The 41313-nt window shown below is 57.1% G+C and carries 40 protein-coding genes and 1 tRNA gene (1 of these 41 cut by a window edge); 17 read left to right on the forward strand and 24 right to left on the reverse strand.

What is annotated here, in order from left to right; all coding sequences use genetic code 11:
- The 5 genes in view from ACFWW2_RS23660 to ACFWW2_RS23680 are tightly spaced (at most 58 nt apart) and all read right to left on the reverse strand, a layout consistent with a single transcriptional unit that may run on beyond the window.
- Nucleotides 1-365, reverse strand: the 5' portion of a protein-coding gene (locus ACFWW2_RS23660) for a TIR domain-containing protein (protein WP_393932546.1). 271 nt of this gene lie to the left of the window's left edge; only the first 365 of its 636 coding nucleotides appear in the window; the start codon lies at nucleotides 363-365; the stop codon falls past the left edge of the window.
- A 58-nt stretch (nucleotides 366-423) separates the two neighbouring features.
- Entirely contained in the window at nucleotides 424-1116 is a 693-nt protein-coding gene (locus ACFWW2_RS23665) for a hypothetical protein (protein ID WP_393932548.1), read from the reverse strand.
- Entirely contained in the window at nucleotides 1113-2243 is a 1131-nt protein-coding gene (locus ACFWW2_RS23670; RefSeq protein ID WP_393932550.1) for a nucleoside triphosphate pyrophosphohydrolase family protein, read from the reverse strand. The genes ACFWW2_RS23665 and ACFWW2_RS23670 overlap by 4 nt, the downstream gene beginning before the upstream one ends.
- On the reverse strand, nucleotides 2240-2866 hold the full coding sequence (locus ACFWW2_RS23675) for a hypothetical protein (RefSeq protein WP_393932552.1): 627 nt from the start codon (nucleotides 2864-2866) through the stop codon (nucleotides 2240-2242). Before ACFWW2_RS23675 ends, ACFWW2_RS23670 begins: the two co-directional genes overlap by 4 nt.
- Nucleotides 2863-3336 (reverse strand): TIR domain-containing protein, encoded by a 474-nt coding sequence (locus ACFWW2_RS23680; protein ID WP_393932554.1) that lies wholly within the window; start codon nucleotides 3334-3336, stop codon nucleotides 2863-2865. The genes ACFWW2_RS23675 and ACFWW2_RS23680 overlap by 4 nt, the downstream gene beginning before the upstream one ends.
- Here ACFWW2_RS23680 and ACFWW2_RS23685 point away from each other — a divergent pair.
- Together ACFWW2_RS23685 and ACFWW2_RS23690 are read left to right on the forward strand one after the other, a co-directional pair.
- Complete coding sequence (locus ACFWW2_RS23685; RefSeq protein ID WP_393932556.1) at nucleotides 3311-3859, forward strand: helix-turn-helix domain-containing protein; 549 nt, start codon at nucleotides 3311-3313, stop codon at nucleotides 3857-3859. The genes ACFWW2_RS23680 and ACFWW2_RS23685 overlap by 26 nt on opposite strands.
- Nucleotides 3856-4740, forward strand: a complete 885-nt coding sequence (locus ACFWW2_RS23690; protein ID WP_393932558.1) for an ImmA/IrrE family metallo-endopeptidase — start codon at nucleotides 3856-3858, stop codon at nucleotides 4738-4740. Before ACFWW2_RS23685 ends, ACFWW2_RS23690 begins: the two co-directional genes overlap by 4 nt.
- A 27-nt stretch (nucleotides 4741-4767) precedes the next feature.
- Here the strand turns inward: ACFWW2_RS23690 and ACFWW2_RS23695 are convergent, their stop codons facing one another.
- Nucleotides 4768-6111 carry a DUF6538 domain-containing protein gene (locus ACFWW2_RS23695; RefSeq protein WP_393932559.1) on the reverse strand — a complete coding sequence of 448 codons (1344 nt, stop codon included), beginning with the start codon at nucleotides 6109-6111 and terminating at the stop codon, nucleotides 4768-4770.
- 69 nt (nucleotides 6112-6180) lie between these two features.
- Nucleotides 6181-6254, reverse strand: a tRNA-Cys gene (locus tag ACFWW2_RS23700).
- Nucleotides 6255-6381: 127 nt separating this feature from the next.
- Between ACFWW2_RS23700 and ACFWW2_RS23705 the strand changes: the two genes are divergently transcribed.
- The 3 genes from ACFWW2_RS23705 (at nucleotide 6382) to ACFWW2_RS23715 (ending at nucleotide 9239) form a co-directional block, all read left to right on the forward strand.
- Entirely contained in the window at nucleotides 6382-7035 is a 654-nt protein-coding gene (locus ACFWW2_RS23705) for a protein-L-isoaspartate O-methyltransferase family protein (RefSeq protein ID WP_393932561.1), read from the forward strand.
- Between the two features lie 65 nt (nucleotides 7036-7100).
- Nucleotides 7101-8459 (forward strand): TolC family outer membrane protein, encoded by a 1359-nt coding sequence (locus ACFWW2_RS23710; RefSeq protein ID WP_393932563.1) that lies wholly within the window; start codon nucleotides 7101-7103, stop codon nucleotides 8457-8459.
- A 117-nt stretch (nucleotides 8460-8576) separates the two neighbouring features.
- Entirely contained in the window at nucleotides 8577-9239 is a 663-nt protein-coding gene (locus ACFWW2_RS23715; protein WP_393932565.1) for a hypothetical protein, read from the forward strand.
- Here the strand turns inward: ACFWW2_RS23715 and ACFWW2_RS23720 are convergent.
- Nucleotides 9236-10687 (reverse strand): cobyric acid synthase, encoded by a 1452-nt coding sequence (locus tag ACFWW2_RS23720; RefSeq protein WP_393932567.1) that lies wholly within the window; start codon nucleotides 10685-10687, stop codon nucleotides 9236-9238. The two genes, ACFWW2_RS23715 and ACFWW2_RS23720, sit on opposite strands and share 4 nt — an antisense overlap.
- 52 nt (nucleotides 10688-10739) lie before the next feature.
- On the opposite strand from ACFWW2_RS23720, the gene ACFWW2_RS23725 reads away from it, so the two are divergent.
- Nucleotides 10740-11318 carry a cobalamin biosynthesis protein CobQ gene (locus tag ACFWW2_RS23725; protein ID WP_393932569.1) on the forward strand — a complete coding sequence of 193 codons (579 nt, stop codon included), beginning with the start codon at nucleotides 10740-10742 and terminating at the stop codon, nucleotides 11316-11318.
- Between the two features lie 57 nt (nucleotides 11319-11375).
- Here ACFWW2_RS23725 and ACFWW2_RS23730 read toward each other — a convergent pair whose 3' ends face one another.
- Entirely contained in the window at nucleotides 11376-11699 is a 324-nt protein-coding gene (locus ACFWW2_RS23730) for a DUF6280 family protein (RefSeq protein WP_393932571.1), read from the reverse strand.
- A gap of 223 nt (nucleotides 11700-11922) precedes the next feature.
- Between ACFWW2_RS23730 and efp the strand changes: the two genes are divergently transcribed.
- The gene (gene efp / locus ACFWW2_RS23735; protein WP_393932572.1) at nucleotides 11923-12486 is read left to right on the forward strand and encodes an elongation factor P; all 564 of its coding nucleotides are present in this window, start codon (nucleotides 11923-11925) and stop codon (nucleotides 12484-12486) included.
- On the opposite strand, the gene ACFWW2_RS23740 is transcribed toward efp, so the two are convergent.
- Both ACFWW2_RS23740 and ACFWW2_RS23745 read right to left on the reverse strand, forming a co-directional pair.
- Nucleotides 12483-13217 (reverse strand): YgfZ/GcvT domain-containing protein, encoded by a 735-nt coding sequence (locus tag ACFWW2_RS23740; RefSeq protein ID WP_393932573.1) that lies wholly within the window; start codon nucleotides 13215-13217, stop codon nucleotides 12483-12485. The genes efp and ACFWW2_RS23740 overlap by 4 nt on opposite strands.
- The gene (locus tag ACFWW2_RS23745) at nucleotides 13210-15000 is read right to left on the reverse strand and encodes an ABC transporter ATP-binding protein (protein ID WP_393932575.1); all 1791 of its coding nucleotides are present in this window, start codon (nucleotides 14998-15000) and stop codon (nucleotides 13210-13212) included. The genes ACFWW2_RS23740 and ACFWW2_RS23745 overlap by 8 nt, the downstream gene beginning before the upstream one ends.
- Before the next feature lie 127 nt (nucleotides 15001-15127).
- Here ACFWW2_RS23745 and ACFWW2_RS23750 point away from each other — a divergent pair, with 127 nt between their 5' ends.
- Nucleotides 15128-16303 carry a pyridoxal-phosphate-dependent aminotransferase family protein gene (locus tag ACFWW2_RS23750; RefSeq protein WP_393932577.1) on the forward strand — a complete coding sequence of 392 codons (1176 nt, stop codon included), beginning with the start codon at nucleotides 15128-15130 and terminating at the stop codon, nucleotides 16301-16303.
- Between the two features lie 90 nt (nucleotides 16304-16393).
- Here the strand turns inward: ACFWW2_RS23750 and ACFWW2_RS23755 are convergent, their stop codons facing one another.
- Nucleotides 16394-17509: a pyridoxal phosphate-dependent aminotransferase gene (locus tag ACFWW2_RS23755; RefSeq protein WP_393932579.1), complete on the reverse strand. Its 1116-nt coding sequence runs from the start codon at nucleotides 17507-17509 to the stop codon at nucleotides 16394-16396.
- Nucleotides 17510-17612: 103 nt separating this feature from the next.
- On the opposite strand from ACFWW2_RS23755, the gene ACFWW2_RS23760 reads away from it, so the two are divergent.
- Complete coding sequence (locus tag ACFWW2_RS23760; RefSeq protein WP_393932581.1) at nucleotides 17613-17774, forward strand: Tat pathway signal protein; 162 nt, start codon at nucleotides 17613-17615, stop codon at nucleotides 17772-17774.
- Nucleotides 17775-17809: 35 nt separating this feature from the next.
- Here the strand turns inward: ACFWW2_RS23760 and ACFWW2_RS23765 are convergent, their stop codons facing one another.
- Nucleotides 17810-20971 (reverse strand): valine--tRNA ligase, encoded by a 3162-nt coding sequence (locus tag ACFWW2_RS23765; protein ID WP_393932583.1) that lies wholly within the window; start codon nucleotides 20969-20971, stop codon nucleotides 17810-17812.
- Nucleotides 20972-21089: 118 nt separating this feature from the next.
- Between ACFWW2_RS23765 and ACFWW2_RS23770 the strand changes: the two genes are divergently transcribed.
- Entirely contained in the window at nucleotides 21090-21863 is a 774-nt protein-coding gene (locus ACFWW2_RS23770) for a DUF3592 domain-containing protein (RefSeq protein ID WP_393932585.1), read from the forward strand.
- 90 nt (nucleotides 21864-21953) lie between these two features.
- Here the strand turns inward: ACFWW2_RS23770 and ACFWW2_RS23775 are convergent, their stop codons facing one another.
- Nucleotides 21954-22331 carry a hypothetical protein gene (locus ACFWW2_RS23775; protein ID WP_393932587.1) on the reverse strand — a complete coding sequence of 126 codons (378 nt, stop codon included), beginning with the start codon at nucleotides 22329-22331 and terminating at the stop codon, nucleotides 21954-21956.
- Between the two features lie 179 nt (nucleotides 22332-22510).
- Between ACFWW2_RS23775 and ACFWW2_RS23780 the strand changes: the two genes are divergently transcribed.
- Both ACFWW2_RS23780 and ACFWW2_RS23785 read left to right on the forward strand, forming a co-directional pair.
- Nucleotides 22511-24811: a xanthine dehydrogenase family protein molybdopterin-binding subunit gene (locus ACFWW2_RS23780; protein ID WP_393932589.1), complete on the forward strand. Its 2301-nt coding sequence runs from the start codon at nucleotides 22511-22513 to the stop codon at nucleotides 24809-24811.
- Entirely contained in the window at nucleotides 24798-25865 is a 1068-nt protein-coding gene (locus ACFWW2_RS23785; RefSeq protein ID WP_393932625.1) for a DUF2235 domain-containing protein, read from the forward strand. Before ACFWW2_RS23780 ends, ACFWW2_RS23785 begins: the two co-directional genes overlap by 14 nt.
- Nucleotides 25866-25933: 68 nt before the next feature.
- Here the strand turns inward: ACFWW2_RS23785 and ACFWW2_RS23790 are convergent, their stop codons facing one another.
- Nucleotides 25934-26257 (reverse strand): hypothetical protein, encoded by a 324-nt coding sequence (locus ACFWW2_RS23790; RefSeq protein ID WP_393932591.1) that lies wholly within the window; start codon nucleotides 26255-26257, stop codon nucleotides 25934-25936.
- A gap of 93 nt (nucleotides 26258-26350) precedes the next feature.
- Here ACFWW2_RS23790 and ACFWW2_RS23795 point away from each other — a divergent pair, with 93 nt between their 5' ends.
- Nucleotides 26351-27079 (forward strand): helix-turn-helix transcriptional regulator, encoded by a 729-nt coding sequence (locus ACFWW2_RS23795; protein WP_393932593.1) that lies wholly within the window; start codon nucleotides 26351-26353, stop codon nucleotides 27077-27079.
- Between the two features lie 5 nt (nucleotides 27080-27084).
- On the opposite strand, the gene ACFWW2_RS23800 is transcribed toward ACFWW2_RS23795, so the two are convergent.
- Complete coding sequence (locus ACFWW2_RS23800) at nucleotides 27085-27567, reverse strand: PaaI family thioesterase (protein WP_393932595.1); 483 nt, start codon at nucleotides 27565-27567, stop codon at nucleotides 27085-27087.
- A 40-nt stretch (nucleotides 27568-27607) separates the two neighbouring features.
- Nucleotides 27608-28474: a methylenetetrahydrofolate reductase [NAD(P)H] gene (gene metF, locus ACFWW2_RS23805; protein WP_393932597.1), complete on the reverse strand. Its 867-nt coding sequence runs from the start codon at nucleotides 28472-28474 to the stop codon at nucleotides 27608-27610.
- A gap of 92 nt (nucleotides 28475-28566) precedes the next feature.
- On the opposite strand from metF, the gene ACFWW2_RS23810 reads away from it, so the two are divergent.
- Complete coding sequence (locus tag ACFWW2_RS23810) at nucleotides 28567-29472, forward strand: LysR substrate-binding domain-containing protein (protein WP_393932599.1); 906 nt, start codon at nucleotides 28567-28569, stop codon at nucleotides 29470-29472.
- Here the strand turns inward: ACFWW2_RS23810 and ACFWW2_RS23815 are convergent.
- Nucleotides 29469-31427: a putative bifunctional diguanylate cyclase/phosphodiesterase gene (locus tag ACFWW2_RS23815; RefSeq protein ID WP_393932601.1), complete on the reverse strand. Its 1959-nt coding sequence runs from the start codon at nucleotides 31425-31427 to the stop codon at nucleotides 29469-29471. The genes ACFWW2_RS23810 and ACFWW2_RS23815 overlap by 4 nt on opposite strands.
- 158 nt (nucleotides 31428-31585) lie before the next feature.
- On the opposite strand from ACFWW2_RS23815, the gene ACFWW2_RS23820 reads away from it, so the two are divergent.
- On the forward strand, nucleotides 31586-32374 hold the full coding sequence (locus ACFWW2_RS23820; protein ID WP_393932603.1) for an inositol monophosphatase family protein: 789 nt from the start codon (nucleotides 31586-31588) through the stop codon (nucleotides 32372-32374).
- Here the strand turns inward: ACFWW2_RS23820 and ACFWW2_RS23825 are convergent.
- Both ACFWW2_RS23825 and putA read right to left on the reverse strand, forming a co-directional pair.
- Nucleotides 32371-33108 (reverse strand): rhomboid family intramembrane serine protease, encoded by a 738-nt coding sequence (locus tag ACFWW2_RS23825; RefSeq protein ID WP_393932605.1) that lies wholly within the window; start codon nucleotides 33106-33108, stop codon nucleotides 32371-32373. The two genes, ACFWW2_RS23820 and ACFWW2_RS23825, sit on opposite strands and share 4 nt — an antisense overlap.
- 31 nt (nucleotides 33109-33139) lie before the next feature.
- Nucleotides 33140-36595, reverse strand: coding sequence for a bifunctional proline dehydrogenase/L-glutamate gamma-semialdehyde dehydrogenase PutA (gene putA / locus ACFWW2_RS23830; RefSeq protein WP_393932607.1), 3456 nt, complete (start codon nucleotides 36593-36595; stop codon nucleotides 33140-33142).
- Nucleotides 36596-36700: 105 nt separating this feature from the next.
- On the opposite strand from putA, the gene ACFWW2_RS23835 reads away from it, so the two are divergent.
- Both ACFWW2_RS23835 and ACFWW2_RS23840 read left to right on the forward strand, forming a co-directional pair.
- Nucleotides 36701-37192: an Lrp/AsnC family transcriptional regulator gene (locus ACFWW2_RS23835; RefSeq protein WP_393932609.1), complete on the forward strand. Its 492-nt coding sequence runs from the start codon at nucleotides 36701-36703 to the stop codon at nucleotides 37190-37192.
- A gap of 36 nt (nucleotides 37193-37228) precedes the next feature.
- Nucleotides 37229-37768 carry a tetratricopeptide repeat protein gene (locus tag ACFWW2_RS23840; RefSeq protein WP_393932611.1) on the forward strand — a complete coding sequence of 180 codons (540 nt, stop codon included), beginning with the start codon at nucleotides 37229-37231 and terminating at the stop codon, nucleotides 37766-37768.
- Between the two features lie 604 nt (nucleotides 37769-38372).
- On the opposite strand, the gene ACFWW2_RS23845 is transcribed toward ACFWW2_RS23840, so the two are convergent.
- The 4 genes from ACFWW2_RS23845 to ACFWW2_RS23860 all read right to left on the reverse strand — a co-directional run.
- Nucleotides 38373-38849, reverse strand: a complete 477-nt coding sequence (locus tag ACFWW2_RS23845; protein WP_393932613.1) for a hypothetical protein — start codon at nucleotides 38847-38849, stop codon at nucleotides 38373-38375.
- A 21-nt stretch (nucleotides 38850-38870) separates the two neighbouring features.
- A complete protein-coding gene (locus tag ACFWW2_RS23850; protein ID WP_393932615.1) occupies nucleotides 38871-39992 on the reverse strand; it encodes a recombinase family protein in 1122 nt (373 codons plus the stop codon).
- Between the two features lie 30 nt (nucleotides 39993-40022).
- On the reverse strand, nucleotides 40023-40352 hold the full coding sequence (locus ACFWW2_RS23855) for a hypothetical protein (RefSeq protein WP_393932617.1): 330 nt from the start codon (nucleotides 40350-40352) through the stop codon (nucleotides 40023-40025).
- A gap of 112 nt (nucleotides 40353-40464) precedes the next feature.
- Nucleotides 40465-41313 (reverse strand): IS481 family transposase (locus ACFWW2_RS23860; RefSeq protein ID WP_393932619.1); only part of this gene is annotated, 849 nt, incomplete at its 5' end.

Consider the following 41313-nt stretch of genomic DNA (forward strand, 5'->3'; position numbering starts at 1 on the left):
TAAATCACTGCCTTTTCATCAGGGAGGCCGCAGTGCCAACTGGTCGAAGATGTGGATGGAAGATCGATTACCAATATGCCAGATTTTTTGTTGACCCGTCCGTCGATCATTGACGATTTTAGTTCCCAGTCAATGTGTTTGCGGAATTTAGTCTCCGTTCCACAGAGCAGGATCGTTACCTCGGAATCTCGAAGGTAATCATCACGGATGATGCGGCGAATAGTTTCACTAGGAAGACCATCGTCGATGTCACCCACTTCCACAGAACCATCTTGGAAGGCACCGTAGACAAGACCGAGTTCAGCTAAGTGTTCACGGTAATACTGATCATTATCGTGATGATAGCTAACAAATGCCTTCGTCATTTCCGTTTCCTATTGCGCAACTGCCATCCAAATTTTCGTGGTATCTAACAGACCAACGTCAATCCATGATTTCTTCATCGATAGCGATGATGCTCTCAGGGTCACCTGTCGCCAGTTGGTACATCGCCTTTCGGTATTCGATCAGCTTGGCGTTGATCTCTAGAAGGTCTTTTACCAAATCGTCGTACTTCGGGAACTCCTGCTGCACGGACTGCGGGTCCCTGATGTCGTCATCTTTCAGCGTCGCTTCATACCATCTGCGATAGCGGGCTTGCCACTGGGTGAGATGCGGACGAAGACCTTCGTTCAACACCTGAACGGAAGCCCGCACAATAGCACGTGTTCCTTTGCTCTTGAGCTTGTGGGCAGGAACTTCTTTGATCAGGTCACGGGTAACACCGAAGAAACTATACCAAGAATCATAGACCTCAGAAATCACATCGTGTTCGGGATCAATCGCAAGTCCGACCTTTCTTGTGCTTAGTTCCACCCAGATTGCATAGGCGATTTGTCGGTCGGTCCTGTTTGGTTTGAAACTGACGTTGGTGTCACCAATGCCAATGCCAGCACTATCCAGTTCAAAACTGCCTAGACCGATCCGACCACGAAACCAAAGCCAAATCAGCCCCCCCGCCGCTAGGGCCAACACCGCAGGCGCAACCCACGCCCCAAGTTCGACAGACATACTAAAGTCCTCGGATATCGAGAACGAGAAGAGCGGTTCATTTGTCTGGGAGGTTGGATCGGTCATGTATCAAGCTTCTTGAATTGCAACGTTCGCGTGTCACGATCACCGATGATCAGACCACCCTTATTGCTGCGGACCTGACGAAAGACCTTGTATCCGTCAAGGATACACTTCTCCCAAAGATTCATGGGGCATTGATCAACTTCGTAACCGCGCACAAAGTCTTGGATATGTTTCAGCAGGTCCAAGGACACGCTGGTGTGACCTTCGAAATAGTCGAGTTCCTTTGCTTTTGAGAACAACCAGGCGGCCAAACCCTCCTCGACCACAACACCACGGCCACCGTCTTGGCTTTCATCGATTAGCTGGTCACTCTTGCGTTTGCGCTTTAGCAAACCACGCATCGTGGGCGACCAGTGCAGAATCGCGGCATGTGCAAAGTGGATCACGTCGTGATAGCGGAAACCGTCACCTTCGGCGATATTGTCTGTCAGTGGATCACCTATGAAGACACCGTTCCAACGCAGATAGACCTTTCCGTTGTCACGTTCACGCATCTCGATGGTGAATTGCCGAGGAAGCTGCTCGTACTCAATGAAATCGGCGTCAAAATCTGGCTGGGATTTCAAGTCAAGCTTACCAAAACGCGATTTTGTTTTCTTGGCATTTTCCGTCAACACTTCAGAAAAGCTGACGTTGCACTCGCCAAGCACGGTCAAAAAATTTCGGATGAACGATCTCATGACGTTGAGTCGTTCGTCTACGTTCATCGATTGGACCCGCAGCATGTCTGCACTGGTACGTCCGATGTTGACCAATGCCTGATCACAAACTTCTTGTTTCGGGCCTATCTTGTTGGAGATGGCAACTGGGCAAAGCGGATCGTCAGACGCAATCACCGACTGGGCATCACTGGATGCAGATGCATTAAGGTCCAACAGTAACTGGGCCACGGAAACATCGAACCGTCGAGCCAATGCCGTGAAATACCAAAATGCATCGCCAAGCTCGTCGATGACATTTGCGCGGAATCCGATGTATGCCTTCTTCTCCCGCTTCAGCTTTTTGACCGCTGACATCACGCCTCCCACTTCACCGAAGAGACCAAGCAATATGGGTTGGGTCTCGTCTTCTTCGAAACGATCAGTTGCCTGCACCTCATCGCAGTATGCGTTGATGTCATAAGTCATGTGCGCTTCCCCTCGATGGCATTGCCCCATGCCTCAGGAAGCCCTCTTAGCCCCCAGTCAAACGACTCTAGCAACCAGTCTTTGATGGCCTGCTGCATCTCTGGGGAGTAGCTTTTATATGTCCGAACGTCGCGAGGGAACGGTTCTCCAAGATGACCGAATATGTGCTGTGGTGGAGTGACCGCGTTCGCACCAAAGTAAACAAATTGTCGGGCTAACAGCAGGCGATCTTCCTGCGTGTCTTGACGTAGGTTGTCCGTGTTGACGGAACCGTCCCGCATACTGTGATGAGAGTTTGCTTGCCGAAACCCATCCACGCTACCGTCGCGCTGGTAGATATTGTCACCAAAGAACCCCTTGTGAGCGCCTTCAAGCACGGGTTTCTTCACCTGAAATCTAGGGTCATTCCAGTATTGATCGAACGTCATGGTTTCATCGACAATCATCGCATAGACTACTTTGCCCCAAAGCCCATTGGCTTTCGAACCTGCTCCAATCACCCAGTCACCGATATTGGCATGACCCCGTATTAGCGGCTTGCAACATGCGAGAGTGCAGACACCATGGAATGGATTCGGGGCAAAACCGTAATCACGGGCAACCTTGTAAGACCAGACAGTCATTGACACTTCACCCTTTTGAAAGGGATGGGGTCGGCAACAGTCCCATCCTGTGTTTCCCGACCATTGAAGTTACCCGTCAGAGCATCGACAACGCGCCCTCCGTCCCAGCCGACCATAGCGTCAGCCAACTGCTTCAGATTTGCAGGCGGTTCACATCCAGCATGTCCATGCGCCCACACCCCAACGATGCGTTTACCCAAGCTGGCAGCCCGCATGATTTCTTTATCAACCCATCCACTATTTTTGGTCTGGGGGATGATGTAGACAACCATGACGCTGCACCATTTAATGCGAGGGCCAATAATTTTGTTGAGGATGTAGTCAGCATTCTTAGCTCTGTTGGGCTTTGCTTTGTTGATGGACCCGTCTCGTACGGTGAGACCGTGGTTGCGCGTCAGCGTCTTCAGCTTTGCTAAGCCCGCATCATCCTCATGGATGTGGCTGATGAAGATATTCTTGCTACCCTTCATATTCATTCCTTCTCATTCACCAAGGTTTCGACGCGGTTACAAAGCCAGCTTCTTTGGCACATGCATCACCGCGACCAGTTGGTGCGAGAGTGGGCAACTAAGAAGTATCGCTACTCCGAACATCATCCGACTCATCGAATTATTTGTCAAGAACGAAAAATGCGTCTACTCTGAACTTAAAGAAAACGGGAGATTCTTTATGACGACACCCATGGGTGAGCGCATACGCGAACGGCGTAAGGCGAGGCAGCTAACCCTCGACCAACTGGCTGACAAAGCAGAATGCAGTAAGAGTTATATCTGGGAACTGGAGAACAAGAAGCCGCCCAGACCTTCGGCAGACAAACTTGCTGCAATCGCATCAGTGCTTGGAACGACAGTAGACGTATTGATTGGCACCCCTATCAACTCAACAGATGACTTGGCACCAGAGGACAAAGTTTTCTTCAGGAAATTTAGTGGCTTGGATGCGGACAAACAGCAAACGATGCGGCGGATGCTAGACCTCTGGGATGATGAATGAACAAGCACAAGACCCCAGAACGCTGGGCCAATGATCTGACATTGATGATGACGCAGGTGCTAGGACAAGAACGGTTCCCTGTTGATGTCGCAAAGCTGGCAACCGAATACTCTCAGCAGGTTTTTCCTGCTGACCCGATCACTAAGGTGGTAAGCCGCCCTTTTGATGGGTTTGAGGGGGCACTCATCCCACGTGGGGGCGGGTCGAAAGAGTGGGGTATTGGTTTTTCATCAAAGATTAAGTCCACTGGACGAGCCAACTTCACACTGGCTCATGAGTTCGGACACTACCTCCTTCATCGTGAGAAATACCCTGACGGATTGCAATGCACCCTAGAACAGATGGGGCAATGGGATAGTGAATATAACCGTGTCGAAGCTGAGGCCAACAAGTTCGCTGCGGGCCTACTGATGCCTCTTGATGATTTTCGGGCTAGAGTCCCACCCAAGTCCAAAACCGACTTCCAACAGCTTGGCGAATGTGCTGAACGGTACCAAGTTTCACTAATGGCAGCTACACTTCGATGGCTGTCATATACCCAGCAAAGAGCCATGTTGGTGGTCTCGCGTGAGGGATTTATTCTTTGGGCGAGATCAAGTGAACCAGCGCTCAAGTCAGGTGCGTTCATAAAGGTTTCTGGCCTCGCACCGAAACCAGTTCCGATTGCGTCACCTATCATTGTCCGATCTGGGTGTGTGGGCTTAGCGGATATGGTTCAGCATGATATGGGCGTCTGGCTCGGAGAAGCAGCAACCGAACATGCCCTAATATCGGAACGTCATGATATAGGGCTTTCATTGCTGATTTTTGCAAACAGCGGACCTTCTGCTGGATTGTTTGAAGAAGTTGAACCCGATGTCGTTGATCGACTGCGCTTCTGATATCGTCGCTGTTTCGCTTGCATCAAGCTACCTCTTGGCCAGGTTCAAAAAACCAAGATCGATCCTTTCAACCGCAATCGCTCTTGGAATCAAGAGAGGGCCAAAGCCATACTTACCCGACACGTCTCTGGAGGAGTGGCCTGTAATCTTGTCGTTAACCCGCTTCTCAACCAAGTTGTCTTTCATTGAGCGTTCGATATCACTCAGCGTAATTTCACCAGACTCAAGCTGATCCACCATATCATCCGTAACGCCCGCATTCTCAAGCATCTGTTTGAACGTTCCTCGCAGTGAGTGAACCACTTTACGTGGGTGCTGCGTCACGTTGCGCACATAGGGCATCAATTGCTTGCTTGCTGCGTTTTGAGCTTTACCGTCTGCATCGAGCTTATAGTCGAAAATCCGACCAGTTCCACCAGCAAGCAATGGTTCTGCTTTGGAGTGGATTGGTACCACGCGATGCGATCCGTCGGTTTTCACTTTGATCTCATCTGGCCGCAGATCGATGTACATCAATCCACCGAAGTCTGTCTTCACCTGCTCCCAAGTCAGAAGGGCAATCTCATCCAGTCGGGCACCTGTGATAGCCAGAAGCGTTAGGCACAACCGATCCTGAGGCTCCATGTCTTGAGCAAACAGATCGTTCAATTCACTTGGTTCAAACGGCAGGTACGGAAGGGATTCCTTGCCGAAGTCAGCAAGCTTCAGGTTGGCTAATGGGTTGTCATCGATGTGACCTTCCCGTTCGCACCAATTGAGAAACGCAACGACTTTCGTGTTCAGCGAACGAATGGTCTTGTTGGCTCGACCCTGCTTATGGTTCCACTTTGCATATTGGTAGCCATGGACTTTGGTGATGTCCTTTACATGCAGGTCGCCGACGACTTTGACGAACTCGTCCAACTTATTGCGTCGAGAAGTGCGTTCCTTGTGGTTACTTTTGTTCCTTTCTTCCATGTCCTCAATCCACTTTGGCAAGAGCCTTGTGATCTTGAGGGCAGGGTCCTTGTCTAGGCCGTGCTTCTGGATGAGTAGTGGGTTGGTGGTGAAGACCTTTGAAAAGTCGCCTATCGTTGAGGTGTATGCGGCCTGTTCGGTGTCGGCGACGTACTGGCCATGCAGACCCGTAAGCTTCCGATCAAACTCTGCATAGATTTCGTTGGCCAAAGCAACGAGCTTGGTTTTGGCGATCTTTTCGTCAGTTGTACCCGTCGAACGCATCATCTGCTTCTGAGAACCTTTCCTCAGGGCGTCAGGCATCGTTACGCAAACGTAGTATTTTCCACCTTTGGCGGAAAGCGGCACAAGGGTTGGGGCGTGATAATCGGGTCGATTTACTAGCCCAATATAGTCCAAGTTATAGTCCATCATACCGTCTAAGGTAGGTGAAAATAATTGATTTTCAATGCTTTCAGGGGGTTAAGTCCCAAATGGACTGTATGGAGGCGAGTACCGGAATCGAACCGGTGTACACGGATTTGCAATCCGCTGCGTCACCACTCCGCCAACTCGCCGCCGTGCTGGCAGATATACCATGGCTTGGACTTGCGCAAGAGATCGCGCGCCGCCGATCTACCGTTGCTGCAGCGCGGCTTCTGTGGCATGAACGCACGAAACTTCTGAACGAAAGAGTTTAGTCCCGTGAGCAACTATGCAGCCCGCCGCACGATGATGGTTGATACGCAAGTCCGGCCCTCTGATGTGACCAAATTTCCGATCATCGACGCCATGCTGGCCGTCCCGCGCGAGGTTTTTGTTCCGGCCAACCTGCGCGAAGCTGCCTATGTTGGTGAAAACCTGGATATTGGCGGGGGCCGCACCCTGCTGGAGCCGCGGACGCTGGCCAAGATGCTGGATGCGCTGGATATTCAGCGTCATCACGTCGTTTTGGATGTGGGTTGCGGCCTGGGTTATTCCACCGCGATCCTGGCCCGGATGTCCGAATTTGTTATCGGGCTTGAAGATGATGAGGCGCGCGCAGAAGAGGCGCAGAGCCTGCTGTCGGAACATGGCGTGGACAATGCCGCGGTCATGACTGGCGCTTTGACGGACGGATCGGCAAAGTCGGGTCCTTATGATATCATCCTCGTGCAGGGTGCCGTGGAAGAGGTGCCCGAGGCATTACTGGAACAGCTACGCGAAGGTGGGCGCATTGCCTGTGTCTTTGCTGAAAGTGCGCTTGGGGTCGTGCGTATTGGGCACAAAATCGATGGTCAGGTGAATTGGCGCTTCACCTTTAATGCCGGTGCGCCTGTGTTGCCCGGCTTCCACAAGCCGGCGGCCTTCACACTTTAGCATTGGTGCGGGGCATCAGATGCGGTATCACTTGGAAAAAAATGATAACATTGAGGCGCAGCGCAATGATTAAACAGGTAAAACTGACTGCTTTGGCCGTCTTGGTGTCGGTGGGTATCGCGGGTATGGCCAAGGCGGAAACCCTCGCTGACGCGCTGACCGCTGCTTACAATAACTCTGGCCTTTTGGAGCAGAACCGCGCGTTGCTGCGCGCCGCAGATGAGGATCTTGCCCAATCTGTCGCGTCTACCCTGCCAGTGATCGGCTGGTCCTTTAATGCCACGAACACCCGCCCGAATACCCCGGGCGCAGACCTGCTGCAGGCCTCGGCCCGTATCACCGGATCGCTGATACTTTATGACGGCGGTGCGAACCAGCTGGCCGTCGAGTCCCAGAAAGAAACGATCCTTGGCACCCGCCAATCGCTGCGTTCGGTTGAGCAGAGCGTGCTTTTGCGTGCCGTGCAGGCTTATATGAGCGTGCGTCGCGACAGCGAATTTGTATCACTGCGTCAAAACAATGTTCGCCTCATTACCGAGGAGTTGCGTGCTGCAGAGGATCGGTTTGAGGTGGGTGAAGTGACCCGCACCGATGTCGCACTTGCAGAGGCGCGTTTGGCCTCAGCGCGGAGCCTGTTGGCTGCTGCGCAAGGAACATTGGCCCGGTCGATCGAGGAATTTCGGGCTGCGGTAGGACGTGCCCCGCAACAGCCACGACCGGTGTCACCAGCGCCTGTGTCCCGCGGGATTGAAGAAGCCAAAAGCTTTGCTGTGCGCAACCACCCCAGCATTCTGGAGGCGCAGCATGCGGTAAGTGCGGCAGAATTGAACATCCGCCGGGCAGAGGCCGCATTGAGCCCCAATATCACGCTTGAAGGATTTGTGGCGACCGACCCCGATGGAGATGATTCCCGCCAGATCGGCATTCAGGCGACCGGCCCAATTTACAATGGTGGCCGCCTGTCCAGCCAGATCCGTCAGTTCATGTCGCGCCGTGATGCCACCCGCGCCGGGCTGTATGTGACCGTTGAGCAAATTCAGCAGGAAGTAGGGAACGCCTATTCGTTCCTGCTTGTGGCCCGTGCATCGCGTGTCGCATCGGACGAACAGATCAGGGCGGCGCGCGTTGCCTTTCAGGGTGTCCGGGAAGAGGCCACACTGGGCTCGCGGACGACCCTTGATGTGCTGAACGCAGAACAGGAATTGCTGGATGCGCAGGCCAATTCGATTTCGGCGCAGGCGGACGAGGTGATTGCATCTTACCAAGTTCTGGCTGCCATGGGCCTGCTGAATGCGGCCCATTTGAACCTGCCCGTGCAGCAATATGATCCATCGGAATACTATAACCTGGCCAAGCAGGCTCCGGTTGCAATTTCCCCGCAGGGGCAGGCGCTGGATCGTGTTCTGCGCGCCATCGGCGACTGACCTTAGGTACTCACTGGCAAAAGGTCGGATTCTCGCCGATCGGGAAATTGCGCCGGTTGTTTGACCATGGGTATTCGGTTAATATCGTTGAGGGCGGGCGATACATCAGGATGAACGATGTCGAACTCTGCGAATTCAGACGAAATTGATGAGGTCATGTCCTCGGTGCGCAAGCTGGTCACCAAGGGTGAAGGAAAGGTATTGCGCGACGATGATGCGGACAGCGGTAAACAGGCGTCGTCTGAGCGCCTGATTCTGACCCCGGCATTGCGTGTGGACGAAGTTGAAGCTGCCGAGTCAACTGGCCCGGCTGATGCTGATAATGTTCTGATGCTTGATCCCGGCAACCGGACAGAGCTTGAAGGGCTGGAAGCGACAATCGCGGAGCTTGAGGCAGCAGTGACAACCCAGCCCGATGACTGGGAACCTGATGAAGGTGAAACATTCGACGAAGCGGCCTGGGCGGTGAGCGCGTTTGCGACCCCGGAGGCCGAGGCAGAGCCGGAAGCCGACGAGCCATCAGACAGTGCGGAGCCAGAGGCAGACAATGCCGAACCTCAAGAGCCTGCCAGCGCTGAACCGGAGGCCGAGTTCAGCGGCGGGCTGAGCGATTTTCTGGACCCTTCAGCTACAATTGATCAGGACATTCTACGCGATATGATCGCGCAGATCGTGCGCGAGGAATTGAGCGGGGAAACCGGTGAACGGATTACCCGAAACGTGCGCAAACTGGTCCGGCGCGAGATCAATCAGATTCTGGCGACCCGCGACATTCATTAGATATCGCCGGCAAGCCCAATCAGTTCGTCGATGTTCAAATGTGACTCCATATGCAGGGCAAGTGAGTCCAGGGTCGCGTCAACACCAGCCTGGTAGTTATGGCTGGCGACCGGAATACCCAGTTTGTTAAAAAAGGCGGCCCGGAACGCGTCTTCGGAAAACAGGCCATGCAGATAGCATCCTAGAACGCGACCATCGCGGGACGCGGCACCTTCACCACGTCCCTCAAGCGACAGCCAGTGCCGATCGCAGTCGGGTCCGGTCGTGTCCCCGATATGAATCTCGTAGCCTGAGACCGTGTCACCTGTTGGCAGGTAGGTTGCGGTCGAGCGCGCTAGGCGTTTTTCGGGTTTCATCACGGTGCGCACATTCAACAGGCCCAGGCCGCTGACCTTTGATGGCGGTCCTTCGATGCCGTCCTCGTCGATGATGTCCTGCCCCAGCATCTGATAACCGCCGCAAATGCCCAAGACATGCCCGCCGCGCCGGACATGGGCGGCCAGGTCGATATCCCACCCTTGCGCCCGAAAATGGGCCAGATCTGCAATAGTGGATTTCGAACCGGGAACAATTACCAGATCGGCATCGCCCGGCAGGGGGCGACCAGCCTCGATCACCTCGACGCTGATGCCGGGTGTGGTGGATAACGGATCAAGATCATCGAAATTGGCGATCCTGTTCAGGCGGGTGACGGCCACCTTGATGCTGCCGCCTTTCCGGCTGGTGACATCCATCACATCCTCGGCGGGCAGCTTCCACGCATCGGCAAACCACGGCACGATCCCCAAAGGGGCCCAACCGGTCTGTTCAACGATGATATCCATGCCATCGGAAAACAGCGTCGGGTCACCCCGGAACTTGTTGATTGCAAATCCTTTGATCAGTGCCCGGTCATCGGGGGGGAGAACGGCGTGCGTCCCGACCAGTTGGGCAATCACGCCGCCCCGGTCGATATCGCCGATCAGAACCACCGGCACGTTGGCGGCGGCGGCAAAGCCCATATTGGCAATATCCCCGGCGCGCAGATTGACCTCTGCCGGGCTACCGGCACCTTCGACAATAACCAGATCGCGACCCTTTGCGATGCGATGAAAGCTTTCCAGTACGGCGGGTAACAGCTGTGATTTCTGCTTGCCATAATCGCGTGCTTTCATGGTGGCAAAGCGTTGGCCGTGAACGATAACCTGCGCCCCGGTATCCGTTTCTGGTTTCAGCAGGACCGGGTTCATGTCGATCAGCGGTTCCAGCCCACACGCCATGGCCTGCAGGGCCTGGGCGCGCCCGATCTCTCCTCCGTCCGCAGTGACGGCGGCGTTGTTGGACATGTTCTGGGGCTTGAACGGGGCCACGCGCATCCCGCGCTTGACGCAGGCCCGCGCGATCCCGGCCACAAGCATGGACTTGCCCACGTTCGAGCCGGCCCCTTGTATCATGATTGCTCTGGTCATCGCGCCTCCGTCGTCTAGGTTCATAGGGGCGCGAGGCGCGCAGGGGAAGAGCATGAACACACCGGCGCATCTGATTTTCGGCCTGACCGCCTTTGCCAAACCCGGACAAGCCAAGATCACGGCCGCCGCACTGGCTGGCGCGCTCATCCCCGATCTGTCGCTTTACCTGATGGCGGGCTGGCATTTGCAGGTGCTGGGCACGTCACCTGATGTGGTGTTCGGGCGGCTTTACTTTTCGGACGCGTGGCAAAGCATATTCCGGATCGATAATTCCATGATCCTGTGGGGCATGGGGCTGGCCTATGGGCTGATGTTTCGCGCACCGGTTGTGATTGCATTATGCGGTGCGGCGATGCTGCATCTGGGTCTGGATTTCCTGTTTCACCATGACGACGGACGAGCGCATTTCTGGCCGCTCACCAACTGGATATTTCAAAGCCCGGTCAGTTATTGGGACCCCCGGCATTTTGGCAATATGATTGGCCCGCTAGAGGTCGCGGCGTCGCTGTTATGTTGCGCGGTCTTGTGGCGCCGGTTCGAAGGGGTGGGGATGCGCGTTCTTATTGTCGTTTTGGGGCTGACGGAATTTGCCCCTTTCATCATATTCGCCATCATGTTTGCGGGTAACTGAACCAAAAAATGCGGCCCGCTTGGACCGCATTTTTTGAAACCAACAGTCTGTGACAGGTTAAGCGGCGCGCGCTTCCTGTTCAGCAGCATTGCGACGCTCGCTTTCTTCACGCGATAGCGCCACAGATGTACGTACACCTTTGCCAACAAATTCCATCAGGCCGGCCACAACACGTTCGTTCGGGTCGATCCCGGCGCATGACAGCACCTCGCGACCATCGCGCGAACGCGCCCACCGGGCGATCTGTTCGGGGCCATTGCCATATTTCTTGTCGTCAGCAATCGCATCATCCAGCGCAGCCAACACGACCGCGGCGAACAATTTGCGGGCACGGTTCCCTTGTTCATTGTTGAACGCTGTACCGTCGACGAAATCTCTCATCATTGTTCCCTTGTTTTTGTTCTTGCAGTTCCGCGTGAGCGCCAATATGCCCTTTTGAGTCCGATTCGGGCGGTCTCTTTTGGAATGGCAGCCATGCAAATACTGCATAGCTCATCCAGTCAAAACAGCATATTTCGTGATCTTGTCAGGCACCCACCGCCCAGATATAGCGTGTGGCGAAGAACTTTCAACCTTCCGACACAATTCTGACATGAAGTGACCCATGCCCAAAATCAATGGTAACGAAATTCGCCCCGGCAATGTTCTCGAACACGATAGTGGCCTTTGGGCCGCAGTCAAAGTGGACCATGTGAAGCCGGGAAAAGGTGGTGCATTTGCCCAGGTCGAGCTGAAAAACCTGCGCGACGGTCGCAAGTTGAACGAACGGTTCCGGTCGGCGGACAAGGTCGAACGTGTGCGTCTGGACCAAAAGGATCAGCAGTTCCTGTTTGAAGCTGACGACATGCTGACCTTCATGGATAGCGAAACCTACGACCAGATTGCGCTGCCTGCGGATATCCTTGGCGACCGCCGCCCATTCTTGCAGGACGGCATGGTGGTGCAGATCGAGTATTACGGCGAAGAGGCACTGAATGTCAGCCTGCCGCAAAAGGTGGTCTGCAAGGTGGTGGAGACCGAGCCTGTTGTCAAAGGTCAAACAGCCGCCAACAGCTTTAAACCTGCCATACTGGACAACGGATTGCGCGTGATGATCCCGCCATTCGTCGCGCAGGACGAAGACATTGTCGTCAACACCGAGACATTTGAATACGCCGAGCGGGCCTAGTCGATCCGTTTAAGCGTGGCGTCACCGGCCTGCATCTGTCCTGTGGCCCGATCAAAGCGCAGATAGGCAATGGCCTGATCGCCGGCAATCGTGTGCAAAGTCCCGACCGGCTTTTCACCCGCTGTGATTGCATTGCCGGGCGATGCTGACCCGTGAAGGCTGACCTTGGCCAGTCCCTTTTTCAACTCGGTTTTGTGTTTCATGCGGGCGACGATTTCCTGCCCGACGAAACAGCCCTTTTTGAAATCAACGCCATTGAGTTGCTCGAACCCGGCTTCGAGGATGTAGGTGTCGGACGTCAGTTCGATGCCTGTTTCAGGGATCAAATGCGCAACACGGATCGCGTCCCAATCGGTGTCATCGCTAATCTGCGCGTCGCTATAGTCACGCCAGCCAAGGGCGGGGTGACGGGGATCGGCATAGGCACCGTCCGGTGCGGGGCCGGTTCCGCGTGAGACGATCAGATCCGTCTCGGCAATCCCGACATCAGCCCGAAGCCGGTACATGCTCAGACGCTGCGCAAGGCTGGGCGCTAGTGTTGTGGCAACGTCGATCAGCAATTGATCGGGTTCCACGATGACAAAGAAGTCGGCGATGTATTTGCCCTGCGGTGTCAGCAAGGCCGTGTAAATGATGCTGCCCTCTGGCTGAAGGATGCTGTTTGTCACCAACCCATCCAGAAAGGTGACACGATCATTGCCGGTCAATGCGATCACCGTGCGATCAGTCATTCTGGCCATCCTCGTCGCTCTTGAACTGCATGTTGTAGAGATCGGCATAGATGCCGCCCCTTTCAAGCAGTTCATCATGGCTGCCCTGATCGACAACGCGGCCCTGATCCATCACCACGATGGAATGCGCGTTGCGGACGGTCGAAAGCCGGTGGGCGATCACAAGGGTTGTGCGCCCGACCGAGAGTTGTTCCAGCGCGCTCTGCACTATCGCCTCTGATTTGGTATCAAGGGCGCTTGTCGCCTCGTCCAGCAGCAATATGGGCGTGTCTCTTAGCAGTGCACGGGCAATGGCGACCCGTTGTCGTTGACCGCCCGACAGGTTCGATCCGCGAGGGCCCGCCTGCCCATCAAGCCCATGATCCAGATTGGGCAGAAAGTCGGCGATATGGGCCGCCTTCAAAACCTCATCAAGTTTGCTGTCGTCCACATCGTCACGCCCCAGCAGGATGTTGTCGCGCAAGGTTTCATCAAAAAGCGCGGCGTCTTGGGACACCACGGAAAAGAGGCTGCGCAAATCCTGCAAATCCAAGGCGTTGATGGGCAGATCATTGATCGTGACGCTGCCACTGCTGGGTTCCACCAAACGGGTCAGCACGTTGAACACCGTGCTTTTGCCCGCACCTGATGCGCCAACAAGTGCTGTTGTCTTACCGGCCTCCGCGATAAAGCTTGCGCCCCGCAAGACCGGAAGTTCACCATAATTCATGTGCACGTCGTTCAGCGTGATTTGCGGCGATCCACTGGGCGCGCCCATGGGCTGGGCCGGCGACAGGATCGTTGGCTTGAGGTTAAGGATATATTGCAGCCTTTCGACGCTGGCCGCCGCCATCTGCCATTTCCCACTTACTGCGCCGAGGCGGCGCAGGGGGTCAAAGGCAACACCCATCGCCGTAAAGAACCCCATAAAGTCTGGAAGGGTTTTCTCGCCGGCAATGATTTGTGAGCCGCCGTAAAGCAAGACGCCAAGGAAGCCGATACCCGTCATGATGTCGATCAAAGATGGAACTGCTGCCTGGCCGGTTGCGGTCTTTACGTTTGCGTCGATCCCTTCCTTGATCAGCGCGTCATACCGGCTGGCCTGATAGTTTTCGAGAGAGTTCAGCTTGATCGGATTGATGCCGTGAAATACCTCATCAAGGCGGGTTGAGATACGCCCCGCGATCTCGCGCGCATGGCGGGACCGTCGGCGAATGTAAGACTGAACAAGCAGTGATGGGAGAACCAACAATGGGATGCCCACAATCGCCATCAACGTCCACTGCCAATCGAGCCAAAGTGCAACAGCCGTTAGACCAATGAGCGAGACCAAATCCCGCCCTAATGCGGTAATTATGGAACTCCAAACAGAATTGATTGCGCCCACATCACCTTGCACTCGCTCGATCAACTGCCCTGGGGGATGTGTCTGATAAAAGGCGCTGTCCAACGACATCAGATGCCCCAAAAGCTGCCGGCGCATTGCCGCCGAAACCAATTCACGTATGTAGGCCATCAGAATTTTTTGCGCGGCCGATGTGACAGCTCTGACGAAAAAGATGCCCATTACCGCAAAGCCAACCCAATAAAGGGCGTTTCGATCACGCGCCGCGAAGACGTCCTCGAACAATGGTACGACCATGCGGGCGAGCAAAGGCAGCATTAGTCCTTCGACCATCAGCAGGAGGACCGCTATGGCCAATAACCGCTTATGCGGTCGCAGATAGTCCCGCCACAACCACCGAAACAGCGTGAATGCCGATTGCGACGTCTCTTTGCCGGTTTTGGGTATTGGTGGTGGCATGAGCAACCTTTTGGGGCGGGGTCAGAACGGTCTAATCCCAAATGGGGCATCAGGGCAAGTGAGGCAAGCTTGACGCCAGAAAGCGCTGCGTTAACTTGCGCCAATACCACTCTCGAAAGCTCATTTTATGTCTCTGTCTCAAGGTCGTTCTTACCTCGCCATTCCCGGTCCCTCTGTCATTCCAGATGCTGTTTTGCGGGCCATGCATATCGCGTCGCCCAATATTTACGAGGGCGAGTTGCACGATGTGACGCACAGCCTGATCCCCGATCTCAAGGCCATTGCCATGACCGCGCACAATGTTGCGATCTATGTTGGCAATGGGCACGCCGCATGGGAGGCCGCGTTGTCCAACGTGCTGTCGCCCGGTGATGGTGTGCTGGTGCTGGCCACGGGGCGCTTCTGCATTGGCTGGGGCGAAATGGCCGAAGGCATTGGTGCGGATGTGCAGACGATTGATTACGGTCCGCGTGCCGCCATTGATCTGGCCCAGGTCGAGGCGACATTGGCTGCAGATAAAACAGGCCATATCAAGGCGATCCTTGCCGTCCATGTCGACACCTCGACCGGCGTCAAGAATGACATTGCCGGTCTGCGAGCCGCGATGGACCGGGTGGGTCATGGCGCGCTTTTGATGGTGGATTGCATCGCATCATTAGGGTGCGACCGGTACGAGATGGACAATTGGGGTGTCGATGTGACCGTTGCAGCCTGTCAGAAAGGCCTGATGACGCCGACGGGGATCAGCTTTGTCTGGTATAATGACAAAGCGGATGCGCAGCGGGGCCAATCCGTGACCAGCTATTGGGATTGGCGCACGCGTACGAACCCCGACATGTACTACCAGTATTTCGACGGGACGGCGCCCACACATCATATCTACGGTCTGCGGGCGGCGCTGGACATGATCAAGGATGAAGGATTGGATCACGTCTTTGCCCGTCACGAAACGCTGGCCCGGGCCGTCTGGGCCGCTTTTGACTGCTGGTCTGAGGGCAGTGATATCTTCCTTAACATCGCAGACGCGGCAGAGCGATCTTTCGCCGTGACATCCGTGGGTATGGCATCGCCTGATGCGGACCGCTTGCAGAAATGGTGCGAGACAGAGTGCGGGCTGACACTTGGCATCGGTCTGGGCCGTGATCCGGCCGATGCCTATTTTCGCATTGGCCATATGGGTCACATCAATGCGCATATGATCATGGGGGCTCTGGGTACGATCCAGGCGGGGCTGATGGCGCTGGGCATCGCCCATGGTGGCGGCGCTCTGGATGCCGCAGCGGCGGTGATTGCGCAGGGTTAGATCAGCCTGGCGTCGTGGTGGATCACAGAGGCGGCGTAGCGCCAGCACCGTCTATTCCTGGGCAATGCCTTATTGCTGCATCGACCATAACTAGCCGGATCCCTCACGGGCGGCGGAAAGGGCTTCGGGCAGGGCCGCGGCAAAGGCGGCGATCTGTGCGTCGGTGCCGCAACTGACGCGGATGCAGCGGTCTTGCGGCGCGACAAAAGGCATACGTACAAATATGCCGCGCGTGATCAGGGCGTCCAAAACCGCGCGGGCGAACGCCCCATCTGCGCCGCAGTCGATGGTGACAAAATTCGTGGCAGATGGCAGGGGAGAGAGCCCGTTTTCGCGGGCGATATCGTTGATCTTTTCGCGAGCGTCAGTGACGTTGGTGCGCACAGTATCAAGCCAGCCTTTGTCCTGTATCGCGGCGAGTGCGCCCGCCTGACTGATCCGTGACATCCCGAAATGATTGCGTACCTTGTTGAAGGCGCTGATGATTTCGGCCTGTCCAATGGCGTACCCAACCCGCGCGCCCGCCATGCCATGGGCCTTGGAAAAGGTGCGCATCCTGATGACCTGCGGCGCGTTGATGTCGATATCCGGCGCGGTCCCCGGCGGGGCGAGGTCGATATAGGCTTCGTCCAGTACAAGCAGACAGCCATCAGGCACGTTGTCTATCATGTGCGAGATCGTTTGCGCGTCATGCCAACTGCCCATGGGGTTGTCGGGATTGGCGATATAGATCAGTTTTGCGTTTGTTTCCTGTGCCTTGGCGATCAGAGCGTCCGGGTCTTCATGGTCGTTCTTGTAGGGAACGGTGTGCAGCGTGCCGCCGAAACCAGCCACGTGATAGTTAAAGGTCGGGTACGCCCCGGCAGAGGTGACGACCGCATCACCGGAGGTGACGAACAGGCGCACAACAAGGCCGAGCAGGGTGTCGATCCCTTCACCTATCTGGATATTTTCTGCTGGAATATCATGATGTTGTGCCAGCGCTTGCCGTAGATCATGGCTTTCCGGATCGGCATACATCCAGACCTCGCCAGCGGCTTTTTGCATGGCAGCGATCGCCTTGGGTGATGGTCCAAAAGCGGATTCGTTGGCGCCCAGCCGGGCGATGAACGGGCGACCGGTGGCGCGTTCCTGCGCCTCTGGCCCGACAAATGGGACTGATGCAGGCAGGGTCGCGGCGAGCGGGGTGAGTTGCGGCGTTTTCATGGGCGCAGATAAGCGCGGGGTTGAATTGCGCGCAACCGTTCATATATGAGAATCGTTCGCAACTATGCGTTTCGAGCACGGCGAAACGTGGATGGAGGCCCCGATGAAGATCAGTCGACGCGGATTTTTAGCCAGTTCCGGGGCCGCCCTGACGGCACGCAGCCTGCCGCAGATCGCGGCAAAAACTGGCGGTCGGCGCATTTTGACATTGGTTTATGACAAGGCGGCCGGTGCGATGCGCGCGGTCGAGCGTGTTGTCCGCTAAATTGGTAAAGGGCGGCTTAATCTGCCGCCCCGGTATCAGCCGATTTCCTGCAACCGTGTGATTGCGGCCTTCAATTCAGTTTCTTCGTTTTCACGCAGCGCCAGGTTTTCACGGGCTTCTGCCACAACCTCATCAGGCGCGGACTCCACGAATTTTGGATTGTTCAGACGCCCCCGCAACCCGCCGATTTCCTTGCCCAGCTTCTGCAGTGTCTTTTCCAGACGCGCGATTTCTTCTTTGACATCAATAAGATCGGCCAAAGGTATACCAAAGGTGCCGCCGTCCATAGGGATGGTGACGCAGCCTTTGGGGAAGCTGTCGACATGGGTCAGGCTTTCCACACGGGCGAGTTTCTGGATCATGGCCTGATTGTTGTCCCAGGCGGCCTGCCCCTTTGCATCCAGCCCGGTGACCAGCAACGCAACCTTTGCCCCGGCGGGGACGTGGACCTGAGCGCGGGCGGAGCGGATATTGTCGATCAGGTCGATCACCCAATTCATCTCGTGATCGGCGTTTTCGTCAACAAGATCAATGGCTTGATAGGTGGGCCAATCAATGTGGACCAGCATTTTTTCACGGCTTCCCAGCGTCTGCCACAGCTCTTCGGTGATGAAGGGCATGATGGGGTGCAGCATGATCATGCATTGATCCAGAACCCATGCCATCGTCGCCTGTGTATCGGATTTTTCCGTTTCATTTCCGTCCAGTAGCATCGGTTTGGACAGTTCCACATACCAGTCGCAGACCTTGCCCCAGACAAAGGCATAAAGCGCATTGGCGGCGTCGTTGAAACGGTAGGTTTCCATGGCCCCATTGACGGTTTCGAGTGTCTTTGCCGTCTCGCCCACGATCCATTTGTTGACCGTAAATTGGGCGTCGGATTTGCGTCGGACTTGCGTCGGCAAAGCGTCGAACCCCAACGCGCGGTTTGCGAAGACTTCGTTCATTTCCGCAAAGCGGCAGGCGTTCCAGAGTTTCGTGCCGAAATTGCGGTAGCCTTTGATCCGGTCTTCGCTGATTTTCAGCACGCCCCCGAGGGCGGCCATGGCGGCGTTGGACATGCGCAGCGCGTCGGCCCCGTATTCGTCGATCATGTCGAGCGGGTCGATGACATTGCCGCGCGTCTTGGACATCTTCTGCCCTTTTTCATCGCGCAGCAGTTGGTGCAGGTAGACGGTGTGGAACGGCTCCTTGCCCAGGATCGCTTCGGACATCATCATCATCCGGGCGACCCAGAAGAACAGGATGTCCTGCCCGGTGATCAGCACGTCACCGGGGAAGTATTTCATGGCTGGGTCGTCCGCGGGCCAGCCGAGCGTGCCGAAAGGCCAGAGGCCGGAGGAGAACCAGGTGTCCAGGACGTCGGGGTCGCGCCGCGCGTGAACCTTGACCATTTCACCATCTATGTAATCGACGCCTCCAGCCATTGAAGGAGTGCGATGTCCGCTTGCAGTCTGTTCTTCGATTTCAAAATCGACTGCTACAGAGCAACCATATAACTCTTGGATTTGAGCAGTTGCAGCTGCCATGTTTTCAGCGCAAATCGCAACTGTGCGCGGGCCAGACCATCCCGATTTGAGTTTTTCAACCAAGGCATCCGCGCTTGCGTAGTGCTTTGCATCTTCAGGATGAAAGACATACCACACAGGGATCTGGTGTCCCCACCAGAGTTGGCGCGAGATGCACCAGGGTTCGATGTTTTCCAGCCAGTGGTAAAAGACCTTTTCGCCGCTCTCGGGCATGATCTTGACCCGTCCTTCGCGGACCGAGTTCAGCGCGGGGCCGACGATCTTGGCGCTGTCCACGAACCATTGATCGGTCAGCATCGGTTCGATCACGACCTTTGAACGGTCGCCAAAGGGCTGCATGATTTTCTTCGCTTCGACGAAGGGGATGTGCGTCGGTTCGTCATTGGCACCGTCATCATCGCGTGGGTTATCACCCACCCTACCATCCGTAGGGTGGGTGGAACCCACGCGCGGATTGGGGATCATAACGGCATTGCCTTCTGCCGTGATGTCGGCAACCACCCTCTTGCGCGCCTCGAACCGGTCAAGCCCGCGATATGCGTCGGGGACCAGGTTAATCGCGGCGATCATGTTTTCATCGAAATCCTGTTCGCCGCTGGCGATGGCCAGAGCAGTGGCCGCTTCTTCGGCATAAGGCTTCCCATCCGCCCGCATGGCCCCCTTCGTGTCCATCAGGTTGTACATCGGGATATTGCCGCGTTTGGCGACTTCGTAGTCATTGAAGTCATGCGCGCCGGTGATCTTGACCGCACCGGACCCGAAATCGGGGTCGGGGTAGGGGTCGGTGATGATCGGGATCAGACGGCGGTGCTCCTTGGGGCCGACCGGAATTTCGCAAAGCTTGCCGACGATGGGGGCGTAGCGCGCATCCTTGGGGTTCACGGCAACGGCGCCATCGCCCAGCATGGTTTCGGGCCGGGTCGTGGCGATGGAGATATAGTCGCGGGTCTCGCGTAAGGTGACGTTGCCGTCCTCGTCCTTCTCGACGTATTCGTAAGTTCCCCCACCGGCGAGCGGGTATTTGAAGTGCCACATGTGGCCCTCGACTTCGATATTCTCGACCTCGAGGTCGGAAATCGCGGTTTCGAAATGCGGGTCCCAGTTGACCAGCCGCTTGCCGCGATAGATCAGCCCGTCATTGTACATCTGCACAAAGACTTTGAGTACGGCGTCGTGGAAGTTGCCGGGCTTTTCGGTGGCAGGCGCGCTGCTCGCGCCCGACATGGTAAAGGCGGAACGCTCCCAATCCATGCTGTCGCCCAAACGGCGGGCCTGCTGTTCGATCACGCCGCCCTTTTCGGCCTTCCACGCCCAGACCTTGGCGATGAATTCATCGCGGGGCATTTCGGACCGTTTGCGATTTTCACCATCCTCGGCCATCTGTTTTTCGACCATCAGCTGGGTTGCGATGCCCGCATGATCCAGCCCCGGCTGCCAGAGCGTGTCGTAGCCCTGCATCCGTTTCCAGCGGATCAGCATGTCCATCAGGGTGTGGTTGAATGCATGGCCGACATGCAGATGCCCTGTGACATTGGGGGGCGGTAGCTGGATGCAGAAGGTTTCATCGCGCGATGCATTTGCGCCTGCTTTGAACGCGCCTGCGTCTTCCCACATCTTGTAGATGCGGGCTTCTGCCTCGGCTGCGTTGAATGTCTTTTCCATGGCCATGGTCACGTTCCCGTTCGGTTTGGGGTCAGATAGCCGAGGGGGGCGGTAAGGAAAAGGGTTTGTGATACGGCAAAGGGGGTTCTAGTTTGTTTCAGAAGGACGCAAGGGAATTTGAACTATGGCGGGCGTGCCACCGGAGCATGATTTGACCGAGCCGCGTTCTTGGTTTTCGCTGTTTCGTGCCAAGGGCGGGGTGCTGGTGATCATCGCGGGGGCGTTTTGCCTTCTCATGACCCTGATCAGCGTGAATGGCTACCGCAACGCGATCCAGTTTGAGCGGACGGGCGTGACGATCGTGGCTGAGGCTGTGGATCGTCGGATCAGAAGCGACTCCGACGGGGCTGATGACTACTATGTCACCTACCGCTACATCGTCGATGACGTCACCTACCAGAAGAACCGTAAGGTTTCGCATGGCCAGTATAGTCTTGCCCGACCCGGCAGCACGCACACGATCCGCTATCTGCCGCATCGCCCCGAGAAATTCGAAACCTACGTCGGTGAGGCTCGCGATGATGCGCAGGGCTTTCAGATGATTGCCGGTTTTGCGGGCGTTGGGGGTTTGATCGGCCTGTGGTTTTACGGCAATCGGACCAATCGCTTCGTGCTGACCCGAAAATACGGATATCGGAGCGTTGCAACGATCGAAGCGATTACCGAAACCAAGAATTCCGGTCGCCCCTCGGGTCGGGGCTATCTGGTATGGCGCACGGAGGGCGGCATGCGCGGCGAGAGCCTGATGCACCCAATTGGCAAGCTGCGGGCGATTGGTATCGGTACCCGGATCAATGTCTATATCCGCAAAGATCATAGCGTATGGGAGGGGGATGTTGGCCCGCAGAAGCTGTCGGACAGTCAGCTTCCCAAGGTGGGACGGGGAGCCCCGAATTGAGCGTAAAGCCTGCATCATCGCTGACGCAGGCCTGTACTTGTGGCGATTGATGTCTCGCTTCGAACGTCTTTTTTGAAATATGTCGTCGTTTTATGGCCGCGCGAGGTGCCAGTTGCCGCCAACGCCATCGCCGGTTGTGTCGCCGGGGGCGCGGTCGTTGACCCACAGGTAGAGCGGCTGACCGTCATACGCCCATTGCTTGGTCCCGTCCTGACGGGTGATTGTCGTGAATTTGCCCGTCTCGTCGGCGTCTGCAGCCGCGTAGAGAGGTGGCCAGTTCTGCGCACAGCCGCCGTTGCAGGCCGAGGACGTGGCGGTGTCAGGATCGAAGGTATAAAGGCTCATCCCGTTGGCGTCGGTCAGGATGCCGTTAGTTTCGGCTGCAGGGGCCGTCGCATGGCCGCCGGCATAGGCGTCACAGGCGCTCAGGCCGACGACGAGGGATAGGGCGATAAGTGAGAGTTTCATAATGGTGGCTCCGTCATTCTGTTTGGTTTGCTGCCGGTTTGCTTGCCGGTCATAAGGGTTACGGCTGGCCCCGGAATCTTATTCTCATCTTTTTTGATTTTTTTCGGGTCGGGTCGCATATGGACAAACCTGACTGTCGGTCTAGGGTGATGTCTGGCAGTAAATCAGGGAGCCAGCGCATGGAAAAATTCGGCAAAAGCCAGTCCGTCAAACGGGTTGAGGATGTGCGGCTTTTGACAGGGCATGGGCGCTATGTGGACGACATTGCGCCTGTGGACGCGTTACATGCTTATTTCCTGCGCGCGTCGGTTGCGCACGGTGAGATCACGGGTCTCGATCTTGAGGATGCCCGCGAGATGCCGGGTGTGCATCTGATCGTGACGGTCGCGGATCTTGAGGCGGCTGGCGTTGATATTGCGCTGGCCGGATCCACGGTCAAGAACCGTGACGGGTCGCGCGGTGCTGCCCCTTTGCGTCCGATGTTGGCCAAGGACCGGGTTCGCCATGTGGGTGAGGCTGTGGCGATGATCGTGGCTGACAGCGTGTTGGCCGCCAAGGATGCCGCTGAGATGATCGGGTTGGAGATCGACGATCTGCCCGTTCATGTCGATCTTACCGTTGGCGGTGATGCGATTCATGCCGAGGCGCCCGATAACCTCGCCTTTGACTGGGGCATGGGGGATGAAGCGGGAACCGAGGCTGCGATTGCAGCCGCTGCCCATGTGGTCAAGGTTGATGTGTTTGATAACCGGGTAATCGTGAACTCCATGGAGGCCCGGGGTTGTTTTGCAGAGGTGGTTGATGGCCGTCTGCATGTGTCCTTTGGTGGGCAGGGTGTGTGGGGCATGAAAGCCGATCTGGCCCGGCAACTTCAGATGGACCCCGACGATGTGCGTGTGACCAACCCCGATGTGGGTGGTGGTTTCGGCATGAAGGCCATGCGCTATCCCGAGTATTTCTGCGTTGCCCATGCGGCCCGTGTGCTGGGTCGGCCGGTCCGCTGGATGTCTGAACGGACCGAGGCGATGCTGACGGATAATGCGGGCCGTGATCTGACCACGACCGCGACACTTGCGTTTGATGCGAACTATCGGATCACGGCATATCACCTTGATACGATTGCGAATATGGGGGCCTATAATTCGCAGTTTGCCCAGGCCATCCAGACCGATCTGTTTTCCAAGGTGCTGATGGGGACCTATGATGTGCAGACCGCCTATATGCGCACGCGCGGCATCTTTACCAATACCACACCAGTTGATGCCTATCGTGGGGCCGGGCGGCCGGAGGCGATTTTTGTGCTGGAACGTGTAATGGATGAAGCGGCGCGGCAGCTGGATGTCGATGCTTGGACGCTGCGCGAAAAGAACTTCATCGTGCCCGCCAAATTTCCATACACAACCGTGTCGGGTGTTACCTATGACGTGGGCGATTTCATGCAGGTGTTAAACAGCGTGGCCCGCGAGGCAGATCGCGATGGTTTTGCGGCGCGCAAGGCGGCCTCGGTTGCGGCGGGTAAGCTGCGCGGCCAGGGCCTGTGCTATTATATCGAGAGTATTCTGGGCGATCCGGCGGAAACGACGAAAGTCGATTTTGTAGTGGGTGGCGCGAAAATCTATGTCGGCACCCAGTCGAACGGACAGGGGCATGAAACGGTTTATGCCCAGTTTCTGGCGGATCAGACGGGTATCCCAGCAGATCAGATCGAGGTGATTCAGGGCGACAGCGACCAGATTGCGACCGGTGGTGGCACCGGCGGGTCCCGGTCTGTCACGGTGCAGAACACAGCCACGCTGGCCACGGTCGATGTCATTCTGGAATGCTTTGGCGTGTTTCTGGCGGAGCGTGAGGGGGTTGATGCCTCAGCCGTCAGTTTTGACGATGAACGTTTCCGGATTGCCGGATCGAACCTGACGCCCACCATGCTGGAGGTTGCCGATATGGCACGTGAGGCTGGCCGCGATGATTTGCTAAGCCAGTCTGCCAGTATCCGGCTGGACAATCGCAGCTTTCCGAACGGTGCCCATGTGGCCGAGGTCGAAATTGACCCCGATACCGGCGTTGTCACGGTCGACCGCTATACCGTCGTTGATGATTTCGGCAATCTGATCAACCCGATGCTTGCCGAGGGCCAGGTACATGGTGGTGTGGCGCAAGGGATCGGGCAGGCCCTGACCGAACGGGTGGTGTTTGACGAGGATGGTCAACTGCTCACGGCGAGTTTTATGGACTATAGCATGCCCCGCGCCGATGATATTCCCATGATCGGATTTTCGACAGAATGCACCCCATCGCTGTATAATCCGATGGGGATGAAAGGCTGCGGCGAGGCGGGCACCGTGGGTGCGCTGGCTGCCGTCAGCAATGCGGTGATCGATGCCCTGTGGGATGTCGGCGTGCGCCAAATGGATATGCCGTTCACACCGCACAGGGTCTGGCAGGCGATCGAAACAGCGAAGGGTGACAGTGCAGCTGCGTGACTGGTTCTTTGGTCTTTTCGGGCGCCGGGCGCGTACCGAAGAAGGCGGAATACGCCACCGGGGCAAAGCGACCCATGTGGTTATTCTGGATGGAACCATGTCATCGCTGGCACCAGGGCGCGAGACCAATGCCGGCATTACCTTCAAACTGCTGCGTGAAGTCAGCCAAAGGGCGAACCTGACGGTTCATTACGAAGCAGGGATTCAGTGGCGTGACTGGTCGGGCACATTGGGTGTGATGACCGGGAAAGGTATCAACCGCCAGATCGAACGCGCCTACGGCGTTGTCGCGTCGCGGTATCGGCTGGGCGATGAGATTATCCTGATCGGCTATTCCCGTGGTGCCTATGCCGTGCGGTCGCTGGCGGGTGTCATTGACCTGGTGGGGTTGGTCAAGGCGGACTGCGCCACCGTACGCGCGGTCAGGCAGGCCTATCGCCATTATCGGACGGGTGCGCGCGGGCCAGTTGCGCAGAAGTTCAGGGAACTTTATTGCCATGATGATGTCCAGATCGAGGCTGTGGCGGTCTGGGACACGGTCAAGGCGCTGGGGCTGCGCCTGCCGATTGTCTGGCGCTGGGCGCAAGCGCAGCATGATTTTCACAACCATTCGCTCGGCGGTCATGTTCGCCACGGCTTTCACGCGCTGGGCATGGATGAACGCCGCGAGGCGTATGCGCCTGTGATGTGGGCCTGCCCGCCGGGCTGGAAAGGTCATATGGAGCAGGTCTGGTTCAAGGGAAACCATGGCGATGTGGGTGGACAGGTGGGGGATTACCCGTGGGCGCGCCCACTTGCCAACATTCCTTTGGTTTGGATGCTGGAAAAGCTCGAGGCGTGCAATGTGCCCTTGCCAGACGGATGGCGCGACCGGTTCGAACAGGATGTGGAGGCGCGGTCTATGGGCAACTGGCGAGGCTGGTCGAAGATATTTCTCTCACGGCGCCGCCGGATCATCGGGCGTGACATGTCCGAGAGTATTCATGAAAGCCTGAGGGGCGAGACAGACGAAACTCCCGTGAAAGAGGGCCTGGTTGAAGAGGTCAGAGGTTAGGCGAATTTCGGATGTCCGAACCGAAGTGGCAATCTCATGATCGCCGCTTCGCTGTGACCATCGGACTGCTATCTGGCGAATGACCGCAGCACGGTGCAGAGTTCTACCCCAGGATCCGCATTCTCGGGATCGACGTGGATGTGGCTAAAATATGCGCCAGCGGCATCCGAGGACTTTGCCTCTTCGAAAACGGCATCTGCATGGGCGCGGCTTTGCCAGAGGATCACATCGACAAATGTGCCGTCTTCTTTGCGAACAAAGTCGCGCCGGATGAAGCCATCCTGCTTGTCGAGAAACGCTTTCTGAAAGGTGTCGGAAGCGGCGAGCAAGTCAGATTCTGCGCTCGTCGGCTTTATTTTGAAGGGGGCGAGTTCAAGTACTGTGTCATTCATTTTTCATGTCTCCTGAATGGTTGGTTAAGTCGTCTTCGAATCTCTAGGATAAAATATGTCGTTTTCTGGCATATTTTATGCGAAGGTCGTCTGATGCAGATATTGACCCGTCTGGAGCGCCTTGATCGGCTGGAGAGTTGGCTGAAATCCGATGACCCACTTATCTTGCGTGATGCGGCGACAGAATTGGGCGTGTCGCTGCGCACGATCCATCGCGATCTGGAGCTTTTGCGAGAGCGTGGTGTGCCCGTGGAAAGTGAGCGCGGTCGTGGCGGTGGCGTGCGCGTGTCGTCAGGCTGGGGGATTGGGCGCATTACCTTGTCCCGTCAAGAGGTGCTGGATCTTTTGGTTGGCCTTGCGATTGGCGAGGTCACGCATGGAGCCCTGCAGATGGGGCATGCTGACGCGGTACGCCGCAAGCTGATGGGGACGTTTTCGCATGTTGAACAGCGCCGGATTGCCGCAATGCGCAAACGGATCAGGGTGGGCGCGCGAGCATCAACCGCGATGTTTGCCAGTTTGGCCGAGATGGCGCGTCAGGTTGGCGATGAAATCAAGGAAGCGTTTGCACTGAACCGTTTGCTGAGCGTTCAGTATTGTGATCAGCAAGGCAGGCGCACAAAACGCCGGATCGAACTGCACTTTCTCGTTCTGAATCCACCTGTTTGGTATGCGGTTTGCTGGGACCATCTGCGTGCTGACATGCGCGCGTTTCGGTGTGACAGAATTGAGAATGCGACCGTTACAGAGACGGCGTTTACACCCCGCTCCTGGGCCGATTTTGCGCATACGATGGATGGTAATCCGACCCGTGAGGTCTAGCGAGGTTATCCGGCCACCTTCATGATCAGACAAGTGGTGGAGCCTGTTGCGTAAAGCTTTCCATCGGCGACGCCACGGATTTCCCCGTGGGCGACGCCTGTAGTGCGACCTGTATGGTCTGTGGTGCCGATTGCCACGATTTCGGTGCCGAGTGGGATCGCGCGGGTCAGGTTCACCTTGTATTCGAGGGTCGTGTAGACAGACCCCTTTGGTACTGTGGTCATGATCGCGCAGGCCATGCAACTGTCCAGCAGTGTGCCATACCAGCCGCCGTGTACCCCGCCCATGGGGTTGGTGTGTTCGAAAGTGGGTGTGCCGCGGAAAATGACCTTGCCGGGTTCGACGGTATCAAGGGTGTAGTTCAGCTGTGTCGCGATAGGCGGCCCTGCAATCTCGCCCCGCAGGATGGCGCGCATAAAATCCAGACCCGAGAGCGACAGGATCGTCTCGCGGTCTGGCAGTTGATCGAGGGAGGTGGCGGTGAACATGGGGTGCTCCGGGTCCTTGAATTGGCCCGAAGCTGCGGTTTTAGGCGACGTTTTGCAACCGGACTTTTGGCGTCACGCCGAGCGCATGACAGACGTCGCGGGTCAGTTCAGGACGGTTGAGCGTGTAGAAATGCAGGTGGTCAACGCCGCCTTGCAGCAATTCGTCGCACAGTTCGGTCGCGATGGCCGTTGCCAGCAGTTCTGTGGTGCCGTCGCGGGTGGCGTGATAAAAGGCGTCTTCGATCACTTGCGGGATGTGGGTGCCACATTGCGCCGCGAATTTGCGTGTGCCGTTCCAGTTTTCAATAGGCAGGATGCCGGGAATGATCGGCGCGTCGATGCCCGCCTTCGCACAGGCATCGCGGAAGCGGAAAAAGGCGTCGGCCTCAAAAAAGAATTGTGTGATGGCAGAGGTCGCACCGGCGTCGATCTTGCGTTTGAGGAAGGCGATATCAGCGGCCTGATCGGCGGCTTCAGGGTGCTTTTCAGGATAGGCGCCAACGCGGATGTTGAATTTGCCGTTGTCTGACAGCGCCTCGATCAGTTCGATAGAGCTGGCGAAACCGTCAGGGTGGGGCGTGAACTTGTCCGACCCTTTGGGCGCATCGCCACGCAGGGCGACGATATCTGTCACGCCTTCGTCAGCGTAGCCATTTGCGATCTCCAGCGTTTCAGAACGGGTTGCGTCCACGCAGGTGAGGTGCGCGGCCACATTCAGCCCGCTGGTGCGGTGAATTGTGCCCACGGCCTCGTGCGTGAGTTTGCGGGTTGTTCCGCCTGCACCATAGGTGACGGACACGAAAGATGGATCAAGCGGCGCCAATGTGTTCACGCAATCCCACAGCCGGAATGAGCCTTCGAGTGACTTGGGCGGAAAGAATTCGAAAGAAACGGATGGGACGGGCATGGCAGACCTCTCTCTTGATTTGCTTTTGTCGCACCTCTATTGAGTTGAGGCAATTTCATAAACTTCAGCACGATCATGAGGCCAACTCACATATGCATATTGAGTTCCGACATCTGCGAACAATCAAGGCGATCCATGACACGGGCGGGTTGGCCCGTGCCGCCGATCAGTTGAACATCACGCAATCCGCACTCAGCCATCAGATCAAGGGGATCGAGGATCAGGCGGGCGTTGAGCTCTTTGTGCGCCGGTCCAAGCCGCTGAAACTGTCGGCGGCGGGGATGAAGATGCTGGCGGCGGCAGAAGAGATTTTGCCGCGGGTCACCGCCCTCGAAACCGAGTTTTCCGGGCTGATTGCTGGCAGTGCGGGGCGGCTGCATATCGCCATTGAGTGTCATGCCTGTTTTGAGTGGTTGTTCCCGGTGCTGGAGCAGTTCCGCAAAGCCTGGCCAGAGGTCGATGTGGATATCCGCCCGGGGCTGGCCTTTGATGCCTTGCCTGCCTTGCGCAAGGAAGAGGTTGATCTCGTGGTCTCTTCCGATCCCGAGGAGTTGCCGGAAACCGATTTCACCCCGCTTTTCGATTATGAGCCGGTGTTTGTGGCCGCGGCCTCACATCCGCTGGCGGCCAAAGAGGTGATCGAGGCTGAGGATTTTCGCGGTGAGACGCTGATCACCTATCCGGTAGATCGCGCCCGGCTTGATGTGTTTTCGCAATTGCTGACCCCGGCCAAGGTCGAACCGGCGGCCATCAGGCAGGTAGAATTGACGGCTGTGATCCTGTTGCTGGTCGCGTCAAACCGCGGTGTTGCCGTGTTGCCGGATTGGGTCGTGCGGCAGGTCCGGTACAGCTCCGATTATGTGACCCGCCCGCTGACCGCGAAGGGGATCACCCGCAGGCTTTATGCCGCGACCCGGGCCGAAGATACCGCGCGCCCATTCATGGCACATCTGATCCGCCTTGCCCGGCAGGAAGCGGTCAAATTACAGCGCGGCTAGGCGACACCGCGCCGTTTCGCGGCCTCGATCGTGTGCATGGCATTTCCGACCGTCAGCCGCAGCTGCGTTTCGGAAAATGGCATGGCTGCCCCGAAATAGTGGCCCTGGATGTATTTGCACCCCATGTCGCGTAAAAGGTCGAGTTGCTTTCTGCGTTCGACACCTTCGGCGATGACCTGCACGCCCAGACCGTCGCCGATGGTCAGAAACCCGTTGATCAGGACCGTGGCCGAGGGATCAACACCTAGGTCACTGACAAAGGCTGTATCGAGTTTGAGTTCATCAAATTCCAATTCCCGCAGGTGCTGGAACGACGCAAAGCCGGTACCAAAATCATCAAGCGAGATCCGGACACCGGCGCGCCGGAATGCGGCGATGGATTTCTGAATGATCTCGGCCGAGCGGGCGATAAAAATGTCTTCGGTAATCTCAAAGGTCAGGTGATGGCGCAAATGCGGGTAGCGGCCGATCAGATCAAAAAGCTCCTGTCGCCCTGACAGGGTGGCCAGTGTCACCTCGGGCAGGTTGATGGATACCTGACCAGGGTCCAGCCCATCGCGCACGAGCGCATCGATATCGTCAAGCACCCGCGTGGCAGTATGGATCATGAATTCGCCCTGCAGCGCGAGTTCATTGATCATCGGGATGAAGTTGCCAGGAAAGAGCAGGCCCCGTTGCGGATGCTGCCAGCGCGACAACGCCTCAAACCCCATGATGCGCCCGGTTTCGATACAGACCTTGGGCTGATAATAGGGCATGATTTCGCCCTTCTGCATGGCGGCCAGCAGAATGTTGCGATCTTCCAGTGTTGCGCGCACCGGAAATGCATCCTTGTCGAAAATGACCGCGTTGTTGTCGGGTTCGTCCTTGGCCAGATACATGGCCTGATCGGCGCCAGACAACAGGTCAGCCGGTGTCGTGATATCGCGCCCCTGCTGGGCAATACCGACGCTGGCCCCGACGGTCAGTGTCTTTTGTTCAAACGGGATCGGTCGGCCGACGATCTGCGCGATCCGGTTGCCGAATGCCAGTGCATCGTCAATATTGCCGATATCGTTGCGGGCGACGGCGAATTCATCCCCACCAAGACGGGCCGCCTTGCCGCCGCAACTGCGCGCCAGATCGCGCAGCCTTTCTGCGATTGCACGCAAGACTGCATCCCCCGCCTTGTGGCTGTAGCTGTCGTTGATCGGTTTGAAACCATCCAGATCAATCAGGAATACGGTGACCCCGCGTTTGAATTTTGAGTCGGTCATCTGCCGGTTGAGAAATTCATCGAACGCCCGCCTGTTCATTAAGTCGGTCAGGCTGTCGTTGCGCGACAGGTGTTCCAATTCGGCCAGTCTGGTGTTCGCCTCTTTCCGGGCGCGGGTCAGCGCATCATGCGTGTCTTTCTGACGGACCATGGTCGTGAAGGTGTTGACGATGTAGACGACCATCAGGCCGACAGCGACCAGCCAATGCGTTTGCGTCGCAGCGAATGCCGGGTTTTGCGACAGGATCCAGAGCATCAGAAACACCGTGGCGAAGGCTGGGGTCATCTGCGTCCAATTGTAGAAGGGGAGCAGTCCGAACGTATTGGTGACGTGAACGAAAATCCCAAATGCCCAAAGATAACCCGCCAGCACCATGGGCAAACTGTCGCTTTGCGAAAGAATGATGGAAAATGACAGGAATGGCAGCATGGACCCCCAGTTGACGAGGAAGACAGCGACCGCCGTTTTCATGCCAAGGGGCTTGTCAAATTGCCCGGCACGCTTGTTCAGCGGATAGGCGAGGATTTCGAGCACGATAATACAGGCACCGGCAATCAGCGCTTGTTCAAGAAAGCCCGCATACATGCACACGCAAACGATGAGTGCCGCCGTGGCCACACGTTTCGACACATCACGGCCAGAGATATGCCCGGTGATCTGTGTCTGGTGCAGAAACTGTTCGGTCAGGTTGCGGCGCATGCTGGTTGGGAGACCTCCTGGCGATCTTATCGCCAAATCCCCCCAATAACTCGTTAAGTCCGGCGCCCATCGCAGTGTATGGTTAAAAGGGTGTTGCCCCTTGTTCCGCGTCTGTCTTGCGCCTATACGCCCGGCTTGTCCGAATAGTGGAGACCAAGATGGCTGGCAGCGCGAACCTGAATGTGATGATGAAGACCGCCCGCAAGGCCGGGCGCGCGCTGCTCAAGGATTTCGGCGAGGTCGAAAACCTGCAGGTCAGCACCAAGGGACCGGGTGATTTTGTCAGCCGGGCCGACAAGGCGGCAGAGGCGCTGATCAAGGAAGAACTGATGCGTGCCCGCCCGACCTATGGGTTTCTGGGTGAGGAAGGCGCCGAGATTGATGGCGATGACCCCACCCGCCGCTGGATCGTTGACCCCCTGGATGGGACGACAAATTTCCTGCATGGCCTGCCCCATTGGGCGGTATCCATCGCCCTTGAACACAAAGGGCAGGTCGTTGCCGGTGTGATTTATGACCCCACCAAGGATGAGATGTTTTATGCCGAAAAAGGTGGCGGTGCCTGGATGAATGAAAGCCGCCTGCGCGTGTCGGGTCGCCACCGGCTGATCGAGAGCATTTTTGCGACCGGGCTGCCCTTTGCAGGCCGGGCCGATCTGCCCGAAACCCTGCAGGATCTGGCCCGTATCCTGCCTGCTTGCGCAGGTGTGCGCCGGTTCGGGGCAGCCGCCCTTGATTTGGCTTACGTGGCCGCTGGCCGGTATGACGGGTTTTGGGAGCGGGGCCTGCATGCCTGGGACATCGCGGCTGGTGTCGTGATCGTCCGCGAGGCGGGTGGCATTATCGAACCGCTACAGCCAGGCGCTGACCTGCTGGCTGACGGTCACCTGATTTGCGCGAACGAACCGGTTTTTGAGAGCTTTGCCAAAGTGATCCGTAAGGCCTAGCGCCGCCGTACCCGCGGAATGCTGCTGCGGCCATACCGTGCCTCCGGATGGTCCGGGTGCCCGTCGGTCCGTTCCCAGAATGCTGTACCGCCCAGCCGCAGCCAAAGCGGCAGTGCCGCGATCGCGCCAATGACAAATCCACCTGCATGCGCCCAATAGGCGACGCCGCCGCCGGATACGTCGGTGTTGAACCCGTTGAATAACTGCAGCGCAAACCACAACCCCAGCATGATCCAGGCTGGGATCGGGAAGATGCGAAAGAAGACGACGAAAAAGAGAAAGACATCGACCCGCGCTTTTGGGAACAGCAAGAGATATCCGCCCATCACACCCGCAATCGCGCCGGAGGCACCGACTGTCGGCACTGGCGACAGCGGTTCGGTTGCAAACTGCGCCAGGCTCGCCCCCACGCCGCAGAGCAGGTAGAAGGCGAGAAACGGGACATGGCCCATCTTGTCTTCCAGATTATCCCCGAAAATCCACAAAAACAGCATGTTACCGGCCAGATGCATAATGCCGGCGTGCAGGAAGATGGATGTCACGAGAGATGAATAGTTTTCGCCCTGCGACAAGAGGAGAGGGATCATCGCGTAGTCAAAATAGAGTTGATTGAGCGCCTGATCGGTCTGGTAGAGGACCAGGCCGATCAGATAGACGCCCACATTCAGCACAATCAGGGCGTAGGTGACATAGGGCACCCGTTCGGATGGGTTATGGTCGCGGATCGGAAACATGCCGCGACCGTCACCGATGCGGCCCGCGGCGTCAAGCGCCGGCGTTTGCGACCTCTGCCAGCAGGGCGGCGTTGCCACCTGCCGCTGTGGTGTCGATGCAGACATGCCGTTCATGCAGCACATGGGCGGCATCAGGCATCCCCGTGATCAGGGCAATGATTGGGCCGTCCCGCCCTGACAGGGCGGTTTCGATCGCCCGCCCGGTATCGGTATCGCCCCACCAGATCACGCCGCCCAAGGGTGCAAGTGTTTTCAGGTCATCCGGCCTGACCTCCCCCTCGGGGCTGATGCCGGTCCCGCCAAAAGCGGCGACCGCGGCGATCTGATCCTGTGCCGCTTCGGCACCGGGTCCCATGCACAGGATCGGCCCGCGCGGGTGCGCGCTGTGACGGTTGGATTCGCCTGTGGGGCCGGGCAGGTCGGTCGGCGACTGATGGTTGGTCACCTTGGTGTCCGCAAGGCGTTTCTGCAGTGATTTGAGATTGGCGGCACTGGCCCAGAAACCTGATGCCTCACGTGCCGGGTGGGCGACAAAGCGGGGCAGATAATGCGGGCCGCCCGCCTTTGGCCCGGTCCCCGAAAGTCCTTCACCGCCAAAGGGTTGGCTGCCCACAACCGCGCCGATCTGGTCGCGGTTGACATAGATATTTCCGGCCTCGATCCGTTCGACAACCGATTGCACCCGATCATCAATCCGGGTGTGCAACCCAAAGGTCAGCCCATAGCCGGTGGCGTTGATCGCATTGATCACGTCATCAAGCTGGTGCGATTTGAACGTTGCTACATGCAGGACCGGGCCAAAGATTTCCCGTGTCATATCGGCAATACCGCTGATCCGGATCGCCGTTGGCGCAATGAAATGACCGTCGGTTGGCGCCTTGATCTGGTGGATGATCCGTCCGTCAGACCCGGCTGTGGCGATGTGATCGGCGATGGTCTTGTGCGCTGCGGCGTCAATCACCGGGCCAAGGTCCGTGGACAGGTGCCACGGGTCGCCCACGGTCAGTTCATCCATCGCCCCTTTGAGCATTTTCAACAGTTTGTCGGCGATGTCTTCCTGCACGTAAAGGCAACGTAAGGCTGAACAACGTTGCCCGGCAGAGCGGAACGCCCCGTTGATGATATCGCGCACGGCATGTTCCGGCAGGGCCGTGCTGTCCACGATCATCGCGTTCAGCCCGCCGGTTTCGGCGATCAGCGGGGTGCCCGGTGCGCAGTTCGCGGCCATGCTGGCCCGGATTTTCAGGGCCGTGGCGGTTGACCCGGTGAAGGCCACACCATTGATGCGCGCATCAGCGGTCAAGGCGGCCCCGACATCACCACCGCCGGGCAGTAGTTGCAGGGCGGATGGGGGCACACCGGCTGCATGCAACAGCGCGACCGCACGGGTTGCGATCAGGGGTGTCTGTTCTGCCGGTTTGGCCAGAACCGCATTGCCCGCGGCTAGCGCCGCAGCGATCTGTCCGGTGAAGATGGCAAGTGGAAAGTTCCATGGGCTGATGCAGGTCCAGATGCCGCGCGAGGTTGCGCCCTCTTTCGCCTGTGCCGCGTAGTAACGCAGGAAATCGACAGCTTCGCGCAATTCGGCGACCGCGTCGGGCATCCCCTTGCCTGCCTCGCGCGACAGGATCGCGAATAGCTCAGCGGCATTCGCTTCATACGCATCAGCCGCTGCGTTCAGCACCGCCGCCCGTGTTGCGACGTCAGATTGCCAGGGCATGGCGACCTGCAACGCTGTTGCAATATCCTTCGGTGTTGCCGTTTGGGCTGTGCCAACCGTGTCATCTGGTCGGGCCGGGTTGATCACGTCATGGGTTGGCCCGTCGCTGAGGTCGCCTGCCAGTAACGGGGTTCCGTTCCAGCTATGCGTGAGGAACGGGCCCCTGCCTTCGTCGATGTGTTGGAGCGTCGGTGTGTGGGTCAGGTCCCAACCTTTTGAATTGATCCGTTCCGGCTGGAAGATATCAGGCCCCTTGGGCAGATCAGGCCCGCGTCCGATGTCATCAAACGGGCAAGCTGCCACGACCTCGGGTGGCACATCCTCATCTACAATCTGGTTGACGAAGCTGGAATTGGCCCCGTTTTCCAGCAGGCGGCGGACCAGATAGGCCAACAGGTCCTCATGCGCGCCGACGGGTGCGTAAATGCGGCAGCGCGTCTTTTCGGATTGCAGGATCATTGTGTGCAATGTCTCGCCCATGCCGTGCAGGCGCTGGAATTCGAAATCCTGTGCGCTGCGGTCCATGGTATTTGCCATATCCAGCACGGCGGCAACCGTATGGGCGTTGTGCGTGGCGAATTGTGGGTAAATGCGGTCGGTCAGCCCGAGCAGTTTGCGGGCATTGGCGATGTAGCTGATATCTGTGTGCTGTTTGGCGGTGAAGACAGGGAAGCCGTTGATGCCCTGGACCTGCGCGCGCTTGATCTCGGCGTCCCAATAGGCGCCTTTGACAAGCCGGACCATGATCTTGCGGTCCAGCCGCGTGGCCAGATCATGCAGGTGATCAATTACCAGCGGCGCGCGCTGGCCATAGGCCTGCACGACGATGCCGAACCCGTCCCACCCGGCAAGAGCCGGTTCGGAAAGTACGGCCTCGATCACATCGAGAGAGAGTGAAAGACGGTCTGCTTCCTCAGCGTCGATGTTGAACCCCATACCGGCGGACTTCGCGAGCAGCGCCAGCGAACGGACGCGCGGTACCAGCTCGTTCATGACCCGTGCGCGTTGCGCTTCCTCATAGCGGGCATGCAAGGCTGAGAGTTTGACCGAAATACCGGGGTTTTCGGCGACGCTGTCATGGGTGCAGTGTTCGGCGATGGCGCTGATGGCGCGGGAATAGGACAGGTGGTAGCCGCGCGCGTCTACATCAGTGCGGGCAGCCTCGCCCAGCATGTCGTAGCTATATGTGAAACCCTTGGCCTGCATCCCCTCGGCGCGTTTCATGGCTTTCTGGATCGTTTCGCCCAAGACAAACTGGCGACCCATTTCCCGCATGGCGCGGGCGACAGCAGTTCGGATCACCGGCTCACCCAGCCGTTTGACAGCACTGCGCAGATGGCGCGTGATACCGGGCTTTTCATCATCCAGAACGCGGCCGGTCAGCATCAACGCCCATGTCGAGGCGTTGACCAGCGATGACGCGGAATGGCCCAGATGCTTGCCCCAGTCGGAAGGGGCGATCTTGTCTTCGATCAATTCGTCCATCGTGTCGGCATCGGGCACGCGCAGCAGTGCCTCAGCCAGACACATCAGCGCGATGCCTTCATCGGTGGACAGACCGTATTCTGCCAGAAACACCTCCATCAGGCCCGGTTCAGCGCTGGAGCGGATCTGGCGCACCAGATCGGCCGCGCGGGCGCTGATGCGGTCGCGATCAGCATCCGACAGGGACGCCACTTTCGCCAATGCGACGACCGCGACGGCTTCATCACTATACATGGTCTGATCAATCTGGTCGGACAAATTGCTGGTATCATCGCGCGGCATGGCGGCATCCTTTCGTTGATGGCCCATCATACCCTCTTGATTGCAGTCGTTTCGCCTCGTATTAAAGCAAAGTGCAGCCGATTGATCTAAAGAACGGGCAAAGACATGGCCGAAACGCTTTCCGATTTGGACACATTTGATCGCAAGATTCTCAACGTATTGTCGGTGGAGGGGCGTATCAGTGTCACGGAACTGGCCAGAAGGATCGGACTGTCCAAATCACCCACGCAGGCGCGGCTGAAACGGCTTGAGGAAAGTGGTGTGATCCGGGGCTATCGCGCCCTGTGCGACCCAATCCGGCTGGGCCGTGATCATATTGCCTTTGTCGAGGTGAAATTGTCGGATACGCGCGAGGCCGCACTGGCGGCTTTTGCCACAGCGGTCATGCGAGTGCCGGAGGTTGAACAATGCCATCTGATCGCCGGTGCGTTTGACTACCTTTTGAAGGTGCGCACATCCGGCATGACCGGCTACCGCGCTGTCTTGGCAGAGAGAATTTCGACGTTGCCACATGTGGCGAATACATCAACCTATGTGGCGATGCAGGCCATCAAGGAAGAAGGGCTGTCACCAATTCCCCCAACCACGCCCTCTTGACTTGACCCAAGCGGCGCGTGCCGCAGATAGTGAGGCATGAAATGGATGCTGCCGCTTTGTCTGATTGCCCCGCCTGTTTTCGCAGAGACCTGTCCGCCAGCCCCTGACCACAGTGTCAGACTGGCCGAAATTGTGGTCGGTTTGCAGGCCGCGCGTGGCGAAGGCGACGCCCGTGTTTTGACCCAAGAGCTTTGGACGTTATGGACGGACGCTCCCGACGCCCAGGCGCAGGCGCTGCTGGACGAGGGGATGCGCAAACGATCAAATCGCGATTTTCTGGGCGCGCGTGAAACCCTGGACCGTCTGGTGGAATACTGCCCCGACTATGCCGAGGGTTACAATCAGCGCGCCTTTGCCAGCTATCTGCGATACGATTTTGATGCAGCGCTGGGTGATCTTGAACGCGCGCTCCAGATCAACCCCACCCATATCGCGGCCTTGTCCGGCAAGGGGCTGACGCTGATGGGTCTGGGGCGCCATGAGGAGGCGCAAGAGGCATTACGTGCAGCGGTTGAAATGAACCCATGGCTTCAGGAGCGGTCATTGTTGGTGGAACCCATGGGCCAAGACATCTGATCACACCTTGCCCAGCGGCATTTGGCATCTTAGGAAGGACGTGTGCCCGCGTGGTGGAATGGTAGACACTGGAGACTTCAAAAACCCATTGTTTACAAAAATAGGGGTTTTTGGGCCAGAAATTACAATGCGGTTTCAATCAGATCGCGAAGAAGATGAAGCGGAGTGACTTATAAGTATGATCGGGGTGACATACAGGAGCCAAGGGAGGCATGTTTGAGAACAACGGTAGCCTTTCGCGCCTTTGTATGTGATATCCTGAAACGAAGAATGCGGACGTGGTGGAATCGGTAGACACAAGAGACTTAAGCCATGTTTTGAGTGCCTCGGAGGAAACTCCGGGAGTAGAACTGCTCAAATTCGGGGAAAGCTAACGGCCACGATCATGGCTCATGCCGATCCCGAGCCAAGCCGCTCGAGACCTGAGCTCGAATGGAAGGTGTAGAGACTAGACGGGCAGCACCTAAGACCGGGTAGCCGGTGATGGTGAAGGGATAGTCCAGACCACAAACGGCGTTGTTGCGTCGGCGGTGAAAACCGTAGCAGGTAAGAAAATCTCTCGATCGTATGATCGTGCGGGTTCAAGTCCCGCCGTCCGCACCATTCAAATCTTTCTTAACTTTATTGGAGAGCGTTTTCCTCGGAAGACAGAGTCGAAAGGTTCGAATCCTCTCGGGTGCGCCATTTCGAATTTAGCAGTTGAAACTTCCCTTAACAACTTGAAGGGTAAGGAAATATTTGGGGTTCGAACACCCTGATTTCGGCTATAGCGGATGGGCTCCGCAAAGGCCAATCGCAGCACCGTTTTCTGCCATGCGAAAGAACCGTTTTTCCAGATATTCCAAGGGTTTGATAGGAATCGCAGAGCGAGTTCGAACGACTCCTCCAGAGTGCCCAGCGGCTTGCCCCCTTTGACCATACGTTCTTCCAGAAAAATTTTGTCGGCTTCCAGCTTGGCAATGCGCTTCTCATAAGCTGCGATTACGCTGCATGTGCCAGATTCGACAATACGGTCGAGCAGCGCTTCGATTTGCTTTTCAATCTTGTGGATATCTTTCTTGAGCCCCTTAGAGGTCTCCACCGCTTGTGCGAGGCGGGCATTCTAAATGTCGCGGAACATGGCCTTTGCGAGCTGAAACAGCCCCTTGGAGGGTTCCAGCGCTTGCAGGAGGCCTTCGAAGTCTCCTTCGATCTGATCGCGCTTGATCGATTTGCGATAGCTGTCACAGCCCTTGGTTTTGCAAAGATAATAGGGATGTTTCTTGCCTGTCTTGCTGGTAGACCAGCAAGCCGTCAGCGCTTCACCACAATCATCGCACTGGACGAAACCACGAAGCGGGAAATCTGAACTGATGTCTTTGCGTGCCGGAGCCTTGGCAGTTGATACCAAGCGATCTTGAATCTTCTGGAACGTCGTGAAGTCAATCAGGCCGTCGTGATGTCCTTGGCGCATTGAGACGCCCCAATCGATATGTTCAATATAGCCGGAATATAGACATCGCGTCAGAATCTCATAGACGCGCTGGTTGCGCACCTCGCGCCCGTTCAGGTCTTTCGGGAAGGCGGGTTGGCTTTCCAAGAAGCGCTTGACCTCCACTTGCGTCTGGAAACGCCCACATGCGTAGCCCTCAAGCGCTTCCTGCAAGATCGCCGCAACGGGTTCATCGCGGACCAATACCTTGCCATGCCCAGCACTGGAGCGCTCATAGCGATAACCGATTGGTGCCTGAAAAGGCCAATACCCATTTTGAATGCGGGCGCGCATGCGGTTCTTTGTTTTCTCACCATTCTTTTGGCGTTGGTGCTGAGAGACCGATGCGAGCAGATTTTCGACGAGAATGGAATCCGAGTCCTCTCCAAACTCAATGGACGGGCTTTCAAGCAGACCGCCGGCATTGCTGATAGCTGAACGCAGCTTAAGATGCGCCTCCAGCCCACGAGCGAGACGCGTGATGTCGTCAATGATCAACACATGCGGCGACTTGCGATGCCTGCGCAGGAACGACAGCGCATCTTGCATGCCGGGGCGTGCATGGAACTTGCCGGACATATCGTCTTTGAAGACGGATACGACCTCGTATCCCTTGTACTTGGCAAACTCGCGGCAACGAGTTTCCTGCGAGTTCAAGCCGTCGCCGCGTGTGGTTTGCTTCGGGTCGGACACGCGGCAATAGATAATTGCCTTCGTGCCCGGACCGAGTTTTTGTTTGGTGTCTGATTGCATATCTACTCCTTATCTCGTGGCGGTGCGCGACTACGTATCATCACGGGCCGCATCAAATGCGTCTTGCAAGGTCTCAAGGTTTGGCTTGGGATCATTAGAATCCGTCTCGCCGCTTCGATCAACCTCATCAGTGAGTTGTCCACAGGCTTCTTGATCCATTGCTTGCTGTACGGGATGCACCCCGAAACCAAGATCAACAAAGGCGGTCATGATCGACCAGAGCGCCGTGATGATCTCGGCTTTTTGAGCATCCGATAGCGCGGGATCATCAAGATAGGCCTGATATTTGGCCACATCGATCTCTATGGATGGCGATGCGACTTGTTCCAACGCCTTTGAGAGTAGGCTTTCATCATTCATGGCAACACACTCCTTTCCGGCATCGCTTCTATGAAACGGTGCGGTTAGTTGTAGTGGTTCAGATGTGATCTGACAGTTGGCCGTTTTTCAGGCGGCGTCTGTCAGGTGAAGTTCAGTTCACGAACTTTTCCCGCCAGATTTCTTTCCCGTCGATCATAGTTTCGATGGGTGTTCTGCCGCAACACATTTTGCCCTGATGCGTGCGCTCGTGGTTGTATTGGTGCAGCCATTCATCCAGATCGGCCTGCAGCGCGTCGATGCTGTCATAGAGCTTCTTGCGGAACGCGACCTGGTAGAACTCCTGCAGGATCGTCTTGTGGAACCGCTCACAAATGCCGTTGGTCTGCGGCGATTTCACCTTAGTTTTCGTGTGATCGATATCGTTGATTGCCAGGAAGAGCTGGAAGTCGTGCTTGTCGACGCGACCGCAATACTCCGTACCCCGGTCGGTCATGATCCGCAGTACGGGCAGGTCGTGTTCTTCATGGAACGGGAGCACTTGGTCATTAAGCAGATCAGCCGCCGTGATCGGCGTCTTTGTGGTGTAGAGTTTGGCATGGGCCACCTTGCTGTATGTGTCGACATAGGTCTGCTGGTAGACCCGCCCGACGCCCTTGAGGGTGCCGACATAGAACGTGTCCTGGCTACCCAGATAGCCTGGGTGGGCGGTTTCGATCTCGCCGCAGGCCTCATCGTCGTACTTCTTCTTTTCAAGCGCCTGAACCTGGGCCTCGGTCAGGATCATGCCATCCTCGGCGACCTTGGCCTCCAACGCCTTGAGCCGCTTTTTGAAGTTGGCCAGATCGTGCCGCAGCCAGATCGACCGGACGCCTGATGGCGAGACGAAGACACCCAGCTTACGCAACTCGTTCGAAGTGCGGGCCTGGCCATAAGCCGGGAAATCAGTGGCGGATTTGATCACCGCGTCCTCGGTTGCCTGATCCACCCGGTTCGCAAGATT

The organism is Yoonia sp. R2-816 (assembly GCF_046762905.1).
Classification (GTDB): Bacteria; Pseudomonadota; Alphaproteobacteria; order Rhodobacterales; family Rhodobacteraceae; genus Yoonia.

Excerpts from the sequence above, each read along its gene's own strand:
- ACFWW2_RS23740 (WP_393932573.1), bottom strand. The coding sequence starts at position 13,217 with ATGACTGATCGCACGGTGATCGCATTGACCGGCAATGATCGTGTCACC.
- ACFWW2_RS23780 (WP_393932589.1), top strand. The coding sequence starts at position 22,511 with ATGGAAAAATTCGGCAAAAGCCAGTCCGTCAAACGGGTTGAGGATGTG.
- ACFWW2_RS23730 (WP_393932571.1), bottom strand. The coding sequence starts at position 11,699 with ATGAGAGATTTCGTCGACGGTACAGCGTTCAACAATGAACAAGGGAAC.
- ACFWW2_RS23825 (WP_393932605.1), bottom strand. The coding sequence starts at position 33,108 with ATGTTTCCGATCCGCGACCATAACCCATCCGAACGGGTGCCCTATGTC.
- metF (WP_393932597.1), bottom strand. The coding sequence starts at position 28,474 with ATGCCCGTCCCATCCGTTTCTTTCGAATTCTTTCCGCCCAAGTCACTC.
- ACFWW2_RS23715 (WP_393932565.1), top strand. The coding sequence starts at position 8,577 with ATGTCGAACTCTGCGAATTCAGACGAAATTGATGAGGTCATGTCCTCG.
- ACFWW2_RS23670 (WP_393932550.1), bottom strand. The coding sequence starts at position 2,243 with ATGACTTATGACATCAACGCATACTGCGATGAGGTGCAGGCAACTGAT.
- ACFWW2_RS23835 (WP_393932609.1), top strand. The coding sequence starts at position 36,701 with ATGGCCGAAACGCTTTCCGATTTGGACACATTTGATCGCAAGATTCTC.
- ACFWW2_RS23695 (WP_393932559.1), bottom strand. The coding sequence starts at position 6,111 with ATGATGGACTATAACTTGGACTATATTGGGCTAGTAAATCGACCCGAT.
- ACFWW2_RS23810 (WP_393932599.1), top strand. The coding sequence starts at position 28,567 with ATGCATATTGAGTTCCGACATCTGCGAACAATCAAGGCGATCCATGAC.
- ACFWW2_RS23755 (WP_393932579.1), bottom strand. The coding sequence starts at position 17,509 with ATGAAAACGCCGCAACTCACCCCGCTCGCCGCGACCCTGCCTGCATCA.
- ACFWW2_RS23690 (WP_393932558.1), top strand. The coding sequence starts at position 3,856 with ATGAACAAGCACAAGACCCCAGAACGCTGGGCCAATGATCTGACATTG.
- ACFWW2_RS23800 (WP_393932595.1), bottom strand. The coding sequence starts at position 27,567 with ATGTTCACCGCCACCTCCCTCGATCAACTGCCAGACCGCGAGACGATC.
- ACFWW2_RS23855 (WP_393932617.1), bottom strand. The coding sequence starts at position 40,352 with ATGAATGATGAAAGCCTACTCTCAAAGGCGTTGGAACAAGTCGCATCG.
- ACFWW2_RS23850 (WP_393932615.1), bottom strand. The coding sequence starts at position 39,992 with ATGCAATCAGACACCAAACAAAAACTCGGTCCGGGCACGAAGGCAATT.
- ACFWW2_RS23765 (WP_393932583.1), bottom strand. The coding sequence starts at position 20,971 with ATGGCCATGGAAAAGACATTCAACGCAGCCGAGGCAGAAGCCCGCATC.
- ACFWW2_RS23820 (WP_393932603.1), top strand. The coding sequence starts at position 31,586 with ATGGCTGGCAGCGCGAACCTGAATGTGATGATGAAGACCGCCCGCAAG.
- ACFWW2_RS23675 (WP_393932552.1), bottom strand. The coding sequence starts at position 2,866 with ATGACTGTCTGGTCTTACAAGGTTGCCCGTGATTACGGTTTTGCCCCG.
- efp (WP_393932572.1), top strand. The coding sequence starts at position 11,923 with ATGCCCAAAATCAATGGTAACGAAATTCGCCCCGGCAATGTTCTCGAA.
- ACFWW2_RS23710 (WP_393932563.1), top strand. The coding sequence starts at position 7,101 with ATGATTAAACAGGTAAAACTGACTGCTTTGGCCGTCTTGGTGTCGGTG.
- ACFWW2_RS23745 (WP_393932575.1), bottom strand. The coding sequence starts at position 15,000 with ATGCCACCACCAATACCCAAAACCGGCAAAGAGACGTCGCAATCGGCA.
- ACFWW2_RS23725 (WP_393932569.1), top strand. The coding sequence starts at position 10,740 with ATGAACACACCGGCGCATCTGATTTTCGGCCTGACCGCCTTTGCCAAA.
- putA (WP_393932607.1), bottom strand. The coding sequence starts at position 36,595 with ATGCCGCGCGATGATACCAGCAATTTGTCCGACCAGATTGATCAGACC.
- ACFWW2_RS23665 (WP_393932548.1), bottom strand. The coding sequence starts at position 1,116 with ATGACCGATCCAACCTCCCAGACAAATGAACCGCTCTTCTCGTTCTCG.
- ACFWW2_RS23815 (WP_393932601.1), bottom strand. The coding sequence starts at position 31,427 with ATGCGCCGCAACCTGACCGAACAGTTTCTGCACCAGACACAGATCACC.
- ACFWW2_RS23720 (WP_393932567.1), bottom strand. The coding sequence starts at position 10,687 with ATGACCAGAGCAATCATGATACAAGGGGCCGGCTCGAACGTGGGCAAG.
- ACFWW2_RS23680 (WP_393932554.1), bottom strand. The coding sequence starts at position 3,336 with ATGAAGGGTAGCAAGAATATCTTCATCAGCCACATCCATGAGGATGAT.
- ACFWW2_RS23775 (WP_393932587.1), bottom strand. The coding sequence starts at position 22,331 with ATGAAACTCTCACTTATCGCCCTATCCCTCGTCGTCGGCCTGAGCGCC.
- ACFWW2_RS23750 (WP_393932577.1), top strand. The coding sequence starts at position 15,128 with ATGTCTCTGTCTCAAGGTCGTTCTTACCTCGCCATTCCCGGTCCCTCT.
- ACFWW2_RS23840 (WP_393932611.1), top strand. The coding sequence starts at position 37,229 with ATGAAATGGATGCTGCCGCTTTGTCTGATTGCCCCGCCTGTTTTCGCA.
- ACFWW2_RS23795 (WP_393932593.1), top strand. The coding sequence starts at position 26,351 with ATGCAGATATTGACCCGTCTGGAGCGCCTTGATCGGCTGGAGAGTTGG.
- ACFWW2_RS23770 (WP_393932585.1), top strand. The coding sequence starts at position 21,090 with ATGGCGGGCGTGCCACCGGAGCATGATTTGACCGAGCCGCGTTCTTGG.
- ACFWW2_RS23685 (WP_393932556.1), top strand. The coding sequence starts at position 3,311 with ATGAAGATATTCTTGCTACCCTTCATATTCATTCCTTCTCATTCACCA.
- ACFWW2_RS23790 (WP_393932591.1), bottom strand. The coding sequence starts at position 26,257 with ATGAATGACACAGTACTTGAACTCGCCCCCTTCAAAATAAAGCCGACG.
- ACFWW2_RS23760 (WP_393932581.1), top strand. The coding sequence starts at position 17,613 with ATGAAGATCAGTCGACGCGGATTTTTAGCCAGTTCCGGGGCCGCCCTG.